Source organism: Leptospira congkakensis (assembly GCF_004770265.1).
GTDB classification, from domain to species: domain Bacteria; phylum Spirochaetota; class Leptospiria; order Leptospirales; family Leptospiraceae; genus Leptospira_A; species Leptospira_A congkakensis.
In genome coordinates, this window is sequence record NZ_RQGQ01000016.1 from 57,672 (window position 1) to 115,342 (window position 57,671).

The following is a 57,671-nucleotide window of genomic DNA, read 5'->3' on the forward strand; positions in this document are numbered from 1 at the left end:
TGCAAAACATCTGCCAATGGAAGAATGTCCAGAGGTGATTTTTGAAAAACTCCACTACTTTGTAGATTCCTTTTCACATAAAAAAACAAAAACCTTTCATTTTAATAAACAAAATAAGGATTAATATGGAAAGAATCATCTCCAAAACAAACCCAAATACATCTGATTTTGTTGCCAATCGTACGGCATATTTGGAAACCATTGTACCCATTCGTAAAATTATCGATAATGTAAAGTTAGGTGGCGGTAAAAAGGCCCTTGAAAAACATAAATCCAGAGGAAAACTTACCGCAAGAGAAAGAATTGCCGAACTCATTGATGCGGGAACGGAATTTATGGAGATCTGCGGGCTTGCGGGAGAAGGGGTTTATTCTGATCCAGTTCCTTCGGCAGGGATCATCACTGGAATTGGAAAGGTGGAAGGTATCGACTGTATGATTGTTGCCAATGATGCGACGGTCAAAGGAGGAACCTACTATCCTCTCACGGTTAAAAAACATGTTCGTGCCCAAGAGATTGCCGAAAACAATTCTCTTCCTTGTATTTATTTAGTGGATTCTGGTGGGGCATTTTTACCCATGCAGGATGAAGTATTTCCAGACAAAGACCACTTCGGTAGAATTTTTTTCAATCAAGCTCGGATGAGTGCTAAAGGAATTTCACAGATAGCGGTTGTTATGGGGTCTTGTACTGCGGGTGGTGCTTATATTCCGGCTATGTCTGACGAGTCAGTGATTGTGAAAGGAAATGGAACTATTTTCCTTGGCGGTCCACCACTTGTCAAAGCTGCCACAGGAGAAGTGGTCACGGGTGAAGAGTTAGGTGGTGCTGACGTACATTGTCGTGTATCGGGAGTGACAGACCACTATGCAGAAGATGATTTTCATGCATTAGAAATTACTCGTTCTATCGTCAAAAATCTAAATCTTAAAACAGAAACCCTCCCTAAAGAAACAGAAGAACCTTTATACCCAACAGAAGAAATTTATGGAATCATTGAACGTGATTCCCGTAAATCTTATGATCCAAGAGAAATCATTGCAAGGATTGTGGACGGTTCCAGGTTTCATGAATTCAAAAGGTTGTATGCCACAACGATCGTAACTGGATTTGCTGAAGTGTATGGATATCCTGTTGGAATCATTGCCAATCATGGAGTTTTGTTTTCCGAATCCGCACTCAAAGCTTCTCATTTTATTGAACTTTGTGACCAAAGACGAATTCCACTTTTATTCCTACAAAATATCACAGGGTTTATGGTGGGAAAAAAATACGAAAACAATGGAATTGCTCGTGACGGTGCCAAAATGGTAAATGCAGTTTCTACGACAACGGTTCCCAAACTAACTATCGTTACTGGCGGTTCTTATGGTGCGGGGAATTATGGAATGTGCGGTCGTGCCTTTGCCCCCGAATTTTTATGGATGTGGCCCAATGCACGAATTTCTGTGATGGGTGGAGAACAAGCGGCCAACGTTCTTTGGACTGTGAAAAAAGACCAAAAGGAAGCAGCTGGAGAATCCATCCAAGCCGATGAAGAAGCGACTTTTAAAAAACCAATTTTAGAAGACTATGAAAAGAAGTCTTCGGCTGTGTATAGTTCTGCTCGCCTTTGGGATGATGGGATCATTGATCCTGCAGATACAAGGAAAGTTTTAGGAAGGGCCTTGTCTGTCCTCAGTCGAAGGAAAGAAGAAAGAAAACCATTTGGTGTCTTTCGAATGTAATTTTTGACTTTTCATTCTCATTCGGAATGCAAACTAATTACAAATGATCATCCAAGAGAAGTCATCTAACCAAGTCGCCATTATCACCATTGAAGGTGAGGTTGATTTGTACAATGCAAAAGAATTGAAAGACATTCTGGATGATAAAATGCATAAACACCAATATGAAATTGTGGTGAACTTGGAAAAAGTTCCCTTTATGGATAGTTCCGGAATCGGAACTTTGGTGACTGCCATGTACAAACTCAAAAAATACCACGGAAACTTAAAAGTCTGTAGTGTTCATGGTTCGGTGGCTAAGGTATTCAAACTCACTGGAATGGAAAGTCATTTGGAAGTTTTTGATACGGAAGAAAATGCTGTCCTCTCTCTTGTCAAAGAAAGAGAATCTACTGAATGAATGACTTCACAATACATATGAATTTCACCTTACCTGTTTGGTAACAGAATCAATCTTTTGACATTTACATTTTTCTACTTAAGGCAGTTGTAACGCGGCTTTCACCGTTTCCATCACCTCTTTTCCTTCCAATTTTTCTAAAATATACAAAGCAAATTCAAACGCAGAACCAGGGCCAATGCTCGTATGGATATTGTTATGTGAAATAATCCTTTCCCCTGTATACTTCCCACCTTTTCCTTTTGCCAAATCATTAGAGGAAGGAAAGGCTGTATAAGGATCATCACCAGTAATGATATCCAAATTACGAAGTACGCTCGGCGCGGCACAAATGGCACCAATCATTTTTATTTCCCTCTGGAATGATTTTAGAATTTTACTAATTTCTGGATCATTCATGAGTTGTTTCGTTCCTTCAAGACCCCCTGGAAGGATGATGGCATCAAATTCGCTGGGAATGATTTCTGAAAAAATTTGATCTGCTAAGTGAAGGGTTTTTCTGGAAGCTAAGATGGGATCTTTTGATTTTCCAGCAGAGATTACTTCCACATTTCCTCTTCTCAAAACATCGATGAGGATGATGGCTTCCATTTCTTCGAAGCCTGGACAGAGGGGGATCAAAACACGGTTTGCCATACTAAGACTAGTTTGGTTTGAAACAAAATGTTCAAGTTTTTTTGTAAAAAAACGATCCCAAGAAATGAGAACTTTCCTGGAACTCTGGGGGTCTTATATAGTAGGAGAGAGTGTTTATTGTCTATGATTAATAAAAAAACGAATCCATTACGTTACCTTGCGATCGCTTTTAGTTTTTTACTTTTGGGAACTTTTTTGTCACCCATCCTCACTTGCGGAAATTCATCTGAAAATCCTCTGCAATTAAAAGCAGATGGGACTGATAAATTGTCACCGGCCCAAACACAGGCTGTTGCTTTGGAAGATGCCTTCCAAGAAGTATTTGATAAAGTATCTCCCAGTGTGGTTTCGATTGCCACAGAAAGGACAGTGAATGTCCAACAACATCCATTTTCGGGTGATCCGTATTTTGATCATTTTTTTGGACGCCCAGGTGGTGGATCAAGTCGTGTGATGAAACAAAAACAATCTGGTCTTGGTTCCGGTATTGTTCTTAACGAAGAAGGTTATATTATGACCAACCACCATGTGATCAAAGACATGGACAAACTCACGGTGAAATTTAAAAATCAAAAAACCTTTGAAGCAAAACTCATTGGTTCTGACGAAACCATGGACATCGCCTTACTCAAGATAGATGCTCCGAAGGGAACACTTCGTCCGATTGTACTTGCTGATTCCAATAAAGTAAAAGTGGGAAACTGGGCCATCGCGATTGGGGCTCCACTTGGATTTGAACATTCCTTTACTGTGGGAGTTGTTTCTGCTGTCCAACGCGGGGGAATCGATTCGTCAGGACTTTCTTATATCCAAACTGACGCTGCCATCAACCAAGGAAATAGTGGAGGCCCACTTCTCAACATCCGAGGGGAAGTGATTGGGATCAATCGTATGATCGCTTCTCAATCTGGCGGATCTGTCGGGATTGGATTTACGATTCCGATCAATGAAGCGCGCCGAGTTGCCGAAGAAATCAAAACCAACGGGAAAGTCACTCGTCCTTGGATTGGTGTCGGTCTTGATGCTATCAATGAAGAAGATGTAGAACAACTCAAACTCAAAGACACAAAAGGTGCCATTGTTCGCCAGATCATGAAAGGATCTCCTGCAGACAAAGCTGGCTTAAAATTATTTGATGTGATTGTGGAAATGGGTGGAAAACAAATCCAAACACCAGAAGAACTCATTGGTTTTGTGAGATCTTCCAAAATTGGGAAACGAATTGAGATAAAAATCATTCGAAATAAAAATGAAATCTTGACTTCCATCACTCCGGAGCAGAAACCAAATTGAGGTGAGTTTAAGAGAAGATTGGATCCAACCGGGCGAAGATGAACCTAGCCTTCGCCCTACTAAATTATCCGAATTTATCGGACAAAAAGAGGTTTTGGCCAATCTCTCGGTTTACGTGGAGGCGGCTCGGAAACGAAAGAGCCCCCTCGACCATGTTTTGATTTCAGGTCCTCCGGGCCTTGGCAAAACTACACTCGCCAATATCATTGCCAATGAACTCGCAGTGGCCTTCACTCCCACTTCCGCTCCAGCCATCTCCAAGGGTGCGGATCTTGTTCGGTTCCTAACCTTACTCAAAACCAACGAAGTACTTTTTATCGACGAAATCCACGGCTTTATCAAAAAACAGGAAGAGTTGCTCTATCCTGCGATGGAGAACTTCTTTGTGGATCTTGTTGTTGGGGAAGGTGTCACTGCCAATGCCCTCCAGATCCAACTCCAGCCCTTTACCCTTGTTGGTGCCACCACTCGCTCCGGTCTAGTCAGTGAACCCCTAAAGACAAGATTTGGAATCCATCTAAAACTTGATTTTTATACTGATGGGGAAATGCAAATCATCGTGGATCGTTCTGCCAAACTTCTCGGTGTTTCTCTTGGAGAAGGGGTTGCTTTCGAAATTGGAAAACGAAGCCGAAAAACTCCTAGGATTGCCAACCACCTTTTGAAACGAGTTCGGGACTTTGCAGAAGTTAGAAATGAAACATCAGTCAGTTTAGAAACTTGCCGATTTGCTTTTGATAGGATGGGCGTGGATCATTTAGGCCTCGATGTTGTGGACCGACAAATTTTGGACATCCTCATCAATCGTTACGGTGGTGGGCCTGTGGGCATCAAACCCATTGCCGTGGTTCTCGGGGAGGAAGAACGGACTCTAGAAGACACATACGAGCCATTCCTCGTCCGAGTGGGCCTAATTGACCGCACACCACAAGGTCGAGTGGCTACGAAAAAGGCTTACGAACATTTGGGACTTGTGTATACTGGAAATACCGGGGAAAATCGCGAAAATGGCCCAACTCTCTTTTGATTTCCGATTGCCTGAAAAGGAAGAAGGGGAACGTAGACTTTTCTTCGCCTTCACCTTTGTCATCCTCATTGCATCCTTTGTACTCGCTCATCTCATCACAAGGAATATGCTTTGGAAGATGTTGGCTGAAGAACAAGCTTCGGAAATGTTAGGGCAAAAAGAACAGGAAAAAATTTACGAAGTTCTCGTCGAACAACAGTTCATCAATCCAGACAAAAAAGATGAGTACAAAGCTCTCTCTAACAAGGATTCGTCGGGAGGTGGTGGTATCACAGAAAAACAAGGATTCCACACTCTGACACAATTTCGTGAATTCATCATGGGAAGTTCTGCTTCCACTCCGAGTAAAGCCCAACCCAAATCAGAACAATCCAAAGAGGAAGAACTTTTTGAAGTAGGGATTTTTAAAGCAGATCCTAAAACTAATTCTAATTCAGAAGAAAGTCCGAACCAATCTGCAAGTTCCGGACAAATGACAAAAATTCCTTTTAACTATAGATTCCAACAGGACTTTTTGTTTCGATGGGACGGAGCAAAGGCTCTCACTATCCCCACCAAACAGTTAGCAGGTTATTATTACTTTAAAAACATGTTGAAACGAATTGAGGAATCTTTTGCTCCACCAGGTGGTGGAAACTATGCTTACCGAGATATAGCAGGTGTTGTGGCAAGGGAAGGAATCAAAGAAGGGGAAACAAAAGTTTTGTTTATGTTAAGTGAACAAGGTCAAGTGTTGGATGTTCGTTTGGTTTCTTCGCAAGGTCAAGTGGTAGTAGACCAAGCCTGTATGGATTCCATCAAAGGCCAGAACTTTGGTCCAGTTCCTGAAGAAGTTAAATCCAAAGGTCTTATCTTTGGAATTAACTTTATTTTTCCAGGAATGCGATACTATCGTTAGTTGTTAATCGGTCACAAGAGTACAACCATACTCCTTTGAGAGATATTTTGCCGTATTGCTTCGTCCAAGTCCTTTCACAGTCACCGACATATTTTCTTTATCCAGTTTGAATTCACTGATCGGAACCCACTGGCGAGCAAAGTCATGGCATTGTTCTTCGGAGAGTTGCATTACAAAGTAACAACTACAGTATTCTTTTGAATAAAAACTAGAGATGATGGATGGAAAACTAGATAAATGTTTCCAGTTCCATTGTGCCCAAAACAAAACAAATAAAAATAACAAAGAAAGGATAACAGAGATTTTTCTTTTCATATGGTTACCGAATTACCGACTCTTTTACTAATTTTAAAAAATCATTTTTGATAAACGCTTTTTCGCGATCATCTCCAAATCGAACAATGATTAAATCTAGACTTGGAATTACATACAACATTTGTCCCCAATGTCCAAGGCCGGCAAAGGTATCTTTGGGAGCATCTGGCCAAGGTTCGTGAACTCCTCTTTCAGGAACTCCAGTGTTGGCATACCAATGAGCCGTGTAATTGTCCTGGTCTAGGTCTTCAGAAAAAGGTGTGGTTTTATACCCAGGGGCAGGAGTTCTAGTGAACTGCACCCAACCTTCAGGTAACAAACGTTCACCGTTCCAAATTCCATCGTTCAAATATAAATATCCGATTTTTGCTAAGTCTTTGGCAGTCATATAAAGATAGGAAGAACCAACATAAGTTCCAGACCCATCTCTTTCAAAAGTCACATTTGTGATTCCAAGTGGTTTGAAGATTTTTTCGAAAGGGAGTTTGTCGTATTCTTCGGCTCCGTATACTTTTTTCAAAATGGCAGAAAGGATATTGGTATCACAGCTAGAATAATAAACTTGTGTTCCTGGTTCCGCGCGGAGGGGAAGACTTGCACAAAAGGAACCCATATCTTTACGACCTCTTGTGTACAACATTGCAATTACGGATGATTTTAGTGGACCACTTTCATATCCTTCTTCGGCGGCAAGTCCGGAAGACATATTGAGGAGGTGTCGGATGGTAATTTTTTTATGAGCTTCATCACGGCTTAAGGGTTCGTAATGATAATAACCAGGATCGTCTAATTTAACAAGACCTTGTTTGACAGCGATCCCATACATGGTTTGTAAAATACTTTTAGAAACCGACCAAGTTAGATGGACTTTGTCTTCGGAAAAATTTCTCGCATATTTTTCATAGATTAGTTTTCCATTTCTTAAGATAACAAGTGCATCGGTCCTTCTTCCTTTTCTATCTGTTTCATCTCCAGTTCTTGTGAAGGCATATTCTTCTGCTAACTTGAGTTTGCTGGAAGAAACACCAACGGATTCAGGGGAAACTACTTTCCAGTTAGGGTTTGGCCATTCTGGTTTCAATCGAGGGTTTAGTGTTACAACTTCAGGTTCACCACCAAAGGGAGAAAGGTCTTTGCCACAGTGAATGAACGTAAATAAAAGAAGAAAGATAAGACTTCGTTTCATAGAATTCCTTAATCAGATTCGATTCAAAATTCTAAAGGAGGTTGTATCAGATTGCAAAGGAAAAAAGAAAGGGATTAAACTTTTTCTGCGTATCCTTTTAGTTTTTGTACCATAGAAAAAAGTCCGTTTCTTCTTGAAATGGAAAGAAACTTTGCGAGTCCCACTTCTTCGATAAAACCAAGTGAGGCATCCGCTATATCTTTCGGAGATTGTCCTGAAAATACGCGTATTAGAATTGCGATTAGTCCTTTTGTAAGAGCTGTATCACTATCTGCATCAAACTCCAATCTCCCAACTTCGAGTTTCGGTGCGACCCAAACCTTTGATTGGCAACCAGGGACTATATATTCTTCCGTTCGTTTTTCATCAGGATAGGGAGGGAGTTCTTCACCTAACTCAATAAGGTATTGGAACTTTTCTTCCCAATCGGTAAGATCGGCAAACTCTGCTATGATTTCTTTTTGGATTTCCTCAATGGACTTACTCATGTTTGGCATCCGGAGTTTGCATCTCGACAAACTTATCTTTTTTTCTCATATAGAATTGATTAAAGTTTGCTGTGGTTAGATTTTTTAGTTCTACACGGTTCACCGTAGAGACTGTGAGTTCATACAACTCATCATTGGATTTAAAAAAATAATCCATTCGAAGTTTTTCTTCCAATACATACTCTACATTGTTCCAAATTAATTTTTTGGATTCGAAGTCTACATACAAACATTCGGGAGGTTTCGCGAGCACATAACAAAACTCTCCTGCTTTGGGAACACCTTTATAAAATAATCCACAGTCAGAAAAAGACATGAGGATGATTATAAAAAATAAAATGTTGCTTGTGAATCGCTTCATAGACAGTACTAAAAAAAGTTTGATGAATGTTTGGAAAAAATCTTTCATTCTTTTTTTTCCGGCGTTAGATCTAGTTTCGATTTGATTCCGGGTTTTTCCACTATCATCTTAGCAATGAGGATGGGAATCTCTGGATTTTTTTTGCCTGTAGAAAGATAAAAGTCTTCTAAAAGATCAATTCCTTTTTGGGAAAGATTCTGTAAGTGAAAGATTGTGGCTTCCGTGATGATGGAAGTTTCTGTGATTCGGTCTGGATTGTTTGACTTCGCTTGTCTGAGAAGTGACAAAGCTCCCACATAATCTTTTTTATAATACTTTCCAAGACCACGTAAAAAATTTTCTTCCCTTGGTGTGAATTGGATACCTGCTTTGTAGGTTGGATCTTTTGTGATGGTGATGAGTTTATCGAGTCCACCTGCATCACCAGCTAACATCGTGTTGAAGGTGAGCAACCAAATATAAACGGTTTGGAACTCTGGGGAAAGTTTAGAACGATCCAAATTTCCATATTCCTGAATCAAAACTTGTGGCCGTTTGACATGGCGGTGAGTTTCTCCCAGAAACAATAATACCTTGTTGTTTTCCCAATCAGAAAATGGAGAAGAAGAAAAAGACTCAGCTGTCCTTGCGTTCCAAAATACAGAATCCAAAGTGGAATCTGCAAGAACCGAAGATCCAATAAAATCTTGGAACTCGGATCCTAAATGTAAAATCAAACTGTCGTGGTCAAAATAAATTCCGATCCGATATAAATTCCAAAACAAACTCCGAGCAATCAAATGAAAGGCTACAGGATCGGTTGGATCTTTTTCTGAATAGGTGGTTGCAATCGATTGGAAGTCTTCGATATCTTTTTCTTTCAGGTTTCCCGATTTCCAGAGTTCGATCGTTTTTTCTTTGGTTTTTTCCGCTCGGACACTTTGGTCTTTTGCAAAAAGAAAATAAATTTCTTTTCTATAGGTAAACCCTAACACGGACAGACCAAGCGCTAAAACCAATAGAAATAGCGGTGTCTTTGATTTCTTCTTTCTGTGCGGTTCGTACCGGGAGTAAATCGCCATCGTTGGTTCCCATTTTTTTTTGCCCTCCCCACTTGACACGGCTTTTTCTTTGTGATTTAGTGAGAAGGGTATGGAAGATGACTTTTTAGATGATGACGAATTCGATGCAGATAGCCTCAATGAAGACGTCGTAACGTATGCTTGTGAGGATTGTGACCACCGTTGGGAAGCCGAAGGGGAGGACGAATACCTTGATTCTTGGGAATTGATCTGTCCAATGTGCGGATCTGCGAATATCACCGAATTGTAATTTGTCTTATTTTCAGTATATTTTTGGTTTTTTGATTCTACCTTCGTTCCTTTGGGGCGAGGTTTCTGGTTTTTCAACCCTCTATACAGAATTTAAAAAAGGAAATTACGCCACGGTTTCCAAAGGTTCCCTTCAGTATTTGAATGGATCAGAAAGTGAGAAGGATCCCCGGATTTTTTTCCTCTATGTTTCCACGGAAGAGAATTGGGTCCAACTAAAAGGGAAGGTGGTTCGGGATGCTCCACCTAACTTTAGATCATCGGTTCATTATTGGAACGCAATTTATCTATTTATGGAACGGGCTCTTGTTTTTGGTGAATCAGATTTACTCATTGAATGGGGAAAAGATTTTCAAAAATTTGGAAAACAAAGTCCCAAATACAATGATGCCCTTCTTTTATACGGACTTGGTCTTATGGATTTAAAAAACGAATCAGAAGCCAAAAAGGTTTTTTCGGAAATTGAATCTAACTCTCCCTCCAAACATGTTTTATCTCAATTAGAAGAAATCAAATCTTCGGGTAAATGAATGAAAGGGTTACGTGTATCACAAGGAAAGTGGAAAGGAAAAGAAATTCCTTCTCCACCAGATGTATCGGGGCATTTGAATTTTACCAACAGCCTCGTCAAAAAAGCAATTTTTTCTCTTATGGACTCTCGCCTTCTTTCTTGGGGACTCGGTTTTGATTCCGTTTTGTTTTGTGATTATTTTGCCGGCAGTGGTCAAATTTCTGCCGAAGCCTATAGCCTTTCAGTTCACAGACTTCTTACTTATGAGTTAGACCAAACTAGGTTCAGGCAACTCCATTCGTTATTTCGTGGACTTCCCAATGTACAATTGTTTCGAAAAGATGCAACCAAACATACGTTAAAGTGGGAGATTGGCGAAGAATCAGCTTATATTTTTTATTTAGACCCACCTTATACATATTGGTCGGAAACACCAACGAGAATGAAAGAGATGTTGGAAGGATTACATAGTTTTTGTGTATCTTTGCAAAAACCTTTTCTCATTTTATGCCAAATACCAGAACACCAACCAATCAATACAATTTGGGCGGAAGTTCCTCATAAGGTCAGAGAATACGGTAGCCATTTGATCATTGAAACAGGTTATGAATATGCCGAGTCTTCCGATCTGTAAAACAGATCGTTTTGATTTTGGATCCATTCAAAAGTTAGTTTCGGTAATTCTAATTGTATTTTTAATCATTGTATCTCCCCTTTGGTCTTTACCAACGTATAAGGAAGTCAAATCACAATACATTCCTTCCGACATACAAGTGTTTGATCGAAGTGGAGATCTCATCCAAAGATACCGAATCCGCAATGATTACCGATCGGAAGAATGGACAGAATACAATTTACTTCCAAAGTTTTTAATCGATTCGGTAGTTCATGCTGAAGACAAACGTTTCTTTGAACATACAGGGATGGATTCGAATGCACTTGTTTCTTCTTTTTGGGGAAACCTTACGGGATCATCACTTCGCGGTGGATCCACAATTACAATGCAACTTGTTTCTCTTTTAGACCCTGAACTAAAATCATCTGCATCTAAAAGGAAAACTCTATTTCAAAAATTCAAACAAATCCAAAGGGCAGTGGAATTAGAAGAAACTTGGACAAAGGAAGAAATCTTTACTGCATATATCAATTTAATTTATTTCAGAGGAGAATTAAAAGGAATCACTTCTGCAAGTAAAGGGCTCTTCCGGAAATCTCCCGAAGCTCTCACACCTAACGAAACCTATTTGCTTGCGGCCCTAATTCGTTCGCCCCAAAGTTCTATTGAAAAAGTAATACAACGTGTTTGTTTGCTGAAAAAAGAAAGAGATGGTGCCAATGATTGTGAATCCATATCCCAGCTTGTGCGAGAAAGTTTGTTTCGTAATTTTGATTATCCCCAATACCCTTCTTTTGTTCCTCTCTACACAAAAACAATTTTAGATTTTTCTAAAGAAGAGGATAAAAACAAGTCACAATTTAATTCTTCTTTATCCTTAAACTTCCAGAGAAAAGTAGAAGAGATTCTAAAACGAAATGTAAAAACTCTGGCAAATAAAAATGTAAAAGATGGGGCTGTGATTGTTATCGAAAATCGCACCGGACAAGTTTTGGTTTACGTTCCTAATATTGGAGAAGAAAGTTCTGTATCCAAACTGGATCTCATTCGAAGCAAAAGACAAGTGGGTTCTACCTTAAAACCATTTGTGTATGCAGAAAATTTCCAAGAAAATAAACTCACACCCGACTCCATCCTTTCCGATTCTCCTGTGGGGATCCCTGTTTACCAAGGAATTTATCGGCCGTTAAACTATGATAAGTCTTATAAGGGAAATGTAACGGTTCGCGAAAGTCTTGGTTCTTCTTTGAATATTCCTGCCATTCGGGCTTTGTCCTTTTTGGACATCAATGAATTTGTTTTGGTATTGGAAAAACTTGGAATCACAGGACTTAGATACCCTGAGTTTTATGGTCCATCTTTGGCTCTCGGAACGGCCGATATTACACTCCTGGAGTTGACTAATGCTTACCGAACGTTAGCGAATGGTGGGATCTATTCTGAATTAAAATTTGATCGTTCCGAGGATATAATCCATTCTCGAAGAGTATTTTCACCTAAATCAAGTTATATGGTATCGGAAATCCTCGCGGATCGAGAAGCCAGATCTTTAGGATTTGGATGGGATAATTTTTTATCTACTTCTTATTACACTTCTGTCAAAACGGGAACAAGCCAAGATATGAGAGATAATTGGTGTATTGGTTATTCAGAAATTTATACCGTTGGAGTTTGGGTAGGAAATCCAACAGGAAGTCCTATGTTAGATGTATCGGGAATTACTGGAGCTGCTCCTGTGTGGCGAGAGACTATGGATTTATTTCATGAGTCAATTGGTTCAAAATTAACTCCGCCTACAGAGGAGAGTTCATTAGAATTAGGTTTTGTTTCGTCTAAAGAAAGTAGGCTAGAAAAAACAAGATCAACAAGAATCCTTACACCGGTGAATGGAAGTATATTTGCTTTGGATCCAGATATTCCCTTGGGTCGTCAAAAAATCCTCTTTACTTTCAGTTCTTACGATGTTTCGTATTCTTATTATTTAAACGATGAAAAGATCGGGTCTGTCGGAGGGCCTTACCTCTGGGAACCAAAGAAGGGAGAATATCGTTTACAAGTAAAAGATAAAGATGGCAAACTTTTGTCTCTTTCTTTATTTGAAGTTCGGTAACAAACACATGCCAAAACCAATCAAATACAAACATAAATTCACCCAACAGGTTGTTTGGGGCGAAATGGATGCTTTCGGTCACGTAAACAATGTTACGTACGTTAGATACTTTGAATCTGCTAGGGCGGATTATTTTACAAAGGAAGGACTGTGGGATTCTCCACACAAACCTGTGAAAGCTGGACCAGTGTTAACACATCTTGATATGGATTATCGCAAACAAGTTGTTTTCCCCGCTACTTTAGAAATTAGTTTAGAAGTAGATTCTATTTCTTCCAGAGCCTTCACTGTGATTTGTTCTATGTGGAATGAAAATGATGAATGTGTTTTAACAGGAAATGCTTCTTTTGTTTGGTTTGATTTTGAATTACAAAAACCATCTGCACTTCCAGATCATTTTAAAACAAAATTTGGATCTAACCATTTGGTATGACAAAACAATCCTTCCAAGAACGATTTAAACTAGACGATGAGGTGATGAAGATTTCACGAATTTGCCTCATGGTATTTTTTAGTTTTATCGGTTTTGGAATTTTTGCACCTATTGATGAGTTAGGATTGTATGATCCGAAATGGATTCGTATTTTACATGCATCCGTCACTTTAGGTTTTTTCATTGCTACATATTTTTCTGATTGGGTTCGTAAACAGATCCAGTCGATCATGTTAGTGTTCTTTTATACAATGAGTGCACATTCTCTCATTTTGTTGTATTGGAATTCACTTTATATCGGTTATCTGGTAGGAATGATTTTGGTATTGTCTTGTATCGGAGTCAGTTTTGTCGATCGTCGTTCGCTCGTTTCTTATTTGGGAACAGTAACTTCCGCTGGAATTCTAATTGGCATTTATACCAAAGAACCACAAGTGAATTTGCCTCTTTACCTTTCTTCTATCATCACACCAACCCTTGTTTCTTATCTCACTCTGAACATTCGCCTCAGCTCCGTTGAAAAACTCAGAATTTCCGAATCCAAACTCAAAGGATTTCAGGATCGGATGTTGAACGAACTTGATATGGCAAATGAAACCCAATCCAATTTAGTGACTACCCAGTGGCCTAAAACAAAAGGTGTACGCCTTCATTCCTTTTTCCAGTCCTTTGGACAAGTGGGTGGTGATGCGATTAGTTATTTGGAAAGGGAAGATGGGAAATTAGCTCTTTTTTTTGCCGATGTTTCGGGGCATGGGATTGCTTCCGCTATGGTTTCTGCCATGGCCGTTCTTGCCTTTAAAATCCATGGAAACCAAATGGAACCTTCTTCTTGTTTAAAATCAATTCATGGCGATTTACAAAAGTTAGTTCCTAATAATCATATCAGTGCTTGTGTATTATTTGTAGATACGAATACAAAAGAAATCAAATATTCCGTAGCAGGCCATCCTCCTCTTATCCTGTTGGAAAAAGGTTCAGATCCAAAATTTATGGAAGGGATGGGAACTTTAATTGTTTCCTATTTAAAACCTAATTTGAAAGATTTTACGATCACTCCGAACTCGGGAGATCGAATTTTACTCTATTCCGATGGTATTTTGGAAGTTTTTGATGAGGCGGGCGAGATTTACGGAGATGAACATTTGTTTGCATCCATAAAAAATCATTCTGACAAAAAAGGTGAAGAATTTTTGAATGCTTTATATGAGGACTCCATGTCATTCTCGGCAAAACGAATTTCCGACGATATGAGTATGTTATTACTGGAAATTTTATGAATTTGTTGTTAACACCATTTTTATGGTTCAAAAGAGAGTTCATCCCTTTTCGAACATTAGATCGTTATTTATTTTTAGATTTTTTCAAAACCTTTCTTGGAACTCTCATCATGTTAACATCCATGATTGTGATTTATAAATTCACAGATGTGATGAAGTATTTGGTTTCTTCAAAAGTAAACCAATCTCATGTGTATTTACATGTTTTGTATTCCTTACCATCCATGGTGGACCAAGTTGTTGCACCGGCTCTGATGTTTTCCGTTTGTTTTGTTATCGGTCAATTCAGTGTAAACAAAGAACTTGTTGCGATGATGGTGGCAGGTGTGTCTTTTATTCGCATCATCACACCTATTTTATTTTTTGGAATCTCGATGTGGCTGATTATGACTTTGTTTGGACAAACGGTTGTGATACCGGCAAACAAAAAAGCTCAAATCGAATTTAGCATCATGGCAAAAGGTTCCAATCGATTGATCGATTTTGTATATCAGTTGCATATTAAAGGAAAAAAAGGATTTTATTACGTCTATTGGATCGATGAAAAGGAAAACACGGTTAAAGGTGGATTCAATTATATTGAAATCAAACCAGACGGACATCCCACTTATACTGTATCATCACAAAAAGCAAAATTCATTCCATCACCTCATAGTTGGGTATTGTATGATGCTGAAGAAATCAGGTTTAACGAAAATTTAGAATTAGTCTCTCGGATAAAATATCCTGAAAAAACTTATGATTTCCCGGAAGACTTAGCTTACTTTTCTAAACCAGTTCGTAATCCAGAGGAAATGAATTTTTTCGAATTAGCAGATGAAATTCAATCTAGGATTACAAAAGGTATTCCTTTCCGGAATGTGATCATCCAACAACATATGGCATTTGCTATGCCTCTGATGTCTTTTGTTGTGGTTACTTTAGGGGCTCTTGCGGGTGCTATCACCAAACGGTCTGCAGGTGTTGCGAGTCTTGGTCTTACCATCGCCGTTGTATTGTTGTATTATATTTTGAATTCGACTGCCAAAACTTTGGCAGAAAATGGTGCTCTGCCCATTTGGATTGGAATGTGGATGACACCAGTGATTTTTACTTCAGCTGCGTACTTTTTGTATAGAAGAATGAATATCTAAATCCATTCAGTTCTCAGTTTTACTTTGAATCTCTCTAGTTCTTTTTTTTAGAATTTAAATTTGATAAAAACGAGGAGAGTCATTCTCCTCGTTTAAAGATTGTGAAAGTTTTTAGTTTCTTTGTTTGAAACCGTTTGTGATTTAGTTTTCTGTTAAAAACACTCGTTTGTAAAGATCAGTTTGTAAAATTCCCTTTGGATCATATTTTTTCTTCAAAGAGTAAAACCTTTTCAGATTGTCTTTAGGAAAATAAGATTCCATCACACGTTTGCGAAGGGTGGAGTCTTTTGCAAAATAAAATCTTCCTTTGTGTTTTAAAACAATTTCATCCATTTCTTTACAAAGTGCCCAGAGTTTTTCTCTGTTTCCTTTGGTGACCGGAAAGTCCATAGCCATTGAAAATCCATCCACAGCGTGAGTGAGTAAAAATGGATCTGGTTTATGTTTTTTGAAAACAGATAGGTAATTTACTATTCCACGTTCTTGGCAAATGGTAAAAATTTCACGGAACGCTTGTTTGGCGTTTTCTTTCGGAATGAACACTTGGTATTGGATCATCGCACCTGGTTTGTAAACAAACTTCCAATTGGGAACGTAATCTAATAAAAATGCATATTCCGCATGGCCTTGGTAATAGGCTTTATTGTTTACGAGAATACTTGCGATACATTTTGCCAAATTGATGAGCCGCATCCCTAAATTAAAACTAAAAGGACGCATGAGGATCCACATCCATTTTTTAGGAATTACGTAGAATAGGCGAGTGGGAAGGTGTTGTCTTTCGAGTAAACAGTTACCCGGAAAGTCAGGATCTTCGCCTTCTTTTAGATTTGTGGCTTTGTGAATCTGGCCTCTACCCATTGATTTTCCAGAAGCAAAAGCATCAATCCAACCAACTAAATAATCAGATGTTTTGTAATGTTCTTCGAAATAAGCGAATAATTCATCGAAGTTTCTTACATACACTGGATCAATTTTCATTTTGCCAGCATAGATTGGTTTCATTTTGATTTGGACTGTTAAAAAACAACCTAACATTCCAAAGCCGGAAATAGCAGAGTAAAACAAATCTGTATTTTTTTTAGGAGAACAAACTAAAATATCTCCTTTGGCAGTGAGAAATGTAAATTCTTTGATATGTTCACCAATGGTTCCTACTTTGAAGTTGTTTTTTCCATGAATGTTCATAGAAAGAGCACCACCAAGTGTAGGCATCATGGTTCCTGAAACAACAGGAGGCCAAAATCCATTTTCGATTCCTGTTTCCCAAAGGTCTTTGATGCGAGCACCTGACTGAACCGTCATCACACCAGTTTTTAAATTAAAATCTAAAACTTTATTGAAGTGAGTTAAATCTAAAACGATTCCATCTGTGTTTGTAGAAGCATCACCATAACTACAACCACCACCACGTAACGCAACTTTGGTGCCAGTTTGATTGGCCCAAACAAAGAGTTCTTTGATTTCTTCTTCCGATTCTGGACGAAATATGGGTGATAGAGAAAAAGAACTCATACCCCATGCTTCGACTTTTTCCTTTTTGGGAACTTTTAAATCAGGAATGGATTTTGTTTTTTTAGCGACCATGTTATATACTCAGTTTTTTAAAAATGAAATTGGGAATGTTACGAATGATAAGTCCTACTAGTGCCCAGATTCCTGGAACAAATGCTTCGTCTTTCCCGCTAGCAACGATTTGGCGGATTTTTTCTGCGGCTTCTTCGGCAGTGATTGCTTTTAAAAGTCCTTTCTCAGGAAGATCGAGACCTTTGGTCATCTCCGTAATCACAAATCCTGGTTTAATCGTTGTTACTTGGGCATTTGATTCAGAGAGGCGATTGCGGAGAGCTTCCAAATATGTGTTGAATCCAGCTTTGGATGTATTGTAAACTGGATTTCCTTTTCTACCGCGTTCACCGGCGATGGAAGAGATCCCAATAATTTTCCCAGACTTTTGATTAGTAAAATAAGTAGCAACTGGGTTTAGGAAAGCAACAGCACCTAGAAGATTGACATTTAACATTTCCAAATCTTTTGTCGTATTGTACTCATTAGGAGAAATTTGTGGCATCACACCCGATGCAAAATACACTTCGTCCACTCCGCCAAGCAAACTCAATGCTTTCGCAAAAGTTTTCTCTGCTGTAGAAAACTTTGTCACATCAAAGACCAAAGGGAAGGCTCTTTTTTCTTTGGTTGTATTTGCTTTTTTGGCAATGGACTCTAAGGGTTTTTCCCTTCTTGCCAAAAGAACCACAGAATTCCCTGCGTTCAATTCAGCTTCTGCAATGGCTTTTCCGATCCCACTCGAGGCACCGACGATGATTATTTTTTTCCCCATGTTTACGTTTTTTTGGTTTAATCGAATCTGGCAAGTGGTTTCAATAGAGTTGTGCCCGTAATTGAGAGAATCCTGATCGATGGGATGAATCTAATGTATAAATTTCCCGATTTGGCTTTTTGTTTGGGTGAATACCGCCTGCAAGATGCCCGGGATGGGTTGCTTGTCCATCTAGATCGATTCTATCTTAAGGACCAACATTCCAAAATTTTGGTGTTTTTTGACGGCAAAAAGGATCTTACCTCCGACTGTTATTCGGAAGATTGGGGTAAATTTTCCATCCATTACAGTCATGAAAAAAAAGCAGACGAACTCATAATTGGTTATCTCAACTTATGTCCAATACCTTCGCAGTGTTTGGTGATCACAACAGACAAGGAGATCATCAGTTTCGCAAGAAGGCTTCGGGCCAAACGAATGACCTCCGAAGAGTTTTATGCCGAATGGCTCAAACGGGAAGCGGAAGAGGACGAAACGGAATTTAACCACCTGAAAGAAGGATTGACACCAAGTTCGGAAACCGATTACTGGGAGAGACAATTCCTTCCTTGATATGTTGTTCAACTCAATTCCATTTTTAATCTTTTTTTCCATTGTTTATTTACTCTATTGGGCCATTCCCAAAGAGATTCGAAAGTATTTCCTACTCATTGCAGGGATTGGTTTTTATGCCTACTTTTCGCCTGCACTGACCGTTCATTTTCTCATCGTCATCGGTATCAATTATCTATTGTATCGCAAAATCAAATCCACTCCCACAAAGTTTTGGATTGGATTTACTGTATCACTCAACTTAATCAACTTAGGATTTTTTAAATACGTTTATTTTTTCAGTAGGGCTCTTGCTGATCTTACGAACTATCCGTTCTTTAAACAAGTTCCCGATCTCATTCACATTGCACTTCCACTCGCAATTAGTTTTTATACGTTCCAAGTCATTGCTGCTGCCATTGATACTTACCGTGATTCCTCAAAACCCGTAGTCAAAGTAGAAGATTACTTTTTGTTTGTAGCATTCTTTCCTGTTTTGATTGCCGGGCCCATCATGAGGATGTCTGATTTTTTTCCAAACTTGGACAAACTAGTTCCAAACAAAGAAAAGATGTACAGGGCCTCTTATCTACTCATGTCGGGTCTTGTGAAAAAAGTTCTAGTAGCTGATCCTATGTCCCTCACCATCTCGCCGGTGTTTGGTTCTCCAGCTGAGTATGATTCCTTTTCTTTATTCATCGCAGGGGTTTGTTATGCGATCCAAGTCTATAGTGATTTTTCGGGTCTCACTGACATGGCGCGTTCTGTGGCATTGTTTTTAGGATTCGAAACACCAGAAAACTTTAAAGCTCCCTTTTTCTCTACATCTGGTAGGGAACTTTGGAAACGTTGGCATATCACATTATCTTTTTGGCTAAGAGATTATATTTATTTTCCACTCGGTGGTTCTCGCAAAGGTGAGGTTCGTACTTACTTAAACCTCATCATCATCATGACACTCGGTGGTTTTTGGCATGGGGCCGATTATACCTTTATCTGTTGGGGATTTTATTGGGGTGTGCTTCTTGCTGCGGAACGTTTTTTCGAAGACAAACTTGGTTGGAAATTAACTCCAGAAAAAAACAAATTCTTAATCGTATGTAAGGCTCTCATTGTATTTGTTTTGTTTTCCATTTCGGGTCTTATGTTTCGTTCCAACAATGCATCAAACATGATTGATCATTTCCATGGAATTTTTACACACTTTACAGGCAGTTTGGAAATTATGTTTCTCGGTGATTCCAATCAATGGTTGGTTCCTGCCACATCTTTATTTGGAAATGGATCTTCTTTTCGATTCCAACACATCGAAAATTTAGAACGAATCTTTTATACTTCGATTGCTTTATTGTTTTTTCATCATATCCAATATGTTCCTGAGTTTTGGGAACGTGTCCGTAAACATGATGTATGGCTTGCTCCCATACTTGGTGTTGTTACTATTTTCCTTCTCGCCACACTATCCCAAGATGGTGGAGAGTTTATCTATTATAAGTTTTAGGAGACATTGTGGATTTAATTCGTAACCGATATTTACTTGTCCCGTTTTTGGTTGTATTCCTAACCTTTTGCCTAGACAAACTCTTACTTCTTGAGAATGTACATACTTATTTTTCAAAATCACTTTCTGATATTAATTACATCCAAAAACATCAGTTGTATGAAGATTTAAAAGTATATTTATCAAACAAAGACCGAGACAAGGTTTTGGTTTATTTTGGAAATTCCCGTGCTCTTTTATTTGATAATGAATACATCCATAAAAAATATCCAGGTTGGGTGATGTTTAATTTCTCCGTACCGGGAGGAAAACCTGATTATGTATTACAATGGATGGAACAATTTCATAAAGACAAGGTAAAACCTGATTTCTTTTTGTTTGATCATTCCGTGGAAATGTACAATGCGGCAGCAACTTTAAAAGTCGATGAAACACTTACCAATGGATTGAATGTATCTTTTGTTTTAAAACATTTTTCTTTATTTTCAACGGATGATATTTCCACTCTCATCGCCAAGCGAATGTTCCGTGCTTATCAATATCGTCCCAAATTAGAAGTTATCCTCACAAGAGCCAAAAACAAAGAAACTTTTCTCATTCCTTATAGAGAACTTCGAAACAACTTGATGGAAAATTTAAATCAGGGGAAAGGATCTGCAATGACTCCGGGTACACATAAGTCTGTCCTTCCTCAGGAGTTGTTAAAAAAATCGGCGTTCGGAGACTTTCATTCCTATTTAGTCCCTTTTCATTTTTCGGATCAGGTACTTAGTTTTACAGACCAGTCTTTAGTTTTGGCGAAAGATCTTGGTGTGCCATCTGCTGTGATTTGGGTTCGACTTTCTTTACCTTATATGGATCATATTCGAAACTTAAAAGTTTCTGTAGGAAATGGAAGGGAAGATACGGTGTATCATGATTGGTATCCAAGAATGATTGAATACCATAAAAAGAATGGGGTGCCGTTTTGGAATATGAACGATGACCCAAATTACACCTGCAACAATTTTAGTGATGCAGGTCATATGTCACCGACTTGTTACGATGAGTATACCGACTTTATTTTTAAAAACTTAATTCAGTCTTTTGTAAAAGGTGCTCGGTAAAACTCAGTTCGATTTTGAACATCATTTGGTGAAAGTTTTTCTGGATCGGTTGGGTTTGGTTTTGTAGGATTTTGTGGTTGGGGTTTGGTATTGTTTTCCTTATCCACCGAATATCCATAATAATAACCGTGCACTATCTCTACTACAGAGACGGGTGTGTCTGAATGTAAGTTTTGAATTTCTACCGTGATTTCTTCTGGTGGTGCTAGTAGTTCGAATACCCATTGCACTTCGCCTTCAATTTTTTCCTTTCTTAGGATGGTTGGGTTTTCATTTTGGCCGTTGCCAGAATAAACAGTAAGAACCCATTCTTTCAATTTTCCGTCGGTTGCAACACCAATGCCAATGGATTGAGGAGAAGACTCTCCTGCTTTTAAATCGAATCGAATGGCACCACCTTTAGAAACGGCCCCATAAAGTCTTTTTTTAGAAAGAGTAGGATATAGAGCCAAATCTTGGATTCTTGTTGTGACTTCTTTCACATTTTGGCTCAGAACGGATGGTTCGGAATGGAGGGTATGTACGGTCGCAAGTACAATTCCAACCGATGCTATCAAAGAGTATCTCATTCTCTTAATAGGACTAAAAAAAGGGATTCATTACAAGCAAAAGAAAAAGAAATTATCTCGAACAAGTTCGAAATTTAGTCAATTCTTGGAGTAGTGATTGCCGTTCATCAGGGTCTAGATTGCTTCGATTTTTCGATTGTAGCTCCATTCTTTCCAAAGCAGGTCGAAACTTGGGAGAACAGTTGGTACTAAAATATTGATAGGCACTGATTCTGTCAGTTTCATTTTCACTAACCAATTTATAAAACTCAAATACGGAATGGTTGTCTTCATTTGCGAATTTAAGAATAACAAATGTTTTGTGGCATTCACTTAAGGTTAATGCGGGAACTTTTGTATGTTTACAATTAACAGCAATGTCAGATTCCAAAAAAGCTAACATCTCTTCATAAGAATAATCATTAAACATTTTACCTTTGGGAACGGTTACCTTTTGTTTTTTTGGATCAAGATTTTCTTTTGGATTTGTTTTTTGTGAAACCGAAGGTTCTTGTTTAGCAACTGAGCCCGTCAAATGATTTGATTCTAAACCTACTGTATGTTTTGGTTCTTCTATCTGAAGGAAGTTTGAAACCACTTTTGGTTTTTGGTAAGGATTGGTGACTGTTAAATCATAAGGACCAGTTTTTGCCTCTGTGGTATCTACTTTTAAATCGATACGTTCTGATGATTTTACTTCCTTACTCAAAATAGGAAGAGATTCATTTTTCTTAGTTAGATCAACTTTCGTTGCTTCTAAAAAATGTTCCCCTTCAATCGTCAGATTCGAAACCGTTTTTTCTGACTTAATTTCTGATTTAGGAAGGATGATTGGTTTTTCTTCTTCGGTCACTACTTGCGGTGGTTCCGAGATAATGACTTCTAAATCTTTCCAAACAGACCAAACGGCTGGTTTTTTAAATAAGTTTAAGGGAGCTGTCCTTACTAAATAAACTCCAGAAGGAAGATCTTCGATGGAATGGTAAGGTGTATCGATTTTTTTATCGATAACGATTTTTCCTGATTTTTCTTTTACTTGGATTTGATACCCACTGGCATCGGCAATTGGTTTCCAAGCAATGAGTTTGGTTCCGTCTTGTGCTCCCAGTGAGAAAGAGACAAAACAGAATGCTAATAAAATTCTTTTTGTATTAAGTTTCATCGTTTCTCTTTGTACAATCGTTTTGGCGAAATGAATTCGATATCAGTTGGTTTTAAAGATTTAAATTGATCCAATGCTAAGATAAAACTTCCCTTTCTGGAAAGTAGTAGGTTAGAATCCTTGTATACGCTGAGATCCCAAGAGAAGGAACCTTCATCCAAAATTCCTAAATCTTTTAGGTTATGTTTGGATTCTTTTGTTGTGATTTTATAAATCGCAGTTTTTTTATCAGCTGTATGTTGGTATAAAACCAAATCATATCTGTCTGGCGCGGTACCTGTGACCTTCCATTGGAAGTCCAAACTTGATTTTCCTTTCATTTGGACAATGGTTCCATTGGGAGACATCATTTCCAATTTTGGTTCTTGTTTAGTTTCTGTTGGTTCTTCTTCTGGTTCTATTTTTTTCTTTTTGTCTACGACAGTAAAATTTAAAGTAGATGAAGTTTCTGTTTCTTTGCCTTCTTTTGATTTACCTATGAGACTCGCATAAAAACTTCCTTTTCCCATCTGAGCCCAGTTAGGTACAAGAAAGTTGGAAACAGTTTCTTCTGAAAAAACAATATTTTTCATTTTGGGATCACTGGCAATTTTTAACTGGTAGGATTTTAATTCTGCATTCCCATCCCAAATCAAAATGGCTTGGTTTTGTTTGATTTCTTCCGCCGAAATTTCTGATCCATTGGCCGGTCGTAACCATTTAGGTGCAGGTATGGTATTTTGTTTTTTGATAATAAAGGATAGGACTTGACTCTCCCTATCTTTAGTGTCAGGAAATGATGATTTGGCAACTACCTTCCAGTAGTATGTACCTTCCTTTAAATCGTCATAAGAAATTTGGTTGGCTGTTGTATCCAATTGTTTGATTGGATTTGTGAATTTCGGAGAACTCGATAAAATTAGTTTATAAGAATTTGCAGTAGTTAGTTTTGTCCAAGTGAGAGTGACGAGCGGATAGGTTTGGACGAAAGGAAATACAGTTCCTTGTTCGGGAGATTCTCCTTGGAAGGATTCCAATTTTGTGACAAAGAACTTATTCACTTCACTAAACTCAAAGTCCGTTCCTTGTTTGTTTTTAACCTTGATTCTCCAATAAAAAGTCCCTTCTTTCAATCGAAAGTTGCTTCCAGTCCCTTCCACTTTTTCATTAATAAACGTCATCTGAAAGTTAGGTGATCTAGAGATTTCTATATTCGGGTCTCCATATCCAGGTTCTTGTTTCCATTTGAAATTTACAGATACATCGTCTGGATCTGTAAAAAATAATTTTTGCGAAGTAGGAGCCAAAAGAACTACGGGAATTTTTTTAATTTCGATTCCTGTTTTTTTGAATTCCGCTTTTTTTCCTTCTTCTACGGCCACAGACTTTCCGTCTTTTTGTTTGACCGTGGTTTTTCCTTTTTCTACAAATAAACTAAGTTCTCGTTCTTTGGATTTTTCTATTTTAACATTTCCGGAGTCTACGTTGATTTCACTTCCTGCACTGGTGATTTTAAGTTGGTTGGGTTTGGAATCATCTTTTTTAACTTCTAGAGAACCTTGGGTAAATTCAAGGTTTGGTTCTTCGCCCGTTAAATCTAAGTTAAACATTGAATTTTCATCAATATTGATTTCGGTTCCATCTTTTAATCGAATGAGGGCATCGGAAAATGCTTCTGAACGGATTGTATCTTTGTTGGTGAGTGGACTATTGTTTTCTAGTTTTTCCCAAATCACTTCATCTTCAAATTTTCTTTGAACAATATTGTTTTTGAAAAAAATAGTTCCAACTACCTCGCGGTCTCCAATTCCAATTTTACGATTGATATCCAGATAAAACAAAATCGAAAACAAAATAGCAACAGCAAGTAGGGTAAATAATACGAGGCGATCTCGTTTGTCTAAATTCATTTTTTCCCCTTCTTCACTACAGTGATGCCCACTAACTTCTGTAGTTCGCCCAAATTCTTTGGATAATCGGTGTCTGATTTCCTTCCAAGGACGGCATAAACTTTTTGTGCTTTAGATTTACCTTTTAATTCAATTTCGCCCATGCTGATCACATGGAAGTCGGACTTGATTTCTTGGTAAGTGGATTCTGTGATGAGGATATCTGTGTTGGTTTCTTTATTGAGTGATTCCACACGGGATGCAAGATTCACAGAATCTCCAATCACAGTGTATTCCATTTTATCGGAACTTCCGATTTGTCCTGCAATCACATAGCCAGTGTTAATCCCACAACCAATTTGAATGATTGGTTTTTTGACAGTTCCTCTGTCTTTGTTAAATTCGATAAGTACTTCCCGCATACGAAGGGCAGCTTCTACTGATGACTTTGCATGTTGTTTGGAATCACGTAGGGCTCCCCAAGTTGCCATGATGGCATCACCAATAAACTTATCTACGGTTCCTCCTGTGTCTTGAACACATTTCACCATCTCGGTCATGTATTGGTTTAAAAATTCTACAACCTCTTCCGGTTGGAGTTTTTCTGAAATGGCCGTAAAACTTCTGATATCCGAGAAAAAGATCGTGCAGTGTTTTCTCTGCCCACCAATAGATAGTTTTCCTTTGGCTGCAAGTTCTGCAATGTCTTGGTTGACAAATCGTCCAAAGGAATCTTTTAATTTTTCCCTTTCTTCCAAACCTCGTCCCATACTTACGAACGATTTGGTTAAGGTTCCAATTTCATCATGTGTTGTGGCATGAAGTTCGATATGATAATTCCCTCGTCGAATTTCTTCTGAAGCATCTACCAATTTCAAAATGGGTGTGGATAGAGATTTTGCAAAAATATAAACAACAATAAACGAAAGTGCCAAAGATACGATGAGTATGTAAACATTCCGTTTTTGAATGTTATTTACTTCTTCAAAGATTTTAGCTTCCCTAACTTGGGATATCACTCCCACACCACCGAGTCCCAATTTTTTAAATGAACCAAGGTAGGAGACTCCATCTTTGGATTCATAACGAAATTGACCATTGTCAACAGGAGATTTTTTCATTCGTTCTACAATGGGTAGATCGTTTAGATTGATTCCTGATAATACAACTTTAGCATCTGGATGTGCGAGTACACTTCCATCTTCACTGACAAGAAAGGTTTCAACAGGTCCAGATGTTTGAAAGGCATCGAGTAGGCTATCGAGTTTAATTAAAGTAACAAGGATTGTATGTGTGTCTTTAGATTCAGACAGGGGAAAGCTGAGGCAAAGTATGGGATGACGGAAGTGTGGGCTTGCATTCCATATAACAGTTGTACCACTGAAAGATTTTTTTAACTTAGGTTGGATGTTACGAAGTAATCCCTTTACTTCTGATTTTTGGTAATCGTATTTTTGTAAAAACTCATCATTCAATGCTTCAAACTTTGGATTCAAACTAACATCATAGGCTCCAATCAAAAGAAAGTTTTGATCTTCTTCAAACAACTCTTTGGCGATTGCATTTGCTGAGTTTGGGCTTCTTAGAATGGCAGATGCCGTAATGTGCACATCTTGTTTCATCGAATGTAAATCTGATTTTACCTTTAAAGAAAGGATTTCATTGATTTTAATATTGTTTTCTTTAACTCGAACCTCACTATCCTTTCGAAAAAAATAAGAAGCGAGAAAGATGATCCCCGACATGGAAACAAGTAATACAATCGAGGTAATGAGAAGGAGTTTGTAGCGGATCGGAAACTGCAGTTCCCCATGTAAATGGGAATCTTTGGAAAAGAGGGATCGTAGTTTTAGCAGAATCGTTTTCATATCATTGGTACTTTTACCAACTTCACAAAAAACGGTGCTAGAAAAAAAGTAAAATTGAAAAGATAAACTATTTTTTTACTAAGGGCATGTCAAATCAATGTTATATGTTTGTCTGAATGGATATTCGGGAATTGTGAATGTAGTCTCTCGTACTACAGTGTCCGGATAACCGTCCCGTTTTGTTAGGTCTCCCAAACAAACTGCCCTATATGTACCTGGGTTTAGGTATTTGATTTTGGCATCTTGTTTTGCAGGTGTCGCCGCAAGAGGCAAAACGTTGATAAATTCATTTTCATGGAATCGAAAGATGCCATAATAATGTAACAATGAATTGCCACCACCGGAAATAGTGATGCTAGACGCAGTTTCTGGGTAAATGACTCGTGCCCTTGTCAATATATTTCCACCCGCATCTCCTTCCCCTTTGTGGTCAAAAAAGATATCACTCACACCAACATAAGTGACAACTGTTGAACGACTTGTTAGGTAAGAATGTAACATTAAATTTTCTTTTAAATTGATCCGTACTTCTAAAATATAAGGATCGAATCCATCCCTTATTTGCATATCGGATTGGATTGCTTGGGTGGGAAGTTGTGAATATAAAGCCGGAAACATCTTTGGTACAATACTACTTTTAGCAGCAGAAGTTGTGCCGGCTATGTAGTTGTTACGTGGGACAATATTGAGTGCATTGATGATGGGTCTATTGTCAAAACGTCCTGAAATGGGAACTCCTGCATCCAAAGCATAACCTGTCATCAGAGAGCGGAAGTAAATCCCCGCATAATAATACTGACGTCCAAACCAAGGTTGTCCAGAGCCAGCTGATTCAAGCCATCCGATTGTTTCAGAAGAAGGGTCATTGGATGTAAACTGAGCTCCGATTCCATTAAAGAAATCGTAAGCCTTCAAAATCCCATTATTTTCTACACAAGTGTTATTATCAAAAGAATATGTTACTGTACAAAATACCTGTCTGTTAGGTGCAATATAGTCCCAGAATTTATTGGAATCCACTGTATCACGAATTTGTGTCAGTTCATTTAATCCTTTTACAAACTTACTGGAAATCCGAACCTCTCCAATATCCAAATAGATAGGCATGTTTCCGGCTTTCGGTTGGTTGACCAAAGTCATACCTGGGTCTAGACCTTCCCCTTGGTCATCTACATACAAATCCCCAGTTCCATTATTGAGTTCGCTCCAATCCAGTGGATAGTCAGTAGCGTATGTTCCTTTGAGGAGTAATAACATACGATTGTTGAAGAGGGTGGAGATAACGGGAAGTTTTGTTTCATCACCTAAACTGACTTTGGTTTTACAATCGATGAAAAGGGTTATATGTAAAAGAATAACAAAGAAAAAAAGGAAAATAGATTTCATGTTAAAATAACACTCCAACTGTTAGACCGAAGTAGAAAAAATCTACGTTCTGCAATGAGTAGTTTGCCGGATTTTGTAATCTTGGATCATCATAAGGACTAGAAAGTGGGTATCTGTATTGGTTTGGAACATCCATATGAGTTTCAAAGATCTTATAATAATCCAATCGTACACCAATCCTAATCCTACGACCAGCAATAAAACTTGCCTCTAACCCACCAAAGGCGGTCGGATTCCACCGAGCCGTATCGGCCGGACGAGCGACAACATAAGAATAACCACCGCCCCCTTTTAGAAAGAATTGAATGGGAAGTTCTAGAGGAATTTTGTAAGCTAGGGCTGCATAGAGGGGCATTGCCGTGAGGGCCCTTTCCGATCTGGATAAAAATACTGCGTAAGAACCACCGACTTCTGTATAAAAAACCCAAGGCCATGGCATCCGAGCATAAAAACCCCCACCGAGGGTTGTGTCCAAAATACGAACAGTAGGAGTTCCTGGCATGGGATTGGCCGCTCCTACCCAACCACCAATTTCATACCTTCGTTTGTTGTATTCTTCTAAGGTTTGAGCGGAAAGAAGACCGGAAAACAGAGTGAGTGCTAAAAAAATGCTAAGGAAGAGTGATTTTATACAATTCATGAATTTCCGGATAATCTTCGTAATATGCGCGGACAAAATAGAGTCCGTCCGGCGGGAGGGTGATCCCTGCAATCGTACGGTTCTTCTCTTCCAAAATGGAGCCGATGGATCTAGAATTCCAACGTCCCTTTCCGATGTCCAGTAAAGTTCCGACAGTAATACGAACCATATTGTGCATAAATCCGTTGGCGCGGATTCGGATTTGGATCCAATCTGGTGTCAATCGTTCCAAACGAATGTCAAAGATCTCACGTACCGCCCGTTTGCCGGCCATCGATTTTGCTTTTGTGAAAGATCGAAAGTCTTTTTCTCCCACAAGTGTCTTTAGTTGGTTTTCCACAAAATCCCAATCGACATGGTGTTTGACCCAAAAGGCTCTACCTTCGACAAAACTACTTTGGTATTTACTATAATATATTTTGTAGATATACTCTCTGCCTGTACAACTAAATCTTGAGTGAAACTCTGCTGGAACTTCCACTACGTTTTTAATAGATACACCTTTTGGTGTGAGTGCATTGATGGAGACAAGTAGTTTATGGAAATTGGGAATAGGCAAAAGTGTTTTAAAATTGCACACCATTCCTAATCCGTGAACACCGGTATCTGTTCTTCCAGCAACTGACAAACGTGATGCGGGGTTTTTGTTTAGAATGATTTTTAGAGCAGATTCAATGGCAGACTGGACAGTCGGTAAATTTTTTTGTTTTTGCCATCCGTAAAAATGTGTGCCGTCGAATTCGACGAGAAGAGCGTAGTTGGGCAAACCCTTACTTCTCGCCTCCCATCGCTTCTAGAATGGCATTGTATTCATCGTACAATTCACGTGTCATTTCTACAATCGGTCCTGGTTTTCCTTTGGATGCTTTTCCTGAACCATAAAGTCTTGCTAACGTTCGTTTGGCGCGAGATAGAAGGAGAACTTGGTCTTCCGGTTTGGGAGCCATTTGGTCTTTGAATTTTTTTGTTAAAAATGCATTCAAATAAATAACACCATCGAATCCCCAGTTGTTGTCTGTATCGGGTCCGAGCATCCCTGCAGCTTGGTCCACAGGTTCGTTTCCATTTTGCATGAGTTCTAATGTATAACCGTAAATGACTGCTGCTTTTTGATAGAGTAAGTCTCTGATTTTGTCATAACCGATATGAGGAAACTCATCATGAAGGTCGGAAAAATACCAAGCAGCACGGATGGCACAAACTGCTTTTTTGGGAGTAGGGGCCACACTGGCACCACGGAGTTGGTAACAGTCCATTCCGAGTAAGTAAGAGGCTGCACCTAACGCAATTTGGCGATCTGCCGTAAAATCAAGTGGTCCAAGAATTTTTTCAATATAACTTCTACGACTGTCAGTGGCCATTCGAATGGCTTCGTTGTCTGCCGGATTGAGTGAATTCCAATCTTTCGGAAAAGAGGAATAAAGGCAACGGGGACAAACAGACATGACATAATCCAGGGGGCTGACACGACCGAATTTTCTGTTTTTTTCATACAGACGTCGTAAATCTTGAGCCAACTTCCCGGCGATGAGTCGGCCACCACCTTGGAACATTTGTTCTTTTTGGTGATTTTCATCACAAATTGGGCAGGCTGTGGACTCTTTGGCGCGAAAAGATACTTTTTTGGACTGGGCAGCGGCTAGGGACATAGGAAAAATCTAGGAAAAGGCTCAATTTTAAAATACAATCTGTCAATCCAATATCAGAAATCTCCGATAATACTCACAGGGGCCACCCCGAAATTACTTGTAAGATTCTTCGAAGGAAGGAAAGTACGGAAACGGAATGAACGGCAGAGCAATGAAACAATCCCTTCTTATTCTCATGATGAGTCTCATGATGCAGGCACCTATGTTTGCAGAATCAGTCTCTAGCAAATCCTACCACAAACGAATTGAGCTTCTGACATACTTACGTGAGTTAGAACCTATCGTTAAAAATTTCCGTGGTGAAGATCCGGAAGGAAAACCTACGGAAATAAATGCACCGGAAGGGAAAGAAGGCTTTCGTATGAAGAAATACAACGAAGCCAAACGAATTTACCAAGAAGGTTTACAATACCACTTCGAAGGTAATTATTCTTCCGCATACCAACGTTTTCTCGAATGCCAATTGGGAATTGAAAAAATGACAGAAGAACTTTCTCAACTCTACATTTTGCGTGCAGAAGAGATGATGAAAACGGCTATGGAAAGAAAAAATCCAAACAATCCTATGGATAAAGCCCTTCTGGATATTTCCATTGAATATGGAAAAGGCTCTTATTTTCGCCAAGACGTGATGGACATTCCAAGAGAAGCTCCCTATTCACGTCGTATGTATGATCCAAAAGAAGCTCATTATAGTTATAACAAATATGCTATTGAGAAAAACTTAGAGTTAGGATACAAACATCTTGGTCTTGCAAAAGAAGCAAGAGCTACCGCTTTGAAAGTGGAAAAGAATTTGGAAAAACACCAAAAACTCCAACCATCTCATAGAAAGTATCGTATCGATTTGTATTTTGGCGCTATCAACTTAGGTCGTGATTCAAAAGCAAACGCGATTAACATCTATAAGTTGAAATATCCTTACGACAACTATTACCTGAACAATTCACAAGCAAAATCAGAAACATTAAAAGATGAAAATGGTGCTGCTGTGGAAGGACAACCAGTGAAGGTAGACGGAGTGACTTACGATTTTACAAAAAACCCTTATATCAAATATGACAATAGATTACAAGCTATGTTTGATGTTCGTGTACCTGAAGATTATCGCGTGGATCATGCCGACGTAAGAGGTCGAGTGTATGATTTGGACTCCAACAATATGGTGTTCATGAAATACGACCAAGAACGTAAAAAAGCTTTAAATATCCCAGTAAAACCTGCCGCCGGAGCGACATCCAATCCGCAACAATAAGAAACGTTAACTAACACCGTTTCCAAATGAGTGAGCCCAAGATTTTTCTTGGGCTTTTTTATTTCCACAGAATGACCTCTTTTGTCTAATTGTTGCTATGGCGAAAATTCCGGTCGTTGACGATCTCATTAAGAAAAATTTACACGGACTCAGCGTCCACTACGGGCGTTTGGTGATGAAAGTTTACTTAAGAATCACCCTTCTTGTTTTTGGAAAAGCAAGTCCATATTTAATCAGAGGATTATATCGTTCACTCACTGGTAACAAAGAAGCTCGAATCAAAGAGTTTTTAGAAGGAACCAAAATTTGGGCGGAAGATGTTCTAGGTATTACGAAAACCAAACTCATCGTATTTAATGAAATTAATGTTCCAGTAAAAGGACATATGATATTTTTAAACCATGTCAACGAAATGGATTTTCCTTATGATTGTTATGTGATCCGAAAACCATTTTTAGCAAATCAGGTGATTAAAAAAGCATGGTTTGCGTATTGGTGGATGGTGGCCATGGGCTCACAAGTATTTGATAATTCAAAAGCCATGTCTGTTGCCGTTTCTGTTAAAAACTTAATCGAAGGTTTAAAAACCACATCGTACATTGTGTATCCAGAAGGAAAAAACACTTATTCAGAAGAAATCCTTCCTCTAAAAAAAGGTATGGTGAAAATTGCTTTTGATCAAAAAATTCCGGTATTTGTGGCTCTAAAATCGGGAATTACCACTTACCAAAACTACCAAAAAGGAAATGTAGTAGGTTATTTGGGTTTGGGTTCTCACGATCCTACAGATTTTTCTTCTTGGGAAGAATTTCAAACGTATCTTCAAAACTTAATGCAATCCAAAAAACAAGAGTTAGATGCACTAACAGAAGCAGAAAGGATCAAAGTTTCTACTGTTTAGATTTTTTGTTTGATTTCTTTTTCCCAAAGTTCTAAGAATCGAATTTGTTCGAGAGACTCAACGGCTCGTTCACTTCTCGATTCTCTCACTTTTTGGATGGCAGACTCCGAATCCAATCCATGTTTCCAAATCAAATAGGCTGCGGCAACGGTTCCAGACCTGCCGAGTCCTCCTACACAATGAATCAGAACCCGATGTTGGTTCACTAGAGCTTTGTCCATCCATTCTAAAGTTTCTTTCATTTGGGTGAGGCTTGGAACTCGTTGGTCCAAAATGGGAACTTGTTTTTGTTCGATTCCATTTCGTTTCAATTCTGGTTTTAGATCGGTGACACCATAGTCGACATACTCTTGTTCCGTGATGAGACTGAGGACATGGGTGATCCCTTCCCTTTGTATGGTGTTTAAATCGTCATCTAACACACGGGCTCTATCTTTTCTACCAGGAAGGATGGTGAGTCCAATCCGAGACAAATCGTTATGATCCGAATCTGCCAATGGTTTTAAATAATCAATTCGTAAGACTTTAGACCTTTGGATGAAGTCCTTGATTTTTGTAATGAGTTTGGATCCTGCATACAAAGCCCATTTCCTTTGCCATTCATTACTTTCGTCAAAGGATAAAGTATGCATCGCATACCGCAAAGCACCCACATGCATCTGGTAAGGATCTCTGTCTAACTTCACCAAACGAGGGTAGTAGGATCGAAGTTTTGCTATTACGCGATAGGCTTTTTTTAGTTTTTCATTACTGATAAATGTTGGTGGATCTAGTTTTAGTTCGATTCCTAAATCTTCTTGATTGTGTAAAAAATCGGTGAGTTTCACTGCTTCTTTCCACTCCGCCTCCGATTCAATTTTACAAAAAATAAAAAGTACATCATTTTCCAATTTCAACAAATCACGAATGATATGACCTCTATGGGTGTGAAAAAAATCAATCATCCAAACATTTTCTTGTCCATCAATGATGATATTGGCCCCATTCAAATCACCGTGCACATAAGAAGTATTGTGTGTGATGGCATTGTATTCTTTTAACTTCAGTAGATCTTGTTCGTAAAAGATACAAGGATTGGGCACGGAATATCCAGAAACGATTTCAATTTCTGGATTGTTTTGCGGCCCTCCAAGTAATGATTCTACTCGGGAACGAACCGATTTAGAGTATTTCGATTGGAAGTCGTAGTATTCTAAAAGGTTTAGTTTTTCCGTGGCAGCCGCTTCAAACAAACGACCCAGTTGTTCACCAAACACAGTATCGATGATCCGATCAAGTCCCGTACCGTCTGGCATAGAACCATATACCTTTTGAAAGGTTTTGACATTCCCATCTAACATCGCCGCATATCGGTATTTAATGGCTCCTCGATTCTCTAATTCACAAAAATCTACTATGGACGGGGCATTGTTTCCAAGGACTTCTTGGATTCGTTCAAAGGCAGTTCTTTCTTTGGCAATGAGATCTCTTTCTCCAATTTTTACAACACAAGGAACTTGTAAATGACCCAAGTGGTCCGTAGACTTTGATTTTAAAACTACGTTTCCTGAAAATCCACCATCTAAAGTTTTGAATTCTACCTCTTTACAATCTCGAAAGAGATAAAGTAAAATTTGATTGTCCGTTTTTGAGATGGGATACTTTGGATCTAACTTTAATTTGTCGCTTGAGATACGTGCATTTGTAGAAATTCGTTTTTCTAGATTAGGTTGGCTTCCGGTGAGAAATTCAGTAAAGGCTCCAATAGAAGAAAAGACTTTCACTCCTAAAATCTGTTTCAATTGGTCGAGGGCAATGAAATGCATGGAAAGAGAAGAACTTGCAGTGAGTGCCGAACAGACTCCAATTTCAAATTCGGGGTATCTCGTTTTTAAATCATAAGCAAGAAAAGTTACTTTTGCTTCTGTCCAAACTCCGGTAATTCCTACCTTTACGGATTTTCCTTTGTATGGTACTAGAATGGATTCTAAATTTGTATCTACAAAATCATTCAACCCCGAAGCATTCACAACATCCGCTCGGTTTGGATATTCTTCGATCCATTTCTGGAATACAAATTCAGCTCCTTTTGTATTTTTTAAACAATGATCGCCAAATTGCGTTAGGTGATCTTCTTGTGATTTTGAATTAGGGTCGTGCCAATCTCGAATGTGAATTAGTTTTAAGTGATTGGGGTCTGTTTCATAAGCCCAGTCTAAAAGTGAAAATACTGGACCCTCTTCCATCATCTCTCCCAAAAGTCTGTTGGCTTCCTGATACCCAATGTGTAAGGAATTGGGAAGTGGATCGTATTTATCGAGTAGAGCTGCAAAGTCATTTTGAAGGCATTGGGTGAAAAGAATGGAAGATTCCGAATTCATGGACAAAAGGATTGACAGGTTGGAAAATAAATCTAGAATTTATTTCTTAAAAAATAGGCGTTCGTATGAAGAAGCTGATTGTTATTATATTGGAAATTTTATTCAGCTCGGCTCTATTTGCAGGCGAAGTGGGATCTGATTGTACTTTCAAAGGAAAAAAATTAGCTGGGAGGGTTAAGTTTGTCACGAGTTACCCTGACATTAAAGTAAAAATCGTAGATAGTTTTCCAGACCTCAAAGTAAAGAAGGTGAGTAGTTTTCCTTCCGATTGTGGTAAGTGGAAAGTGGTCAGCTCCTTTCCTGATTTCAAAGTAAAGATTGTGACAAGTTTCCCCGACATCAAAATCAAGTATGTAAATTCATTTCCGGGTGTACCGTAGAGAACCTTCTAACGGATAAACAGAATTTCGATTCATTAATTCTAAGGATAAATTGAAAAAAGCCTTTGCTTTCTTTGTTTGGTGGAAACATTGTTTTTGGTCTGCTTTACAAGCCGGATCTTCGCCATACGGTGGAATCATTTGGAAAATAAATTGAGTATCCCCATCAACACTTTGGTAAAGAATTTTTTCTTCATCAATCCAACCACAAGCACTACCATATGCAAAGTAAGTGCTACCAGACTTTACTGATTTCGCACGTAAATCTTTTCCGAATCCTGCAAAGTAAGTTTCGTTTCCCACCACTCCTAAAATGGTGGGGAGAACATCAAGTTGGGAGCCAATTCTTTCGTCTAACTTTGGTTTGATGTATTTTGGCGCATATAATAAAAAAGGAACCATTCTATCTTCATAATAAGAGAGATATCGATGATGGGTGTGATCTCCAACAAAGACAAATAAAGTGTCTTCGAAATATTCTCTCTTTTGAATTTCCTTCATGAATACCTCCAATGCTGCATCGGAATAATGGTATGTATTGAGGTAATCATAATCGGTTACAGTATGACCATAAATTTCATACTTTGGATTGGGTACCTTGTATGGGTAATGTGTTGTCATTGTAAGGATGGTCATAAGGAATGGTTTGTTTTCTTTTTGGTAAGAATCCATTTCTTCCAATGCTTTGGAGTAAAGATGTTCATCATCATAACCCCAAGCACCGATGGAATATTTTCCAGCTTTTCGAAAGTCTTCTTTTCCAATCAAAGTTTGGAATCCAAAATGAGGAAGGATTGTTGCTAAACTATCAAATTTTAAATCATCACCCGTAATGAAACTGGTTTGGTATCCAAATCCAGAAAATAGATTTCCAATCGCAGAAAAATTGCTGAGAATTTGTGGTGTCCGAATGGCCGTAAGTCCTGGCCTGTCGGGAACACTTGTAAGAACAGAAAGTAATGCATTACTTGTTCTCCCTCCATTGGCATAAAATTTTTTAAAACTATGACCTTTTTTCGCCAAAGTGTTGTAATACGGTGTTACTTCTTTTCCCAACCAAATTCCATTGGAAACTGGCCAAACATATTTTCCTGTCCAAGATTCTTGGATTACAAGAACTACATTGATGGGTTTTTTACCTGGAATTCCTTTGATTTTTCGTAATAATGGAAACTCGGGATCCTCCACAAACTCTGCACCTTCGTAACCAATTTCTTCTTTCACAACTGCCAACATATCTTCATCTGTCATTTTTAAATGTTTGGGGATGGATTGGCTTTTAAAATCATTGATGGTGGTGTAAATTCCATTTAATGCAATTTGGTTGATGAGAGCATTGTCGGAAATGATGGCTTCACTCGCACGTAAGGGAGATTCTTGTGGCCCACCCCGAAGTCCAATAAAGAAAAAAAGAATCCAAACTGTGGTTTTCACAATTTTAGAAACAAAGGTTTCTTCTTCGTTTGTTTGATTTGTGATTTGTTTTTTACGAAACCAATACCGAATCCCAAAAATATAAAGAACGATAAATAGGACAAATAACAGAATTTTAAAAGGAGCTTCTTGGAATGCGGAAGAAACTAACACATCTAAATCTCCCAAAAACACAATGGCCTCATATCCGATATGTTTGTTGGCGTTCTCAAAGTACAACAAATCAGCAAAAAGGTGGATCAAACAAAAAGGAAAAAGAACAAGAGGAGTGATCATCCAAAAATAACGGTAGGATTTTAGTTTGGAAGCCCCATTCCAAAGAGAAAGGATATAAAACCCAACTAACAAAATGGATACGGTAACCCAATCAAACCGAAACCCTAAAAGAAATGCTTTGAGTAAAACAAAAACTGGGAATTCTTCCAAACGATAGGAATAAACCAAAAAAAACAAAACTCGGTGAAGGAATAGGGTTAAAAATCCAAAGAAAAAATAAGTTAGAAAGATTCGATCTGAAAATCTAAAACTAGGGAACTGTTTCACCATAAAAAAAGAATTTGCGAATGATAAGTGCGGTCAATCGACTTACGATCTTTCAGTTGATTTATTTTCAAGGCAGTTTAGTTTTGATCCTACTCACATGAAGCCGATCCAAAAAATACTCATCGCCAACCGAGGTGAAATTGCCGTTCGTGTCATTCGCACCGCAAAAAGAATGGGCATCAAAACTGTTGCTGTCTATTCAGATCCTGATGCCCAAAGTTTATTTGTCCGATCAGCAGACGAAGCGTTCTCACTCGGCGGGACAGATGCTCGTTCCTCCTACTTAAATGTAGAAAAGGTCATCCGCGCTTGTATCGAAACGGGAGCCGATGCCGTTCACCCAGGATATGGATTTTTATCAGAAAACACTGACTTTGCGAAAAAACTAGAAGAAAAGGGAATTCGATTCATTGGACCAAAACCTCATTCGATCAATGCGATGGGAGATAAGATCGGCTCACGATTGTTAGTTGCAAAGAATGGAGTGCCAGTGGTTCCCGGTTATGAAGGTGCCTCACAAGAAATGTCCGTATTCAAAAAAGAAGCGGAAAAAATTGGATACCCTATTATGGCAAAGGCAAGTGCCGGTGGTGGCGGAAAAGGAATGCGTAGGATCGATTCCCCTGAAGAATTAGAACCAGGAATTCTTTCCGCAAAACGGGAATCTCTTTCTGCTTTTGGTGATGATCGAATCCTTTTAGAAAAATACATTACCAATCCGCGCCATGTTGAGTTTCAAATTTTTGGAGACTCTCAAGGCAACATCATCCACTTACACGAAAGGGATTGTTCCTTACAAAGACGCCACCAAAAGGTCGTCGAAGAAACTCCTGCTCCCAGTTATAGTGCTGATTTAAAATCACAAATGTCACTAGCTGCAGTGAATGCTGCGAGAGCCGTACAATATGAAGGTGCTGGAACCGTCGAATTCATATTAGGTGAAAGTGGGGAATTCTATTTTCTTGAGATGAACACTCGTTTGCAAGTGGAACATCCTGTCACGGAAATGACCACGGGCCTTGATTTAGTGGAATGGCAAATTCGAGTTTGTCAGGGAGAAGCGTTACCTGAGTTACAAACCCCACCACAAAAGGGACATGCATTAGAAGTGCGAATTTATGCGGAAGATCCGAAAGAAGGATTTTTACCTTCTACTGGAAAAATCCACCATCTATCTTTTCCGGAACGAGATTATTTACGAATTGATTCGGGAGTTGTTTCTGGCTCCGAGATTACAATGTTTTATGATCCCATGATTGCCAAAATGATTGTATGGGGGGAAGACAGAATCACGGCCATCCACCGCCTAATTGAATGTTTGTCTGAGACAATTGTTTTTGGTCCTAAAACCAATTTACAATTTTTACAAAGGTTAGTTTCTACAAAAGAATTTGCGGAAGGAAAAGTTTCCACTCATTACATCGCAGACCACGAACCTGCACTGTTGGCAAACAATACAAAGGAAGAGCTTAAACTCGCTTTCGCCGGTGCATTTTTTACTTCTAAAGAATCAAGTAACCCTTGGTTGAGTGAGACCACATAATATGGATTATCTATTTGAAACCAAATCTGGTTCTGCATCTGTTTTTGTAAGTGGCTCCAAAGTTCGAGTGCGATTGGAAAAAGATTCCTTTTCTTTCCAACTAGATGATTGGATTAAAGAGGAAAGAAAGTCAGATACAAATCCGCTCCGTTCCGTTTTTATGAACGATGGATCTATATTACAATATCTTAAAGTAAGAAATGAGATTTTCCTCCATTGGAAAGGTGAAATTTGGAGTGGAAAACTCGCCGAACGCCAGTATGAAGGTGCAGGCCAAACCTCACCGGAAATCAAAAGTCCTATGCCGGGAAAAGTAGTGCAAATCTCTACTGAGGTCGGTCGCGAACATAAGGGAGGAGAAACCCTCCTCATTTTGGAAGCAATGAAAATGGAGAACGCCGTTAAGGCACCGTATCCTTGTCGAGTGGAAGAAATTCGCAAGGCACAAGGGGATTTGGTCCAACAAGACGAAGTGCTCATCATTTTACACAGAATCGAACCGGAAAAAACATAAATCTTCGAATCTATTTGACATATTTTTCAAACTTCCCAGCATAAGGCAGTTTCTTTGGCTGATAGGTAGAGAATGTACAATCATATTTTAAGAAGTTTCACACTTCTGTTGTTTTTTTCGTTTTTCCACGGGGTTTTCGGTCAGGAACGTCAACCCCGTACCGACCTTCCGTTCGAGATCTCTGAAAAAAAGAGGCTGAGCGAGCGGGATTTTAAGAATAAAAAAGAGGGGGGATACTTCACTGGACTTCCTCTCATCAACTCCGATCCCAATGTGGGGGTAGGGTATGGGGCACGTGTGCTCTATTTTTACAATGGGGCCAAAACATCCCCCATGTTCGAATACACTCCCTACCGTGTCCGGGTATTTGCTCAGTATTTTAATACGACGAAAAGAGCACCTTACCACCAATTGAGTATCGACGCTCCTTATATTTTTGACACAAAATGGAGACTTCGTGCAGATTTGGTTTATGAACGAAATCCCAATTCCCTTTTCTTTGGAGTTGGATCTGACACCCTCCAACCGCTTTCTTATTTAGAAAGGAACGATCCCAATGGTCAAATTCGACGAAATGCTCCTTTTTCCGATTATGAAGACAATTTGAACTATCGTCGTCAAGGGGATGCCGGGGTAGGAGAAGCACCTATCGTCAGTGATCATAGATACAATCGATACGATATTGAAAATCCTAACTTCAGCACTTCTGGTGAATATTCCTTCTTCGGAGGAACACTTCGTGCGGTGACTGGGGTTCGTCTCTCAAAACAAATCATTCGTACTTATGATGGAAAGTATAACAACGCCCTATTGGGTCCAGCGGATGGAATTTTGGGACTACTCGATGTCGACCGTACTTTTGGAACTCCTCAAGGGGAAACAAAATTAACTCGTGAAGATAAAGATGGAAAGATAAAAGGTATTAACGGTGGTTATACGAATACAGTCCGAGCAGGGATCGTATTTGATACACGTGACTTTGAGCCGGATCCTAACCGCGGGGTATTTTTGGAATACACACACGAACGTTCCGCCAAGGCAATTGGTTCTACCTATGATTTTAATAAAAACTTAGTGTCGGGTCGTATTTTCCTAAGTCCAGTTCAGTGGTTCACAAGTAAACCTCCGGAAATTTTGGAAAAGTTTGTTCTTGCCGCTCGCGGAACAATGATCCAAACCAATGGGGACGCACCATTTTACGAATACCGCAACATGTGGGGAACCGAAACCAACCAATCAGGTCTTGGCGGAAGAACTACCATTCGCGGTTACAAACAAGATCGTTTTGTAGGACAAACCATGGCATTTGCTAACTTCGAAATTCGTTGGAAGTTTGCAGAGACTGAGTTTTGGGGACAACACTTTGACTTCCAATTGGTTCCGTTCTATGATGTAGGACGAGTTTGGGATCGAACAGAAGATGCAAATCTTAAAAACTACAAACATTCTAGAGGGATTGGACTACGAATTCCGTGGAACCAAGCAACTGTTATCTATTTTGATCATGCGATTTCAAATGAAGATAGACAAACATTCATTAACTTTAACCATATATTTTAGGAGAGCAGAGATTATGAAAAAAATTCAATTTTGTTTCGCTCTTTTGGTCTTATCCTTTTTCATGAATTGTGAAATGAAACCAGTAGAAGATGTCTACGGTTTAAGCCCGGAAGAAACCAACCAACTATTTGCAGGACTAATTGCAAACCAAAGTCTTCGGGATAATGGAAATGGAACCATTTCCGATTTAGCATCAGGTTTAATTTGGCAGAAATGTACTCACGGCCAAGTGTATCGTGCTGGGTTTAACGATTGTTTAGGGGCTCCACAAGGTTCTATCTTCAATCCTTATGACACAGCTCGTGCAGGAGCAGCAGAAGTTGCCTTTTGTGATTCCAAAACACATGCTTGTAACTCAATTGCTTTCCCACAAGTGGTCCAAGGATTTTCGTCGATTGGAATTGCTGGATCTAGTGAACTCTATGGTGCTTGCCAAAATAGCAACTACTTAGGAGCCACTTGGCGAGTTCCTACTGTGATCGAATACCAAAGATTAGTCATTCCTGGTAGAGCCGCAACCCTCCAATTCTTTCCATCTACCCAAGAAGGTGATTATTGGACTGCCTGGTCCAATAATGAAGATCTTCCGGGAGAAACGGCTCATGCCATTTCTTTCGACAGACAATCTTACGGAGTTGAAAAGACTGTTGTGAAAACACAAAGGAATTTTGTCCGCTGCATTCGCACCGGCCCATAAATTACCAGTTTCACTCTAATTTCACCACTCTCCTGAACTTTCAGGAGAGTTTTCGCTTTCCAAAAACTCAATTTCCTACTAATATTTTCTAAGAATAAACCGAAGTACCCATTAGGTGGTGAGGTTTCCATGAGAATTGACGAGTCCCCATTCAATCGTATGAATGTAGATCTTCTAAAAGATCGGCGGGTGAGTTATGTCGGTCATGGACAATTGGAATCTGCCCCTGAATCTCTTTCCGCTCTCCATGTCATTTCTCATGAACTAGGCCATGCAGCCGAATTCAAAAATCAAGCTTTCAGGGAAGGACGAGATGTCCAAGAAGTTCAAGTCAAAATCAATTATGAGCTAAGAGATGGTCGTATGGTAGCAGTTAGTGGAGAGACTCAAGCTGTTACTCGTACAAAACCAAATTCGGAAGAAGACCCGGCCCTAACTCCTTATTCGGATGGAAAATCCATCAAAGATCTTTTTCAGTTGAAAGAAGAAGAGGACAAAAAAACTAATTCGAAAGAGAAAACCAAATTAAATCCAAAAGAGATCATGCAGAAATCTCATGAAAAAGATTTGGAATCTAAAATCAAAGAATTGGAAACAAGGTTAGAGTCAGAGAAAACTAAAAAATCTGCAACCGATGTTCATTCTGCGGAACGATTGAAAGAAATTGAATCTGAAAAAAAACGTTTGGAAGAGGAAGTCAGACTTCTTCGTGTGAAAGAACAACTAAAAGAAACTTTTGCGTTGTTAACAGATTTTCGTAAGATGATGACTTCTAATTTGTTTGGAATGATGAGTCTTCAAACCGGATCAAACTCCGGTAATTACTTAGACACTTTTGTTTGATCCACCATATTTTCTACGATAAACTCTCTTAATTCTCCAACACCTCTACCTGTTGTTGCCGAAAGGTAAAATACTCGAAAGGGAACTCCAATTTCATTCATTGCTGCTTCCATGTCTGTACGCACTCGGTGTTGTTCGCTTTGGTTGAGTTTGTCAATTTTGGTGCGGATCACAACAGGTTTAATTTTTTTTTCCATAGCCACTTCTATGGTGGAAAGTTCTTCTTCAGGAAATTCTCTTTGTGAATCACAGAGGATAAATAAAATTTTTAAATTTTTCCAACTATTGAGAAAACCTTCCAAAAGTTTCATCATATCTTTGTGTTCTTTATGAGATGCTTTTGAATAACCAAATCCTGGTAAGTCGATGAGATTAAACCCTTCTTTGGTTCTAAATATATTGATGAGTTTTGTTTTTCCTGGTGTTTTTGAAACTTTGGCTAGTCCTCTATGATTTGAGAGTGCATTCAGTAAACTGGACTTACCAGAATTGGATCTTCCCATAAATGTGATAGAAGGCACAGAATCTAATTCTTCCTTTTCACTTAGATGTGCAATCGATGTAAAAAATTTAGTTTCTGGAAAGGGAATTTCTTTGGAATACTTATGCATCTAGTTCACCTTTCCAGATAGATTCGTTTGGGATAATTCTTTTCACTTTTTGAAAACAGAGAAAACAAAATTTGAATGGGTTCTCCTTCAAAATAAAGGATAGGAATGAAGGTTCTGAGGAAAAAAGGAATCCCGTTTTCCCGCATACATTCAGAAATTTCCTTATTTCCTGAGCGAATTTGGATTTTTTGGCCATGGTGCCAAGATCCTAGATTGTATTTTTCTTCTGGATCAGAAAGTTTAAACCTGTTTTGGTTCCAATCAATCAAAAGAAAATTTCCTTCCCGGTGTGAGACCGCCTTTTTAAAGGCAGGAGATTTTTTATCAATGATGAAAAGATCACCAAACTTCGATTTGTATAAAAAACAGTTTTTGTTTTCTAAAAATGCTCTTTCCCCTTCTGATTGGAGATGGAAATTATCAAACCCTGATTTGTATAGAGGATAATGTCCCAGAAGTTTTAAATGAAAGTCGATGAGTTCTTTTTTTGCGGATAAATTTAGGCTCACCCAAGTTTCGTGAGGGATTCGAAATAAATGAGGTGTAGGTTTTTGAATGTTTTCGTTTTTTAAATCAAACTGTAAACTTAGTTGTGACCTATCATGAAAATTCCAATAGGTTTTGTGAAAGTTCCAGTTTTCTTTTTCTAAAACTGGTAATAATTCCATACGGAGACGGTTACGTTTATACACTGAATCTTTATTGGATTCGTCTTCAAAGATTCTCATCTTTTCAGAAACAAATAAGTAAAGTTGTTCTAATTCTTTATCTTCAAAAAAAACTAAAGGTAAAAACCGTTCTCCATCAAAAGGAGGAAGGGTATAAAATGCTTTTTTACCACCACCCCGTGTTAGGTGTAAAAAAATAGATTCTGTATAGTCTTTGCAGTGGTGTCCCGTAAGGATGATGGATGGATTTTGATTCGTAATTTTTTTTAGTTCATGGTAACGAACAAGTCTTCCTGTTTCTTCTAATCCCTTTTTTAGTTTGAGAGATAAATTTGGGATTTTTTTTTTACAAAATGAAAAGGGAAGTTCGTGGATTTTAAAAATTGGAAGAGTTCTTTTTCTTCTTCTTCAATGGAACGAATGCCATGAGACAAATAAAACAAAGTTGGAATTTGGATTTGGTATCTCTCCATTAGATATTTCCAAAACAAAACCAAGATAGAGGAATCTTTTCCCCCAGAATAGGAGATAAGAAACTGAGTTTTGTTTTCTGCCCAAAGTTCGGGGAGTTTGTTTCCCATTCGGCTAAGGGCCAAATCAAATAGTTTTGTGATTGGAGTTGGAATTTCCGAAATCATATCTTCCTTACTGCCACCATAGTGATATCATCGTGTTGTTCCTGTTCTTTGACAAATTCTTTTAGTTCGGAATAGATCTTCTCGAGAATGTTTTTTGGCTCGAGGGAGATCCAAGAAAGAAAACTGGATTTGAGTTTTGGTTCACTAAACTCGATTCCTTCAGCATTTCGTGCCTCTGTGACTCCATCAGTATAGAGTAATATGGTGTCACCAGATTCAAATCTCAATTTGGACTCATTCCGAAATGCGGAAATATCGGGTTGGATTCCTAAAATGACTCCCTCTGTTTCAATCACCGATAGCGATTTGGAATTTGCATGGTAATGGTAAAAATTTCCATGACCGGCACCTGAAAATTGTACTTCCCCTGTAATCAGGTTCCATCTTAGCAAAATCATACTCATATACCTTGGAGTGATGGCTTCTTTATAACTGGAATAAAGATAATTATTGATATCGTTTAGGATTTCCCAAGGAGAATCTTTAACGCGAACTAGGGAATGTAAAATGGTTCTGACGGTTGCCATCACAAGTCCTGCCGCCACTCCTTTCCCACTGACATCTCCGATACAGATAAACAACTCGTTTCTATTAGGTGAAAGGATAAAGTCATAATAATCTCCACCGATTCCACGAGCGGGCACCATAAAACCACCAAAAGAAAATCCTTCGGCTTCGGGAGCTTTTCTAGGTAAAAGTGTACTTTGGATTTCTTTTGCGATTTCAATTTCTTTTTCCAATCTTTCTTTATTGGAAAGGTTTTGGTATAAATTAGAATTTTCCATCGTGATTCTGGCTAAGGAAACAAAGGCATTCAGTGCTTCAATTTCGTCATGTGGGAATCTACTATTTTGTTTGGTTAAAATGAATACACAACGAGTTCCATTTTCTAAGGTTAAAGGAAACACCATGGATTCTTTCCCTTCGATTCCTATTGTTTCGAAATCAAGGATAGAGTTTGGATCGATGGTAATGGTTTCTTTTGTTTGCAAGAGTGAGTGAATCTTTTGTACATCTATGGTTTCGGTTTTAGTTTGGATTTGTTGGTTTTCTAAATCACGATGAAGTTTGAAAATTTTTGCTTTTGAGGAACCTGGTGGATTTTCAATCAGAGAAGTGACCGAAGATTCTACAATTCCAGAGAGAGTTAAAAGGATCATCCTAACCATTTCATCATGGTTGTTAAGATAGAGTTGGCTTAGGGTGAGTGCGGCTGTATGTAAACTTTGAAAGTTTTTGGATTGGTTTTCGGATTTAGAAAATAAAAGAGAATTTCGAAGGGAAACAGCAAATTGACCAACAACAATTTGCAAAATTTCCTGATCCTCCACAAAATAAGAATCATCTTCGTCTTCATAATCAATGGTTACCATTCCCACAGCTGTGTTGGCGTAAAGTATGGGGATGACTAGTTGTGATTTGGTTCCTGTCAGTTTAGAATAGAATTGATAAAATGGATGGGTTTGTTCTGAAAATTTATAAAAACAAGGTTCTCCCTTTGCCATGGACTCAATCAAAATTCCATAACTCAAATCATAATCTAAAGTGATTCGTTTGATGGCCCTTTCTAAGGTTTTTTGTTTGGTCGAATAGTAAGCTAATTTAACTTCACCTAATTCTAAATTGGTGATAAACACGGCCACCTTATCTCGTTTCAAACGTACTGAGATGAGTTCAGTAAATCTTTGCATCAAATCTTCCAAATCAATACTTGAGTTGAATAGAGAGAGATTGTCTAAGAGGAACTCAGTTTTCTCTTGGGAGGAGAGGATGTTTTTCCCAATCCGAGGGATTTTGCGTTTTTCCAGAATCCATTCGCGATTGCAGGTTTGGCAGAAAAACCGACCATTCTTCGTGATCCCATTGGGAAGTTGGGGTTCCGCACAAAGCAAACAAATCCGGTCTTCCATGGGTTCTCGGTTCATCCTTAGCCAGGTTATTCGATTTCTTTTTTCATATGCTACAAGAATTTCCTATAAATCCGAGAAACCTGGTACGATTCATGCTTAATCTATAAGCAAAAGTTGTTTTTTCTGCAGAAATCGAAAGGATGTCGGCGAATATGATTAAAAAATGGTTTATTTGTTCAATAAATAAGCATAGTGTTTTGGTCACTAGCAGTGTCCTTCTGTATTCTTTCGAGGCAGGGCGTAATAATAAAGAGCAAGAACTATGAGCGTGAAAAAATTTAATCCCATCCAATCCATCCACGAAGTTGCCACAGCTATGAATTCTACCCAAGACCCAGACGGGCTTCTTGAGCTCATTTTGGATCGTTGCATCCAAATTTGTGGGGTGGAATCTGGGTCCCTCATGCTCATTGATGAAAAACATGCAGTCCTGGATGCAGTCACTTCTCGGGGGATGAACCAACAACTCCTTCGGGAAACCAAACTGAAAATTGGGCAAGGGATTACTGGGGTGGCTGCTTCTACAGGAAAAGCGAAGCTCGTCAATGATGTTTCTAAAGATCCGGACTACATTCAAGTAAAGGAAGAAATCAAATCAGAGTTAGTTGCTCCGATGATTGTGGAAGATGATATTATTGGGGTTATTTCGCTCGACTCCAACAGATTGAATGCGTTTACAGCAGAGATGTTGGAAATTGTAAGTGTCCTTGCTCACCAAGCAGGTCAAATTTTTAAAAACTTACAAACCATTCGTAATTTAGAACAAAGAACTAAAATTCAAGCAACCCTTATTGAAATTTCTAAAGTGGTTAGTTCCACATTAGATCAAAATGAAGTTTTTGATTCCATTATGGTCACAATGGAAAAATCACTTCGTTTAGAGAAGGGAAGTATTGTTTTATTTAAAAAAGAAGAAGGACTACTCAGGATCGTTGCTGCCTCTGGGTTGTCTCCAGAAGAGATTGATAAAGGTAGTTACCAATCTGGTGAAGGAATTACTGGAAAGGTATATGAATCCGGTGAACCTATCATCATTGAATCGGTCGCAAGCCATCCTGATTTTTTAAATCGTGTTGGATATTTGTCTCATTTTAAGCATGATCCACATAACGTAAGTTTACTTTGTGCACCCATTCTCAGTGAACAAACGATGCTTGGTGTTGTAAATGCATTTATCGTTCAAAACAAACACACTGATTTAAAATCTTATTTAGATTTTTTACAAGTGGTTGCTTCCATTATTTCCCAATCGATTAAAATTCAAAACTTGGTGGAAGAGGCTAAAAAAGAAATATCTCGTGAAAATATCCAACTCAAAAGAGAATTAAAAAATAAGTATAAGTTTGGATCTCTCATCGGTAAAGCTGCCAGTATGGAAAAGATGTTTGAAAAAATCCAACTGGTTGCCGATTCCAGAGCATCTGTTTTGATTACGGGTGAATCAGGAACTGGTAAAGAGATGATTGCCAATGCCATTCATTACAATAGTTCTCGTTCTGAAAATCCATTCATCAAAATCAACTGTGCCGCAATTCCTGAAAATTTACTTGAGAGCGAACTTTTTGGTCATAAAAAAGGATCTTTTACGGGTGCGGTGACTGATAAAAAAGGAAAGTTTGAATTAGCAGACACAGGAACCATATTTCTCGATGAAATTGGCGAAATGGATTTAAACTTACAATCTAAATTGTTACGTGTGTTGCAAGAAAGAGAAATCGAAGCGATTGGATCTACCAAAGCAAAAAAAGTAGATGTTAGAATCATTGCGGCAACGAATGCAGAGTTAGAACAATTAGTTGCAGAGAAAAAGTTTAGAGCCGATCTTTTTTATAGATTGAATGTAGTCAAAATCAATACACCAGCATTACGTGATCGTGTTGAGGACATTCCTCTACTCATGAATCACTTTTTGGAAAAATACACAAAAGACAATAATAAAGTGGTAAAAGGGATTTCTAGAGAGGCATCCAAACTTCTATTGAAATACCGTTGGCCAGGTAACGTCCGTGAGTTGGAAAATGTGATCGAAAGAGCCGTTGTTCTTGCTCAAGACGAGATCTTAAGTGAAGAGGATTTTTCTGATATTCTTTCTAGTTTGGAAGATATGCCGGAACATGCAACAGAAGTGACCCAATTGAACCATGTAGAATCCGTGTCTGGTGCTGAACCTCTGGATTTAGGATCGGGTCGATTGACACCGGGACAACTAGATGGCCTTGATGGTCGCGCTATGGAAATAGTTGTGAGCGAAGTGGAATCAAGACTCATCCAATATGCAATGAAAAAGTTCCGTTATACAAAAACCCGAGTCGCAAAGTTTTTGGGAATCAACCGAAACACTTTGGATAAAAAAATCAAAGAACTCAATATCGAATACTAAGTATTGGTTTAGTTGGTTGGTTCTGGAAAATGATTCAAATGGGAAATGGGTCCCGTTTGAATTTCATCTTCTAGTGTTAGGTGAAGGTATTCTTTTGCTGAACCAACTGCTTCTGGGAGATTTTTTCCGTGAGCTAAAAAGGATGTGATGGCGGCGGAATAAGTACAACCTGTGCCATGTGTGTTTTTACCTTTCAAAAATGGTTTTGAATATAGATAAGATGATTCTCCATCAAACAAAACATCTGTGGCTTCCGAAGCATTGGGGAGATGACCGCCTTTTAAAAGAATAGGCACTTTATACTTTTGGAATAATTTCTCAGCCATAGGAACCAGTTGGTCGTATTGGTGGATTTTTTCACCCAGAAGTAATGACGCCTCATCTAGATTAGGTGTGATGAGCTTTGCAAGTGGTATTAGATCTTTGATTAAAGAATTGATGGCGTCGTCTTTCAGTAATTTTGCGCCACTAGTTGCGACCATGACTGGATCCACTACCAGTTGGATGTCTGGGTTTTCATAAAAAAATTCAGCAACTACTTCGATGATTTTGGCAGAGTATAACATTCCGGTTTTTGCAGCTTTGACGGGAAAGTATCCGGAAACTGCTTTTAGTTGTGCGGCTACAAAGTCGGGTGAAATTTCGGAGATACCCGTGACCCCATCAGGATTTTGAGCTGTCAAACAAGTGAAGGTTGTGGTTCCAAAAGTTGCGAGTGAAGAAAAGGTTTTGAGATCGGCTTGAACCCCGGCCCCACCTCCGGAATCGGATCCAGCAACAGTTAAGGTAATTGGAAAATTTTTGATCATACTATGGGAACCATCCGTACTTGTCAAAATTCAATGTATCATCGTTTAGATCAAAGGAAACACCTTCTGATTGTAGGATTTTTTTCTGAAGGTCGGCACGGAAAATATCTCCACGAAAAGAAATTTTCCCTTGGGCATTGATGACTCTTTGCCAAGGAATCTTTTGTTCCATTTCTTTTTTGAGTGCGTTTAGTGCATAACCGACGGCCCTTGCCGCTCTTGGATTTCCTAGAAGTAAAGCGATATGTCCATAGGTAGTGACTTTACCCTTGGGGATTTTTTTTACGACAACATACACGGAATCATAAAAATTCTTACTTTTAGTTTTAGGACTCTTCATTGAATTTGGATTTATATTCTAATTTTAATTTTTTTTTTGTAAATCCCTTTTCAGAACCGAATCGAAATGAAAATTTCCGAATACGCAAAACATTTGTTACTCGCTCCAAATTTGGAAGATAAACTATTACCTCCCAGTAGGCGTTGGGATGAGGAAACCGATGTTATGCCCATACGAATAGAATCACCTGGCCGTTCTCCCAAACTCCAGTTTTCGGATAAAAAGGTAAAAATCCCTCGTTTGGAACATCTAAATTTAGTATCCAATCGTGGGCTGAGCCTTCATCATTTTGCAAATCATGAGCTAATGGCGATCGAGTTATTTGCTTGGGCTCTTTTGGCTTTTCCATCAGCACCCAAATCGGTTCGGAATGGTTTTTTAAAAACGATCGAAGAAGAACAAACTCACTTAAAACTCTATTTAGATCGAATGAGAGAGTTCGGAGTTAATTTTGGTGACCTTCCATTGAATTATATTTTTTGGAAACAACTCGGTCAATTTGGCACTTTGGAATCTTTTGCAGCAGTAATGTCCGTTTCTTTTGAAGGAGCCAATTTAGATTATGCTCAAGTTTATGCACAAGTTTTTTCTTACTTCGGTGATGATCTAACTTCCGAAATCATGCTCACAATTTTTGAAGATGAAATCAAACATGTGAAAAGAGGACTTCGTGCTTTCGAACATTCTGTTCCAGAAAATAAAAATCATTGGGAACATTATCTTTCTCTGATTCAATTTCCATTTACTCCTAGAAGAGCTAAGGGTTATTTATATTTACCGGAAACAAGAGCACTTGCGGGTATGAACCCTGAGTTCATTTTGTCTCTTGGAAGTTATGAAGATGAATATACTGGTAGGGTCAACCTCGAATCTGTAAAAAAATTCGGATTAGGAGAGACCATCCTTCGTAAAAACAGACTTGATTCTAAGTTGCCTAGTCCTTAGGATTTCCAGCGGAAGGTAATTATGAAATTGAGAATGGTATTGAGTTTATTATTATTTTTTTCTGCACTCGGAGTAGTACTGAATGCTGAAAAAAAAGTCAAAGCTAATACGGAAATGAATCTTCATGACTTCATGGAAGACTTTACCAAACCAGCAACCAAGTTGTATGATAAAAAAGACAATGCAGATTATCTGAATAAAATCTTAGAAAAGGTTCCAGACATGGCACCGGATGATCAAAAAGCAGAATGGAAAGAGATTATCGATGCAAAACTTGCAGTGGGAAAACCAGATGAAACTTGTAAGTCATGCCATACAAAATTCAAAAAAGAATACAAAGCCAAATTTAGAAAAAAATTAATTGTGATCCCTGAAGAACTTCTCAGTTTTCCAAAAGAAATCAAAGAGCTACTAAAAAAATAAATATATTTCCGCTCTTTCGGGAGCGGATCTCCATGAAAAAAATCGTTTATTTAAAATTCGCAACACTCGTTTGGTTTTTGATTTTTAGTTTTTCCGTTTTGAATGCTGAAGAAACAAAACCAACAACCGTGGAACCTTCCGTTCCAGTCGTTCAACCAGTGCAAACAAACCCACTTCCCGCCAGTTTGAAGTTTGGTGCCTTTGTTGATACCTATTATTCGCATAATAACAATCATCCGATATCGAAAGAACGCCAATACACGACACAAGCAGTCCGTAATGATGAATTTAACATCAACATGGGATTTGTGGATGCTAAATGGCAAGAGGAAAAGGTGAGGGGTCGAATTGCTTTGCAATTTGGAACTTCGGTAAACACGAATTATGCGCCAGAAGCCAATAAAGATGTAAGTTCCAATCAAAACTCTGTGAAACATATCCAAGAAGCCTATGTCGGTGTAAAAATCGCCAAAGATACTTGGATAGATGCTGGAATTTATTTTGGTCATATAGGACACGAATCTTGGATATCCTCAGACAATTGGAATTATACCCGGGCGCTAGCACTAGATTTTGTTCCATATTATGCATCTGGAGTCAGGCTTACGACAAAGTTCACTGATAAATTCCAATTTCAATTCCATGTTATGAATGGTTGGCAAAATATTACCGACCAAAACAAAGATAAATCTCTAGGAACTCAGTTTAAATTTTTTCTAACACCTAATTTTACAATTATCGCAAATCAATTTGCAGGTAATGAAGCTCCTGATTTTGAACGCAAACAAACAAGATTTTATAATAATACAATTCTCGAGTGGAAGGCATTAGATTGGTTGTCCTTTGCTGCTTCCGGTGATGTCGGGGCACAAAAGGCGAAAGAATCGTTTCAATATGAACCATGGTGGAAGGAAGTCAATCCCACACTTGGAATTTACACCAATAGAGAATCCAATGTTTATAATCAGTGGTACCATGGAACTTTTTGGGTCAGTTTTCGGTATGAGGATTTATACCGTTTGAGTTTGCGTGCGGAACGATTTTATGATCCAAAACAAGTGATGGCAACAACATATACTCGAAATGGATTTTTAACCAATGGTTATACAGTTACTTTTGATTTTTTAGAGTGGAATCCTGGACTCATTCGTTTTGAATTCATTCAAAGAGAATCAATGGATCCGGTATTCGAAACCGATAAAAATAAACACACTCGTGTAGAGCGGTTGTTTGTCGCAGCAGCCTCAGTTCGATATTAAATAAAAAAGCCCACGATAGAAGTGTATTCTTTCTAATCGTGGGCAAGTTATAGGAGAAACGAATTAATTTATCTAGATTTCTTCTTTGGCTTTTTTTCCTTCTTTAGCGATGAAACCGGAATTTCTTCTTCATATTCAGATATTCCAAAGGATTCAGGCTCTGCATTTTTATCACGTGGATCTTCTTTCCTTCCGCTCATGACTAGGATATAAAGACTTGGCATAACCGTTAATACTAGGAATAACGCAGAAGCAAGACCTCCTACCATTACCGTTGCTAGCGGTCTTTGAACGTCAGAACCAACCCCACTCGCCATTGTTGCAGGAATGAGTCCAAGCATCGCAAGTAACATAGTCATCAGTCGCGGACGAAGTTGTGTGACGGCTGAATTTATGGAAGCTTCTCTGATTGTCATCCGTGGATGATCTCTTAACAAATGATTGGCTTTTGAAACAAACAGAATCCCTGCCATTGTCGCAATACCGAAGAGTGAAATGAATCCTACACCGGCAGATACGTTGAAGTAGTAACCACGGGCAAGTAATGCATAAATTCCACCAATCAAAGATAAGGGGATACAAGACAATGCAACCACAACAGATCTTAAGTCCCGATAGAGTAAAAACAGCAATCCGAAGATGATACCAATCGTAATCGGAATCACGATTGCTAACCGTTTCGCAACCCGTGCTAAGTTCTCGTACTGTCCGCCGTATTTTACATAATAACCTTCTGGAATTTTAACTTCTTTGGAAACTCGCTCACGAAGTTCATTTACGAAACCTCCCTGATCCCTTCCTCGAACGTTAAGTCGAACAGTCATCGTTCGTTTTCCATCCTGGCGGAAGATCATAGTAGGTGAGTCTTCTTGGGTTATGTCGGCCAACTGTGATAAAGGAATCCGTTCTCCTCGTGGAGAAATGATCGGAATACTTTGGATTCCTTTTAGAGATTGACGATAGTCTTGTGAAAAACGAATCGCTATACCAAAAATGGCACGGTCTTTTGGTGGAGTATCCATTGGTCCTTCGTAGAGATAACTGATCGGCTCCATCCCCACTGCGGCTTCAATAACGTTCTGAATATCAACAACATTGATTCCATACCGGGCCGCTTCTTCCCTTTTGATACGAATGACAAGCTGAGGTGCTGGAGCTTCTTGTTCGATTCCATACTCACTGGCACCTTTCATCGTCTGGATGATTTCAAGAATCTCTAATGAGATTTCTCGCATGACATGTAAATCCTGACCGGAAACAAATACCGCTAAATCGGCGATGGTTCCCATGATTGCTTCGGACAAATTGTCCATAATGGGCTGAGAAAAACTGACCCTAACTCCCGGAAGACCTTCTTCTAAATGGTCTCGCATTCGCAAAAGCAATTGTTCTTTTGTGATTTTTTCCTTCCATTTGTTATAGTCTTTTAAACCAACATAAACTTCCAATCGGTTAGGTGGGAGTGGATCTGTTCCATCATCATTTCTTCCGTATTGAGAAAGAATTGTACTTACTTGTTCGTTGCTGTAGATGATTTCTCTAACTTTTGGAACAAACTTTTTTGCTTCCGGCAAGGAAATTCCAACCGGGAAGTAGAGTCTTAAGGTAAATCCTCCTTCATCTAAGGAAGGTAGGAATTCTGTTCCAATCGCCATCACACCAACAACAAGTAGACCTCCTACAGTTGAAAATGCAATGGTTACCACTTTTTTAGAACGTTCTACTAAATAGTGAACAATAGCTTCGTATTTATGCTCTACCCAATGATAAACAGGATTGTGCCATTCAATTGGACCAGGGTTCTTTGATTCAAAATACTTTCTGTATAAGAAAGACATAAGAACTGGAACTACTGTCATCGTGAACAACATCGCACCTAAGATGGCAAAGGAAATCGTAAATGCCATTGGTTTGAAGAGACGACCTTCGATTCTTTCAAATGAAAAAATTGGTAAGTATGCAAGAACGATGATTAAAATCGCAAAAAGAATTTCCGTTCCAACTTCTGTTGCACATTCGTATGTAAAACGAATGATCCCTTTCTCTTTTTCGACAGGGGTTGCATCCCTATATCGGCGCATGATATTTTCTACCATAACCACGGTACTATCTACGACGATTCCGAAGTCAACGGCACCGAGCGAAAGTAAACTCGCAGAAATACCTGAAGTATTCATCATGGTGAATGAAAAGAGGAGGGCAAACGGGATTGTCGCTACAACAACAACAGATGATTTGATACTTCCGATAAAGAAAATTACCACCAAACTAACAACGCATATCCCTTCGAGTAAGGTTGTTCCTACTGTTCTAAGAGTGTAATTAACTAGATCACTTCTGTCATAGGTATTCCGAATCTTCGTACCTTCTGGCATATAGTCTTGGTTAATTTCTTCAACTTTTTCACGAACCCTCTCACCGAAAGCGTTTGGTTCGACCCATCTTCTCATTGCCACTAGTCCTTGGACAGCTGAGTCAACATCGATGAGTCCTTCTTGGTCGTTTTGTATTGTATAACCTAGAATACCACTGGGAATTGGGTGAGAGATTTCTACGGTTCCCAAATCTCTCACAAACACAGGCACCCCATTCACTGTCTTCACAACAATGTTTTCTATATGAGATGGCTCTCTGATCGCACCCAAGGAACGAATTGGAAGTGCTTGTTCCCCTTGTAAAAGAAAGTTACCACCAGTATTCAAGTTGTTGTTTTGAATTGCTTCTATGACTTCAGAAACAGTAACTTTAAAACGAATCAGTTTGTCCGGAGTGGTGACTAAGTGAAATTGTTTTGGTAGTCCCCCAAAGGTGATCACATCAGCAATTCCTGTGATTTGCAACATTCGTGGAACAACAATCCAATCTTGGATGGTTCTCAGTTCCATTGGAGTATGGGTTCCTGTTGTTGATTCTACCACATAACGATACACTTCACCGACAGGAGAACTCATCGGCGCTAGAGTTGGTGTCACTTCGGCAGGAATGTTCGCATTCCTAACTCTCTCCATAAGCCTCATACGTGCAAAATAATCGTCAGTTCCTTCTTCAAATACGAATTGGAATACCACTAGGCCGTTGATAGTTCTGGATCTTCTTACGATTAGATTGGGAGTCGCATGTAACTCCCGTTCAATGGGCATGGTTACCCTTTCTTCTACTTCTAAAGTTGCTTTTCCTGGGAATTTTGCAACAATCCGTACTTGTGTGTCAGCAATATCAGAATATGCTTCTTTACGAATATCAATCCAAGACCAGATTCCAAGAAGTAAAGCGACTCCTGCGGCAACTAGGGTGAGAATCCTGTTTTTTAAAGCAGTTTCAATTATATTGTTTATAATTTTCATTAATAAGACCTCGTATTAAACAGGTAACCCATTTGGAAAAGCAGTTGGTAGTTTTGGAAATCTCCAGAACCAATTCCCGCACCCATCTGTAAGTAAAAATTAGAAAACAACATATCGTAAGTGAGACCAACATATTGTTGTCTGAAGTGAACTCGTCTGTTGTTTCTACTTTCGTAGTCGAGATAAAGAGCTAAATCAGGGTTAGCTTCTGCAACCGCAGATCGGATCATCATATCCGTTTCTGAAATATTAGCATTTTGGTAACCTGGTATGTTTACACCTGTCTTATAATTATACTGACCACCGTGTCCGAGATCGGAACCTATATTGTAAGGATCAGTTCCAAATTTACCAAATACAACGGAGATACTGTGAGCAAGTACTGGAGTTTTCCAAAAGCTGTAACCCACGTCAACTTGTTGGCCCCAGAGTCCTTCTCTCCAGCGACTACCTGAGACTCTAAATACCACATCTTTGTAATAATATCCAAGATTGAAGTTAAGGCTACCTGGAGTTCCGATTGTGGCACCATATACCCAAAAGTTTGTAACTTTCGGCTCTGGTTTTAGCTTTAAAATTTCACTGTATTCGTAAGAATCTTCATCGTTTCCGATGCTTGATTTTTTATCCGCACGAGGAGACCATTCAGGGACAGGTTCTTTTTTTTCTTCCTTTTCATCTGGTTCCGCCGACAAAGCAGAAACAAATGCAATAGAAAGACATAATAATATTAGAATTAAGTTATGTTTCATTATTAAAACCCAAAACTTAATCCCTTCAGAAGGATCGAACCTTCTACGACAACCTTATCGTTTGCAGTGATTCCTTCTAAAATATTCACTCTATCTTTGTCTGAAATTCCTAAAACTACTTCCGTTCGAGTAAAGTTGTTTGCTGTTTGTTCTACAAAAACATAATGATGACCTTCTACTGTAACGATTGAGGTAAATGGTAAAACCAAAGAGCCATTTTTAGTTTCTTCCGGAAATTGAACCACACCATACATACCTGGTTTTAGTTTGTTATCTTTGTTTAAGATAGCAATCCTAACCTTGACAGTACGAGTCATTGGATCCACGTTATCTCCAATAGCCTCAGCGATTCCTTCCCAAACTTCATTGGGGAAGGAATTGAAGATGATTCTAACTTTTTTACCTTTCTTTAAGGTTTTCAATTGTGATTCCGCAACGTCGGAAATGATCCAAGCTCTGTGACTTCCTGCATTTCCTAATTCATTTGGATTCAAACCGATGGCTCTAAGTTTTCCTTCGAATTCTCCAAGCTCTGCAGCATCATTGCGAAGTTCGGTTTCTGCTTCAAAAACATCTTTGTCAGTGGCAACTCTATGTTTGAACATATCCTCGATACGATTCAAAGCTTTTCTGGAACGACTGAGTTTGTTTTTGGAATATTGATAACTCATGTAAGTTTCGTTAAGTTCCGCTGATTCAAAGAGGATGACTTTGATTCCGCTTGAAACAGAAGGAGTCGAGGAGGCAATCAATCTTGCTGGTGCAGTGATATTGACAAAGTCTCCGTTACCTTCGTTAACATAAACGGATTTGATCAGTTTTAAACCGCTACTACCTGCTGGTAATTCAATCCGCAGTCCTTTGTCGTGTATGATCGGGCGTTTTGGCGCCTGTGGTTTAGGTTTGGACGCTTTGTTTAAAGCCCAGACAGTTAATGAAAAAATAACGACTATGATGGCCGCTCCTGCAAGCGTATTTGTCAATTTTGGTAATCTAATTGCTTTCATAACTATTCTCCTTGATTATTATTTCCATTTTCTAACCGGGGGACTAACAATCCGAAACCGGTGGTGTAATTGATTTCTTCAAAAGATTCCATTCTGTCTGTTTGTAGTCGTAGTATTTCGACAACACTAGAACGATATGTTTCAAAAAAGTCTGCGAACTCAATGATACCGATGTATCTTCTTTCGTAACTTGAAACCACATCTAAGGAAAGACTATGATAGTCTTTGACG

56 protein-coding genes (2 of these 56 cut by a window edge) are annotated in these 57,671 nt (G+C 38.7%); 28 read left to right on the forward strand and 28 right to left on the reverse strand.

Annotation, left to right across the window (positions count from 1 at the left end):
- The 3 genes in view from EHQ70_RS10675 to EHQ70_RS10685 are tightly spaced (at most 43 nt apart) and all read left to right on the forward strand, a layout consistent with a single transcriptional unit that may run on beyond the window.
- A protein-coding gene (locus EHQ70_RS10675; RefSeq protein WP_135586253.1) for an alpha/beta fold hydrolase crosses the window boundary here: on the forward strand, window positions 1-124 show its end. It extends 782 nt beyond the left edge of the window; the window shows 124 of its 906 coding nt (coding positions 783-906); the start codon falls outside the window, past its left edge; its stop codon occupies window positions 122-124.
- Between the two features lies 1 nt (window position 125).
- Window positions 126-1,727 (forward strand): carboxyl transferase domain-containing protein, encoded by a 1,602-nt coding sequence (locus EHQ70_RS10680; protein ID WP_135586254.1) that lies wholly within the window; start codon window positions 126-128, stop codon window positions 1,725-1,727.
- Between the two features lie 43 nt (window positions 1,728-1,770).
- Window positions 1,771-2,127 carry an STAS domain-containing protein gene (locus tag EHQ70_RS10685; protein ID WP_135586255.1) on the forward strand — a complete coding sequence of 119 codons (357 nt, stop codon included), beginning with the start codon at window positions 1,771-1,773 and terminating at the stop codon, window positions 2,125-2,127.
- 78 nt (window positions 2,128-2,205) lie between these two features.
- Here EHQ70_RS10685 and EHQ70_RS10690 read toward each other — a convergent pair whose 3' ends face one another.
- Window positions 2,206-2,763 (reverse strand): DJ-1 family glyoxalase III, encoded by a 558-nt coding sequence (locus EHQ70_RS10690; RefSeq protein ID WP_135586257.1) that lies wholly within the window; start codon window positions 2,761-2,763, stop codon window positions 2,206-2,208.
- A 123-nt stretch (window positions 2,764-2,886) separates the two neighbouring features.
- Here EHQ70_RS10690 and EHQ70_RS10695 point away from each other — a divergent pair, with 123 nt between their 5' ends.
- From EHQ70_RS10695 to EHQ70_RS10705, 3 genes are read left to right on the forward strand one after another with little or no spacing between them, the layout of a single operon-like run.
- The gene (locus tag EHQ70_RS10695) at window positions 2,887-4,056 is read left to right on the forward strand and encodes a trypsin-like peptidase domain-containing protein (RefSeq protein WP_208729537.1); all 1,170 of its coding nucleotides are present in this window, start codon (window positions 2,887-2,889) and stop codon (window positions 4,054-4,056) included.
- Between the two features lies 1 nt (window position 4,057).
- Window positions 4,058-5,083 carry a Holliday junction branch migration DNA helicase RuvB gene (ruvB, locus tag EHQ70_RS10700; protein ID WP_135586261.1) on the forward strand — a complete coding sequence of 342 codons (1,026 nt, stop codon included), beginning with the start codon at window positions 4,058-4,060 and terminating at the stop codon, window positions 5,081-5,083.
- Window positions 5,064-5,981: an energy transducer TonB gene (locus tag EHQ70_RS10705; protein ID WP_135586263.1), complete on the forward strand. Its 918-nt coding sequence runs from the start codon at window positions 5,064-5,066 to the stop codon at window positions 5,979-5,981. Before ruvB ends, EHQ70_RS10705 begins: the two co-directional genes overlap by 20 nt.
- A 3-nt stretch (window positions 5,982-5,984) precedes the next feature.
- Here EHQ70_RS10705 and EHQ70_RS10710 read toward each other — a convergent pair whose 3' ends face one another.
- From EHQ70_RS10710 to EHQ70_RS10730, 5 genes are all read right to left on the reverse strand, one after another.
- Window positions 5,985-6,296, reverse strand: coding sequence for a hypothetical protein (locus EHQ70_RS10710; protein WP_135586265.1), 312 nt, complete (start codon window positions 6,294-6,296; stop codon window positions 5,985-5,987).
- 4 nt (window positions 6,297-6,300) lie between these two features.
- Window positions 6,301-7,482: a serine hydrolase domain-containing protein gene (locus EHQ70_RS10715; RefSeq protein WP_135586267.1), complete on the reverse strand. Its 1,182-nt coding sequence runs from the start codon at window positions 7,480-7,482 to the stop codon at window positions 6,301-6,303.
- Window positions 7,483-7,556: 74 nt separating this feature from the next.
- Window positions 7,557-7,970, reverse strand: coding sequence for a SufE family protein (locus tag EHQ70_RS10720; RefSeq protein WP_135586269.1), 414 nt, complete (start codon window positions 7,968-7,970; stop codon window positions 7,557-7,559).
- Window positions 7,963-8,331 (reverse strand): hypothetical protein, encoded by a 369-nt coding sequence (locus EHQ70_RS10725; RefSeq protein WP_135587180.1) that lies wholly within the window; start codon window positions 8,329-8,331, stop codon window positions 7,963-7,965. The genes EHQ70_RS10720 and EHQ70_RS10725 overlap by 8 nt, the downstream gene beginning before the upstream one ends.
- A gap of 44 nt (window positions 8,332-8,375) precedes the next feature.
- On the reverse strand, window positions 8,376-9,305 hold the full coding sequence (locus EHQ70_RS10730; protein WP_135586271.1) for a hypothetical protein: 930 nt from the start codon (window positions 9,303-9,305) through the stop codon (window positions 8,376-8,378).
- Window positions 9,306-9,462: 157 nt separating this feature from the next.
- Between EHQ70_RS10730 and EHQ70_RS18690 the strand changes: the two genes are divergently transcribed.
- From EHQ70_RS18690 to EHQ70_RS10765, 7 genes are read left to right on the forward strand one after another with little or no spacing between them, the layout of a single operon-like run.
- Complete coding sequence (locus tag EHQ70_RS18690) at window positions 9,463-9,642, forward strand: hypothetical protein (protein ID WP_108959948.1); 180 nt, start codon at window positions 9,463-9,465, stop codon at window positions 9,640-9,642.
- Window position 9,643: 1 nt separating this feature from the next.
- Window positions 9,644-10,171 carry a tetratricopeptide repeat protein gene (locus EHQ70_RS10740; RefSeq protein ID WP_135586273.1) on the forward strand — a complete coding sequence of 176 codons (528 nt, stop codon included), beginning with the start codon at window positions 9,644-9,646 and terminating at the stop codon, window positions 10,169-10,171.
- Window positions 10,172-10,786 (forward strand): RsmD family RNA methyltransferase, encoded by a 615-nt coding sequence (locus EHQ70_RS10745; protein WP_135586275.1) that lies wholly within the window; start codon window positions 10,172-10,174, stop codon window positions 10,784-10,786.
- Window positions 10,764-12,878 carry a penicillin-binding protein 1C gene (gene pbpC / locus EHQ70_RS10750; RefSeq protein ID WP_135586277.1) on the forward strand — a complete coding sequence of 705 codons (2,115 nt, stop codon included), beginning with the start codon at window positions 10,764-10,766 and terminating at the stop codon, window positions 12,876-12,878. The genes EHQ70_RS10745 and pbpC overlap by 23 nt, the downstream gene beginning before the upstream one ends.
- Before the next feature lie 7 nt (window positions 12,879-12,885).
- Entirely contained in the window at window positions 12,886-13,311 is a 426-nt protein-coding gene (locus EHQ70_RS10755; protein ID WP_135586278.1) for an acyl-CoA thioesterase, read from the forward strand.
- Window positions 13,308-14,591, forward strand: coding sequence for a PP2C family protein-serine/threonine phosphatase (locus EHQ70_RS10760; protein ID WP_135586279.1), 1,284 nt, complete (start codon window positions 13,308-13,310; stop codon window positions 14,589-14,591). Before EHQ70_RS10755 ends, EHQ70_RS10760 begins: the two co-directional genes overlap by 4 nt.
- Window positions 14,588-15,724 carry an LptF/LptG family permease gene (locus EHQ70_RS10765; RefSeq protein ID WP_135586280.1) on the forward strand — a complete coding sequence of 379 codons (1,137 nt, stop codon included), beginning with the start codon at window positions 14,588-14,590 and terminating at the stop codon, window positions 15,722-15,724. The genes EHQ70_RS10760 and EHQ70_RS10765 overlap by 4 nt, the downstream gene beginning before the upstream one ends.
- Window positions 15,725-15,865: 141 nt before the next feature.
- Here EHQ70_RS10765 and EHQ70_RS10770 read toward each other — a convergent pair whose 3' ends face one another.
- Both EHQ70_RS10770 and EHQ70_RS10775 read right to left on the reverse strand, forming a co-directional pair.
- Window positions 15,866-17,311 (reverse strand): FAD-binding oxidoreductase, encoded by a 1,446-nt coding sequence (locus EHQ70_RS10770; RefSeq protein WP_135586281.1) that lies wholly within the window; start codon window positions 17,309-17,311, stop codon window positions 15,866-15,868.
- Between the two features lies 1 nt (window position 17,312).
- Window positions 17,313-18,065 carry an SDR family NAD(P)-dependent oxidoreductase gene (locus EHQ70_RS10775; protein ID WP_135586282.1) on the reverse strand — a complete coding sequence of 251 codons (753 nt, stop codon included), beginning with the start codon at window positions 18,063-18,065 and terminating at the stop codon, window positions 17,313-17,315.
- A 51-nt stretch (window positions 18,066-18,116) separates the two neighbouring features.
- Between EHQ70_RS10775 and EHQ70_RS10780 the strand changes: the two genes are divergently transcribed.
- Genes EHQ70_RS10780 through EHQ70_RS10790 form a run of 3 tightly spaced genes read left to right on the forward strand, consistent with a single transcriptional unit; the run spans window position 18,117 to window position 21,203 of the window.
- Window positions 18,117-18,617 carry an NYN domain-containing protein gene (locus EHQ70_RS10780; RefSeq protein ID WP_279638499.1) on the forward strand — a complete coding sequence of 167 codons (501 nt, stop codon included), beginning with the start codon at window positions 18,117-18,119 and terminating at the stop codon, window positions 18,615-18,617.
- A gap of 1 nt (window position 18,618) precedes the next feature.
- The gene (locus EHQ70_RS10785; protein ID WP_135586283.1) at window positions 18,619-20,097 is read left to right on the forward strand and encodes an MBOAT family O-acyltransferase; all 1,479 of its coding nucleotides are present in this window, start codon (window positions 18,619-18,621) and stop codon (window positions 20,095-20,097) included.
- A gap of 8 nt (window positions 20,098-20,105) precedes the next feature.
- A complete protein-coding gene (locus tag EHQ70_RS10790) occupies window positions 20,106-21,203 on the forward strand; it encodes a DUF1574 domain-containing protein (RefSeq protein ID WP_135586284.1) in 1,098 nt (365 codons plus the stop codon).
- On the opposite strand, the gene EHQ70_RS10795 is transcribed toward EHQ70_RS10790, so the two are convergent.
- The 8 genes from EHQ70_RS10795 to EHQ70_RS10830 all read right to left on the reverse strand — a co-directional run bounded on the left by EHQ70_RS10795 (window position 21,176) and on the right by EHQ70_RS10830 (window position 30,324).
- Complete coding sequence (locus tag EHQ70_RS10795) at window positions 21,176-21,772, reverse strand: hypothetical protein (protein ID WP_244288306.1); 597 nt, start codon at window positions 21,770-21,772, stop codon at window positions 21,176-21,178. The genes EHQ70_RS10790 and EHQ70_RS10795 overlap by 28 nt on opposite strands.
- Before the next feature lie 52 nt (window positions 21,773-21,824).
- Window positions 21,825-22,913 (reverse strand): hypothetical protein, encoded by a 1,089-nt coding sequence (locus EHQ70_RS10800; RefSeq protein WP_135586286.1) that lies wholly within the window; start codon window positions 22,911-22,913, stop codon window positions 21,825-21,827.
- Window positions 22,910-24,802, reverse strand: a complete 1,893-nt coding sequence (locus EHQ70_RS10805; protein ID WP_135586287.1) for a FecR domain-containing protein — start codon at window positions 24,800-24,802, stop codon at window positions 22,910-22,912. The genes EHQ70_RS10800 and EHQ70_RS10805 overlap by 4 nt, the downstream gene beginning before the upstream one ends.
- Complete coding sequence (locus EHQ70_RS10810; protein WP_135586288.1) at window positions 24,799-26,649, reverse strand: adenylate/guanylate cyclase domain-containing protein; 1,851 nt, start codon at window positions 26,647-26,649, stop codon at window positions 24,799-24,801. The genes EHQ70_RS10805 and EHQ70_RS10810 overlap by 4 nt, the downstream gene beginning before the upstream one ends.
- A gap of 78 nt (window positions 26,650-26,727) precedes the next feature.
- Complete coding sequence (locus tag EHQ70_RS10815) at window positions 26,728-28,035, reverse strand: LIC11270 family surface protein (RefSeq protein WP_135586289.1); 1,308 nt, start codon at window positions 28,033-28,035, stop codon at window positions 26,728-26,730.
- 1 nt (window position 28,036) lies between these two features.
- Window positions 28,037-28,675, reverse strand: a complete 639-nt coding sequence (locus EHQ70_RS10820; RefSeq protein ID WP_135586290.1) for a hypothetical protein — start codon at window positions 28,673-28,675, stop codon at window positions 28,037-28,039.
- A complete protein-coding gene (gene truA / locus EHQ70_RS10825; protein WP_135586291.1) occupies window positions 28,647-29,441 on the reverse strand; it encodes a tRNA pseudouridine(38-40) synthase TruA in 795 nt (264 codons plus the stop codon). The genes EHQ70_RS10820 and truA overlap by 29 nt, the downstream gene beginning before the upstream one ends.
- Window positions 29,442-29,445: 4 nt before the next feature.
- Window positions 29,446-30,324, reverse strand: a complete 879-nt coding sequence (locus EHQ70_RS10830; protein WP_135586292.1) for a DUF2225 domain-containing protein — start codon at window positions 30,322-30,324, stop codon at window positions 29,446-29,448.
- A gap of 136 nt (window positions 30,325-30,460) precedes the next feature.
- Between EHQ70_RS10830 and EHQ70_RS10835 the strand changes: the two genes are divergently transcribed.
- The gene (locus EHQ70_RS10835) at window positions 30,461-31,579 is read left to right on the forward strand and encodes an LIC11274 family protein (RefSeq protein ID WP_135586293.1); all 1,119 of its coding nucleotides are present in this window, start codon (window positions 30,461-30,463) and stop codon (window positions 31,577-31,579) included.
- A 175-nt stretch (window positions 31,580-31,754) separates the two neighbouring features.
- The gene (locus EHQ70_RS10840) at window positions 31,755-32,480 is read left to right on the forward strand and encodes a lysophospholipid acyltransferase family protein (RefSeq protein WP_244288339.1); all 726 of its coding nucleotides are present in this window, start codon (window positions 31,755-31,757) and stop codon (window positions 32,478-32,480) included.
- Here EHQ70_RS10840 and EHQ70_RS10845 read toward each other — a convergent pair.
- Window positions 32,477-34,840, reverse strand: a complete 2,364-nt coding sequence (locus tag EHQ70_RS10845; RefSeq protein WP_135586295.1) for a phosphatase domain-containing protein — start codon at window positions 34,838-34,840, stop codon at window positions 32,477-32,479. The two genes, EHQ70_RS10840 and EHQ70_RS10845, sit on opposite strands and share 4 nt — an antisense overlap.
- Window positions 34,841-34,905: 65 nt before the next feature.
- Between EHQ70_RS10845 and EHQ70_RS10850 the strand changes: the two genes are divergently transcribed.
- Window positions 34,906-35,220, forward strand: a complete 315-nt coding sequence (locus EHQ70_RS10850; protein ID WP_135586296.1) for a 7(1) septoil knot domain-containing protein — start codon at window positions 34,906-34,908, stop codon at window positions 35,218-35,220.
- On the opposite strand, the gene EHQ70_RS10855 is transcribed toward EHQ70_RS10850, so the two are convergent.
- Entirely contained in the window at window positions 35,200-37,200 is a 2,001-nt protein-coding gene (locus EHQ70_RS10855; RefSeq protein WP_135586297.1) for an LTA synthase family protein, read from the reverse strand. The two genes, EHQ70_RS10850 and EHQ70_RS10855, sit on opposite strands and share 21 nt — an antisense overlap.
- 94 nt (window positions 37,201-37,294) lie before the next feature.
- On the opposite strand from EHQ70_RS10855, the gene EHQ70_RS10860 reads away from it, so the two are divergent.
- From EHQ70_RS10860 to EHQ70_RS10880, 5 genes are all read left to right on the forward strand, one after another.
- A complete protein-coding gene (locus tag EHQ70_RS10860; protein WP_135586298.1) occupies window positions 37,295-38,740 on the forward strand; it encodes an acetyl-CoA carboxylase biotin carboxylase subunit in 1,446 nt (481 codons plus the stop codon).
- Window position 38,741: 1 nt separating this feature from the next.
- Window positions 38,742-39,254, forward strand: coding sequence for an acyl-CoA carboxylase biotin carboxyl carrier protein subunit (locus EHQ70_RS10865; RefSeq protein ID WP_135586299.1), 513 nt, complete (start codon window positions 38,742-38,744; stop codon window positions 39,252-39,254).
- A gap of 72 nt (window positions 39,255-39,326) precedes the next feature.
- The gene (gene omp85 / locus EHQ70_RS10870; RefSeq protein ID WP_135586301.1) at window positions 39,327-40,814 is read left to right on the forward strand and encodes an Omp85 family outer membrane protein; all 1,488 of its coding nucleotides are present in this window, start codon (window positions 39,327-39,329) and stop codon (window positions 40,812-40,814) included.
- A 73-nt stretch (window positions 40,815-40,887) separates the two neighbouring features.
- The gene (gene lsa25, locus EHQ70_RS10875; protein WP_244288307.1) at window positions 40,888-41,511 is read left to right on the forward strand and encodes a surface adhesin Lsa25; all 624 of its coding nucleotides are present in this window, start codon (window positions 40,888-40,890) and stop codon (window positions 41,509-41,511) included.
- 129 nt (window positions 41,512-41,640) lie between these two features.
- On the forward strand, window positions 41,641-42,354 hold the full coding sequence (locus EHQ70_RS10880; RefSeq protein ID WP_135586304.1) for a hypothetical protein: 714 nt from the start codon (window positions 41,641-41,643) through the stop codon (window positions 42,352-42,354).
- On the opposite strand, the gene yihA is transcribed toward EHQ70_RS10880, so the two are convergent.
- Genes yihA through EHQ70_RS10900 form a run of 4 tightly spaced genes read right to left on the reverse strand, consistent with a single transcriptional unit; the run spans window position 42,333 to window position 46,196 of the window.
- Window positions 42,333-42,965 (reverse strand): ribosome biogenesis GTP-binding protein YihA/YsxC, encoded by a 633-nt coding sequence (gene yihA, locus EHQ70_RS10885; RefSeq protein WP_135586307.1) that lies wholly within the window; start codon window positions 42,963-42,965, stop codon window positions 42,333-42,335. The two genes, EHQ70_RS10880 and yihA, sit on opposite strands and share 22 nt — an antisense overlap.
- 5 nt (window positions 42,966-42,970) lie before the next feature.
- Complete coding sequence (locus tag EHQ70_RS10890; RefSeq protein WP_341867409.1) at window positions 42,971-44,017, reverse strand: tRNA lysidine(34) synthetase; 1,047 nt, start codon at window positions 44,015-44,017, stop codon at window positions 42,971-42,973.
- Window positions 43,948-44,271: a tRNA lysidine(34) synthetase gene (locus tag EHQ70_RS18710; protein WP_135586311.1), complete on the reverse strand. Its 324-nt coding sequence runs from the start codon at window positions 44,269-44,271 to the stop codon at window positions 43,948-43,950. Before EHQ70_RS18710 ends, EHQ70_RS10890 begins: the two co-directional genes overlap by 70 nt.
- Window positions 44,268-46,196 carry a GAF domain-containing SpoIIE family protein phosphatase gene (locus EHQ70_RS10900; protein ID WP_135586313.1) on the reverse strand — a complete coding sequence of 643 codons (1,929 nt, stop codon included), beginning with the start codon at window positions 46,194-46,196 and terminating at the stop codon, window positions 44,268-44,270. The genes EHQ70_RS18710 and EHQ70_RS10900 overlap by 4 nt, the downstream gene beginning before the upstream one ends.
- A 247-nt stretch (window positions 46,197-46,443) precedes the next feature.
- On the opposite strand from EHQ70_RS10900, the gene EHQ70_RS10905 reads away from it, so the two are divergent.
- Window positions 46,444-48,561, forward strand: coding sequence for a sigma-54-dependent Fis family transcriptional regulator (locus EHQ70_RS10905; RefSeq protein ID WP_425270030.1), 2,118 nt, complete (start codon window positions 46,444-46,446; stop codon window positions 48,559-48,561).
- A gap of 8 nt (window positions 48,562-48,569) precedes the next feature.
- Here the strand turns inward: EHQ70_RS10905 and thiD are convergent, their stop codons facing one another.
- Both thiD and EHQ70_RS10915 read right to left on the reverse strand, forming a co-directional pair.
- Complete coding sequence (thiD, locus tag EHQ70_RS10910; protein ID WP_135586315.1) at window positions 48,570-49,370, reverse strand: bifunctional hydroxymethylpyrimidine kinase/phosphomethylpyrimidine kinase; 801 nt, start codon at window positions 49,368-49,370, stop codon at window positions 48,570-48,572.
- Window position 49,371: 1 nt separating this feature from the next.
- Window positions 49,372-49,710, reverse strand: a complete 339-nt coding sequence (locus EHQ70_RS10915) for an MGMT family protein (protein WP_135586317.1) — start codon at window positions 49,708-49,710, stop codon at window positions 49,372-49,374.
- A gap of 66 nt (window positions 49,711-49,776) precedes the next feature.
- Between EHQ70_RS10915 and EHQ70_RS10920 the strand changes: the two genes are divergently transcribed.
- Genes EHQ70_RS10920 through EHQ70_RS10930 form a run of 3 tightly spaced genes read left to right on the forward strand, consistent with a single transcriptional unit; the run spans window position 49,777 to window position 52,337 of the window.
- The gene (locus EHQ70_RS10920) at window positions 49,777-50,655 is read left to right on the forward strand and encodes a DUF455 family protein (protein ID WP_135586320.1); all 879 of its coding nucleotides are present in this window, start codon (window positions 49,777-49,779) and stop codon (window positions 50,653-50,655) included.
- Window positions 50,656-50,676: 21 nt separating this feature from the next.
- Complete coding sequence (locus EHQ70_RS10925) at window positions 50,677-51,078, forward strand: hypothetical protein (RefSeq protein WP_135586322.1); 402 nt, start codon at window positions 50,677-50,679, stop codon at window positions 51,076-51,078.
- A 32-nt stretch (window positions 51,079-51,110) separates the two neighbouring features.
- Window positions 51,111-52,337 carry a porin gene (locus EHQ70_RS10930; RefSeq protein WP_135586324.1) on the forward strand — a complete coding sequence of 409 codons (1,227 nt, stop codon included), beginning with the start codon at window positions 51,111-51,113 and terminating at the stop codon, window positions 52,335-52,337.
- A gap of 68 nt (window positions 52,338-52,405) precedes the next feature.
- Here the strand turns inward: EHQ70_RS10930 and EHQ70_RS10935 are convergent, their stop codons facing one another.
- The 4 genes in view from EHQ70_RS10935 to EHQ70_RS10950 are tightly spaced (at most 2 nt apart) and all read right to left on the reverse strand, a layout consistent with a single transcriptional unit that may run on beyond the window.
- Window positions 52,406-55,681 (reverse strand): efflux RND transporter permease subunit, encoded by a 3,276-nt coding sequence (locus EHQ70_RS10935; RefSeq protein ID WP_135586326.1) that lies wholly within the window; start codon window positions 55,679-55,681, stop codon window positions 52,406-52,408.
- A complete protein-coding gene (locus tag EHQ70_RS10940; RefSeq protein ID WP_135586328.1) occupies window positions 55,681-56,433 on the reverse strand; it encodes a hypothetical protein in 753 nt (250 codons plus the stop codon). Before EHQ70_RS10940 ends, EHQ70_RS10935 begins: the two co-directional genes overlap by 1 nt.
- A gap of 2 nt (window positions 56,434-56,435) precedes the next feature.
- On the reverse strand, window positions 56,436-57,440 hold the full coding sequence (locus tag EHQ70_RS10945) for an efflux RND transporter periplasmic adaptor subunit (RefSeq protein ID WP_135586330.1): 1,005 nt from the start codon (window positions 57,438-57,440) through the stop codon (window positions 56,436-56,438).
- A gap of 2 nt (window positions 57,441-57,442) precedes the next feature.
- Window positions 57,443-57,671, reverse strand: the end of a protein-coding gene (locus EHQ70_RS10950) for a TolC family protein (protein WP_135586332.1). 1,145 nt of this gene lie beyond the right edge of the window; the window shows 229 of its 1,374 coding nt (coding positions 1,146-1,374); its start codon lies off the right edge, out of view; it ends in the stop codon at window positions 57,443-57,445.

Coding starts and splice junctions, on each gene's coding strand:
- EHQ70_RS10845 (WP_135586295.1), bottom strand. CDS start 34,840: ATGAATTCGGAATCTTCCATTCTTTTCACCCAATGCCTTCAAAATGAC.
- EHQ70_RS10710 (WP_135586265.1), bottom strand. CDS start 6,296: ATGAAAAGAAAAATCTCTGTTATCCTTTCTTTGTTATTTTTATTTGTT.
- EHQ70_RS10865 (WP_135586299.1), top strand. CDS start 38,742: ATGGATTATCTATTTGAAACCAAATCTGGTTCTGCATCTGTTTTTGTA.
- EHQ70_RS10915 (WP_135586317.1), bottom strand. CDS start 49,710: ATGAAGAGTCCTAAAACTAAAAGTAAGAATTTTTATGATTCCGTGTAT.
- EHQ70_RS10765 (WP_135586280.1), top strand. CDS start 14,588: ATGAATTTGTTGTTAACACCATTTTTATGGTTCAAAAGAGAGTTCATC.
- EHQ70_RS10685 (WP_135586255.1), top strand. CDS start 1,771: ATGATCATCCAAGAGAAGTCATCTAACCAAGTCGCCATTATCACCATT.
- EHQ70_RS10940 (WP_135586328.1), bottom strand. CDS start 56,433: ATGAAACATAACTTAATTCTAATATTATTATGTCTTTCTATTGCATTT.
- EHQ70_RS10810 (WP_135586288.1), bottom strand. CDS start 26,649: ATGAAAACGATTCTGCTAAAACTACGATCCCTCTTTTCCAAAGATTCC.
- EHQ70_RS10785 (WP_135586283.1), top strand. CDS start 18,619: ATGTTGTTCAACTCAATTCCATTTTTAATCTTTTTTTCCATTGTTTAT.
- EHQ70_RS10720 (WP_135586269.1), bottom strand. CDS start 7,970: ATGAGTAAGTCCATTGAGGAAATCCAAAAAGAAATCATAGCAGAGTTT.
- omp85 (WP_135586301.1), top strand. CDS start 39,327: ATGTACAATCATATTTTAAGAAGTTTCACACTTCTGTTGTTTTTTTCG.
- EHQ70_RS10935 (WP_135586326.1), bottom strand. CDS start 55,681: ATGAAAATTATAAACAATATAATTGAAACTGCTTTAAAAAACAGGATT.
- EHQ70_RS10930 (WP_135586324.1), top strand. CDS start 51,111: ATGAAAAAAATCGTTTATTTAAAATTCGCAACACTCGTTTGGTTTTTG.
- EHQ70_RS10795 (WP_244288306.1), bottom strand. CDS start 21,772: ATGAGATACTCTTTGATAGCATCGGTTGGAATTGTACTTGCGACCGTA.
- EHQ70_RS10800 (WP_135586286.1), bottom strand. CDS start 22,913: ATGAAACTTAATACAAAAAGAATTTTATTAGCATTCTGTTTTGTCTCT.
- EHQ70_RS10880 (WP_135586304.1), top strand. CDS start 41,641: ATGAGAATTGACGAGTCCCCATTCAATCGTATGAATGTAGATCTTCTA.
- EHQ70_RS10715 (WP_135586267.1), bottom strand. CDS start 7,482: ATGAAACGAAGTCTTATCTTTCTTCTTTTATTTACGTTCATTCACTGT.
- EHQ70_RS10830 (WP_135586292.1), bottom strand. CDS start 30,324: ATGTCCCTAGCCGCTGCCCAGTCCAAAAAAGTATCTTTTCGCGCCAAA.
- EHQ70_RS10905 (WP_425270030.1), top strand. CDS start 46,444: ATGAGCGTGAAAAAATTTAATCCCATCCAATCCATCCACGAAGTTGCC.
- EHQ70_RS10920 (WP_135586320.1), top strand. CDS start 49,777: ATGAAAATTTCCGAATACGCAAAACATTTGTTACTCGCTCCAAATTTG.
- EHQ70_RS10725 (WP_135587180.1), bottom strand. CDS start 8,331: ATGAAGCGATTCACAAGCAACATTTTATTTTTTATAATCATCCTCATG.
- EHQ70_RS10850 (WP_135586296.1), top strand. CDS start 34,906: ATGAAGAAGCTGATTGTTATTATATTGGAAATTTTATTCAGCTCGGCT.
- EHQ70_RS10695 (WP_208729537.1), top strand. CDS start 2,887: ATGATTAATAAAAAAACGAATCCATTACGTTACCTTGCGATCGCTTTT.
- EHQ70_RS10900 (WP_135586313.1), bottom strand. CDS start 46,196: ATGAACCGAGAACCCATGGAAGACCGGATTTGTTTGCTTTGTGCGGAA.
- EHQ70_RS10840 (WP_244288339.1), top strand. CDS start 31,755: ATGAAAGTTTACTTAAGAATCACCCTTCTTGTTTTTGGAAAAGCAAGT.
- EHQ70_RS18710 (WP_135586311.1), bottom strand. CDS start 44,271: ATGATTTCGGAAATTCCAACTCCAATCACAAAACTATTTGATTTGGCC.
- EHQ70_RS10680 (WP_135586254.1), top strand. CDS start 126: ATGGAAAGAATCATCTCCAAAACAAACCCAAATACATCTGATTTTGTT.
- EHQ70_RS10815 (WP_135586289.1), bottom strand. CDS start 28,035: ATGAAATCTATTTTCCTTTTTTTCTTTGTTATTCTTTTACATATAACC.
- pbpC (WP_135586277.1), top strand. CDS start 10,764: ATGCCGAGTCTTCCGATCTGTAAAACAGATCGTTTTGATTTTGGATCC.
- EHQ70_RS10760 (WP_135586279.1), top strand. CDS start 13,308: ATGACAAAACAATCCTTCCAAGAACGATTTAAACTAGACGATGAGGTG.
- EHQ70_RS10770 (WP_135586281.1), bottom strand. CDS start 17,311: ATGGTCGCTAAAAAAACAAAATCCATTCCTGATTTAAAAGTTCCCAAA.
- yihA (WP_135586307.1), bottom strand. CDS start 42,965: ATGCATAAGTATTCCAAAGAAATTCCCTTTCCAGAAACTAAATTTTTT.
- EHQ70_RS10925 (WP_135586322.1), top strand. CDS start 50,677: ATGAAATTGAGAATGGTATTGAGTTTATTATTATTTTTTTCTGCACTC.
- EHQ70_RS18690 (WP_108959948.1), top strand. CDS start 9,463: ATGGAAGATGACTTTTTAGATGATGACGAATTCGATGCAGATAGCCTC.
- EHQ70_RS10755 (WP_135586278.1), top strand. CDS start 12,886: ATGCCAAAACCAATCAAATACAAACATAAATTCACCCAACAGGTTGTT.
- lsa25 (WP_244288307.1), top strand. CDS start 40,888: ATGAAACCAGTAGAAGATGTCTACGGTTTAAGCCCGGAAGAAACCAAC.
- EHQ70_RS10945 (WP_135586330.1), bottom strand. CDS start 57,440: ATGAAAGCAATTAGATTACCAAAATTGACAAATACGCTTGCAGGAGCG.
- EHQ70_RS10855 (WP_135586297.1), bottom strand. CDS start 37,200: ATGGTGAAACAGTTCCCTAGTTTTAGATTTTCAGATCGAATCTTTCTA.
- EHQ70_RS10820 (WP_135586290.1), bottom strand. CDS start 28,675: ATGAATTGTATAAAATCACTCTTCCTTAGCATTTTTTTAGCACTCACT.
- EHQ70_RS10705 (WP_135586263.1), top strand. CDS start 5,064: ATGGCCCAACTCTCTTTTGATTTCCGATTGCCTGAAAAGGAAGAAGGG.
- EHQ70_RS10745 (WP_135586275.1), top strand. CDS start 10,172: ATGAAAGGGTTACGTGTATCACAAGGAAAGTGGAAAGGAAAAGAAATT.
- EHQ70_RS10775 (WP_135586282.1), bottom strand. CDS start 18,065: ATGGGGAAAAAAATAATCATCGTCGGTGCCTCGAGTGGGATCGGAAAA.
- EHQ70_RS10690 (WP_135586257.1), bottom strand. CDS start 2,763: ATGGCAAACCGTGTTTTGATCCCCCTCTGTCCAGGCTTCGAAGAAATG.
- EHQ70_RS10835 (WP_135586293.1), top strand. CDS start 30,461: ATGAACGGCAGAGCAATGAAACAATCCCTTCTTATTCTCATGATGAGT.
- thiD (WP_135586315.1), bottom strand. CDS start 49,370: ATGATCAAAAATTTTCCAATTACCTTAACTGTTGCTGGATCCGATTCC.
- EHQ70_RS10860 (WP_135586298.1), top strand. CDS start 37,295: ATGAAGCCGATCCAAAAAATACTCATCGCCAACCGAGGTGAAATTGCC.
- EHQ70_RS10805 (WP_135586287.1), bottom strand. CDS start 24,802: ATGAATTTAGACAAACGAGATCGCCTCGTATTATTTACCCTACTTGCT.